Annotated in this window: 43 protein-coding genes, 3 tRNA genes, 2 rRNA genes and 4 pseudogenes (2 of these 52 running past the window's edge); 17 read left to right on the top strand and 35 right to left on the bottom strand. The window is 64.2% G+C overall.

What is annotated here, in order from left to right; genetic code table 11:
* The 5 genes from ACLLJI_RS02455 to ACLLJI_RS02435 all read right to left on the bottom strand — a co-directional run.
* A 23S ribosomal RNA gene (locus ACLLJI_RS02455) occupies positions 1-1331 on the bottom strand; it reaches 1816 nt to the left of the window's first position.
* 557 nt (positions 1332-1888) lie between these two features.
* Positions 1889-3413, bottom strand: a 16S ribosomal RNA gene (locus ACLLJI_RS02450).
* Together the 16S and 23S rRNA genes form the textbook arrangement of a ribosomal RNA operon.
* A 538-nt stretch (positions 3414-3951) precedes the next feature.
* Complete coding sequence (gene glgB, locus ACLLJI_RS02445; RefSeq protein ID WP_434617508.1) at positions 3952-7737, bottom strand: 1,4-alpha-glucan branching protein GlgB; 3786 nt, start codon at positions 7735-7737, stop codon at positions 3952-3954.
* Positions 7737-9524 carry a maltose alpha-D-glucosyltransferase gene (gene treS, locus ACLLJI_RS02440; protein WP_283561768.1) on the bottom strand — a complete coding sequence of 596 codons (1788 nt, stop codon included), beginning with the start codon at positions 9522-9524 and terminating at the stop codon, positions 7737-7739. Before treS ends, glgB begins: the two co-directional genes overlap by 1 nt.
* Positions 9521-11539, bottom strand: a complete 2019-nt coding sequence (locus tag ACLLJI_RS02435) for an alpha-1,4-glucan--maltose-1-phosphate maltosyltransferase (protein ID WP_434621105.1) — start codon at positions 11537-11539, stop codon at positions 9521-9523. The genes treS and ACLLJI_RS02435 overlap by 4 nt, the downstream gene beginning before the upstream one ends.
* Before the next feature lie 242 nt (positions 11540-11781).
* Here ACLLJI_RS02435 and glgP point away from each other — a divergent pair, with 242 nt between their 5' ends.
* Complete coding sequence (gene glgP, locus ACLLJI_RS02430; RefSeq protein WP_434617505.1) at positions 11782-14397, top strand: alpha-glucan family phosphorylase; 2616 nt, start codon at positions 11782-11784, stop codon at positions 14395-14397.
* A gap of 83 nt (positions 14398-14480) precedes the next feature.
* On the opposite strand, the gene glgX is transcribed toward glgP, so the two are convergent.
* The 6 genes from glgX to ACLLJI_RS02400 all read right to left on the bottom strand — a co-directional run bounded on the left by glgX (position 14481) and on the right by ACLLJI_RS02400 (position 21413).
* Complete coding sequence (gene glgX / locus ACLLJI_RS02425) at positions 14481-16589, bottom strand: glycogen debranching protein GlgX (RefSeq protein ID WP_434621102.1); 2109 nt, start codon at positions 16587-16589, stop codon at positions 14481-14483.
* 38 nt (positions 16590-16627) lie between these two features.
* Positions 16628-17632 carry a 23S rRNA (guanosine(2251)-2'-O)-methyltransferase RlmB gene (gene rlmB / locus ACLLJI_RS02420; protein ID WP_434617502.1) on the bottom strand — a complete coding sequence of 335 codons (1005 nt, stop codon included), beginning with the start codon at positions 17630-17632 and terminating at the stop codon, positions 16628-16630.
* Positions 17633-17879: 247 nt separating this feature from the next.
* The gene (gene cysS, locus ACLLJI_RS02415; RefSeq protein ID WP_434617499.1) at positions 17880-19370 is read right to left on the bottom strand and encodes a cysteine--tRNA ligase; all 1491 of its coding nucleotides are present in this window, start codon (positions 19368-19370) and stop codon (positions 17880-17882) included.
* Between the two features lie 4 nt (positions 19371-19374).
* The gene (gene ispF / locus ACLLJI_RS02410; protein WP_434617497.1) at positions 19375-19923 is read right to left on the bottom strand and encodes a 2-C-methyl-D-erythritol 2,4-cyclodiphosphate synthase; all 549 of its coding nucleotides are present in this window, start codon (positions 19921-19923) and stop codon (positions 19375-19377) included.
* Positions 19924-19925: 2 nt separating this feature from the next.
* A complete protein-coding gene (gene ispD / locus ACLLJI_RS02405) occupies positions 19926-20702 on the bottom strand; it encodes a 2-C-methyl-D-erythritol 4-phosphate cytidylyltransferase (RefSeq protein ID WP_434617494.1) in 777 nt (258 codons plus the stop codon).
* A gap of 228 nt (positions 20703-20930) precedes the next feature.
* Positions 20931-21413: a CarD family transcriptional regulator gene (locus ACLLJI_RS02400; protein WP_283561774.1), complete on the bottom strand. Its 483-nt coding sequence runs from the start codon at positions 21411-21413 to the stop codon at positions 20931-20933.
* Positions 21414-21688: 275 nt separating this feature from the next.
* Here ACLLJI_RS02400 and ACLLJI_RS02395 point away from each other — a divergent pair, with 275 nt between their 5' ends.
* The gene (locus ACLLJI_RS02395) at positions 21689-22270 is read left to right on the top strand and encodes a hypothetical protein (RefSeq protein ID WP_434617492.1); all 582 of its coding nucleotides are present in this window, start codon (positions 21689-21691) and stop codon (positions 22268-22270) included.
* 75 nt (positions 22271-22345) lie between these two features.
* On the opposite strand, the gene ACLLJI_RS02390 is transcribed toward ACLLJI_RS02395, so the two are convergent.
* Together ACLLJI_RS02390 and ACLLJI_RS02385 are read right to left on the bottom strand one after the other, a co-directional pair.
* The gene (locus ACLLJI_RS02390; protein WP_283561776.1) at positions 22346-23026 is read right to left on the bottom strand and encodes a response regulator transcription factor; all 681 of its coding nucleotides are present in this window, start codon (positions 23024-23026) and stop codon (positions 22346-22348) included.
* Positions 23023-24297 carry a sensor histidine kinase gene (locus ACLLJI_RS02385; protein ID WP_434621099.1) on the bottom strand — a complete coding sequence of 425 codons (1275 nt, stop codon included), beginning with the start codon at positions 24295-24297 and terminating at the stop codon, positions 23023-23025. The genes ACLLJI_RS02390 and ACLLJI_RS02385 overlap by 4 nt, the downstream gene beginning before the upstream one ends.
* 214 nt (positions 24298-24511) lie before the next feature.
* On the opposite strand from ACLLJI_RS02385, the gene phoU reads away from it, so the two are divergent.
* Positions 24512-25171 (top strand): phosphate signaling complex protein PhoU, encoded by a 660-nt coding sequence (gene phoU / locus ACLLJI_RS02380; protein ID WP_283561777.1) that lies wholly within the window; start codon positions 24512-24514, stop codon positions 25169-25171.
* 177 nt (positions 25172-25348) lie between these two features.
* On the opposite strand, the gene ACLLJI_RS02375 is transcribed toward phoU, so the two are convergent.
* Positions 25349-26098: a phosphoglyceromutase gene (locus ACLLJI_RS02375; RefSeq protein ID WP_434617488.1), complete on the bottom strand. Its 750-nt coding sequence runs from the start codon at positions 26096-26098 to the stop codon at positions 25349-25351.
* 134 nt (positions 26099-26232) lie between these two features.
* Here ACLLJI_RS02375 and ACLLJI_RS02370 point away from each other — a divergent pair, with 134 nt between their 5' ends.
* Positions 26233-27066, top strand: coding sequence for a class I SAM-dependent methyltransferase (locus ACLLJI_RS02370; protein WP_434617485.1), 834 nt, complete (start codon positions 26233-26235; stop codon positions 27064-27066).
* 87 nt (positions 27067-27153) lie between these two features.
* Here the strand turns inward: ACLLJI_RS02370 and ACLLJI_RS02365 are convergent, their stop codons facing one another.
* Both ACLLJI_RS02365 and ACLLJI_RS02360 read right to left on the bottom strand, forming a co-directional pair.
* Entirely contained in the window at positions 27154-27492 is a 339-nt protein-coding gene (locus ACLLJI_RS02365) for a DUF2516 family protein (RefSeq protein WP_283561780.1), read from the bottom strand.
* Between the two features lie 9 nt (positions 27493-27501).
* Positions 27502-28707: a trans-sulfuration enzyme family protein gene (locus ACLLJI_RS02360; protein ID WP_434617482.1), complete on the bottom strand. Its 1206-nt coding sequence runs from the start codon at positions 28705-28707 to the stop codon at positions 27502-27504.
* Positions 28708-28824: 117 nt separating this feature from the next.
* Here ACLLJI_RS02360 and tmk point away from each other — a divergent pair, with 117 nt between their 5' ends.
* The 4 genes from tmk (at position 28825) to ACLLJI_RS02340 (ending at position 32463) form a co-directional block, all read left to right on the top strand.
* The gene (tmk, locus tag ACLLJI_RS02355; RefSeq protein WP_434617479.1) at positions 28825-29517 is read left to right on the top strand and encodes a dTMP kinase; all 693 of its coding nucleotides are present in this window, start codon (positions 28825-28827) and stop codon (positions 29515-29517) included.
* Positions 29514-30668 carry a DNA polymerase III subunit delta' gene (locus tag ACLLJI_RS02350; RefSeq protein ID WP_434617476.1) on the top strand — a complete coding sequence of 385 codons (1155 nt, stop codon included), beginning with the start codon at positions 29514-29516 and terminating at the stop codon, positions 30666-30668. The genes tmk and ACLLJI_RS02350 overlap by 4 nt, the downstream gene beginning before the upstream one ends.
* 44 nt (positions 30669-30712) lie before the next feature.
* Entirely contained in the window at positions 30713-32275 is a 1563-nt protein-coding gene (locus ACLLJI_RS02345; RefSeq protein ID WP_434617473.1) for an alpha/beta hydrolase, read from the top strand.
* A gap of 115 nt (positions 32276-32390) precedes the next feature.
* Positions 32391-32463 (top strand) — tRNA-Thr (locus ACLLJI_RS02340).
* 105 nt (positions 32464-32568) lie between these two features.
* On the opposite strand, the gene ACLLJI_RS02335 is transcribed toward ACLLJI_RS02340, so the two are convergent.
* Together ACLLJI_RS02335 and ACLLJI_RS02330 are read right to left on the bottom strand one after the other, a co-directional pair.
* A complete protein-coding gene (locus ACLLJI_RS02335) occupies positions 32569-33009 on the bottom strand; it encodes a hypothetical protein (protein ID WP_434617470.1) in 441 nt (146 codons plus the stop codon).
* Positions 33010-33023: 14 nt separating this feature from the next.
* Complete coding sequence (locus ACLLJI_RS02330; protein ID WP_434621096.1) at positions 33024-33566, bottom strand: bacterial proteasome activator family protein; 543 nt, start codon at positions 33564-33566, stop codon at positions 33024-33026.
* A 309-nt stretch (positions 33567-33875) separates the two neighbouring features.
* On the opposite strand from ACLLJI_RS02330, the gene ACLLJI_RS02325 reads away from it, so the two are divergent.
* Both ACLLJI_RS02325 and ACLLJI_RS02320 read left to right on the top strand, forming a co-directional pair.
* Positions 33876-34544 carry a type IV secretory system conjugative DNA transfer family protein gene (locus tag ACLLJI_RS02325; RefSeq protein ID WP_434617467.1) on the top strand — a complete coding sequence of 223 codons (669 nt, stop codon included), beginning with the start codon at positions 33876-33878 and terminating at the stop codon, positions 34542-34544.
* A gap of 15 nt (positions 34545-34559) precedes the next feature.
* The gene (locus ACLLJI_RS02320) at positions 34560-34997 is read left to right on the top strand and encodes a DUF4913 domain-containing protein (RefSeq protein WP_434617464.1); all 438 of its coding nucleotides are present in this window, start codon (positions 34560-34562) and stop codon (positions 34995-34997) included.
* 253 nt (positions 34998-35250) lie between these two features.
* Here ACLLJI_RS02320 and ACLLJI_RS02315 read toward each other — a convergent pair.
* A pseudogene (locus tag ACLLJI_RS02315) lies at positions 35251-35932 on the bottom strand (integrase core domain-containing protein); the annotation flags it as partial.
* Positions 35933-36084: 152 nt separating this feature from the next.
* Between ACLLJI_RS02315 and ACLLJI_RS02310 the strand changes: the two are divergent.
* Positions 36085-36432 carry an ArsR/SmtB family transcription factor gene (locus tag ACLLJI_RS02310; RefSeq protein ID WP_434617461.1) on the top strand — a complete coding sequence of 116 codons (348 nt, stop codon included), beginning with the start codon at positions 36085-36087 and terminating at the stop codon, positions 36430-36432.
* Between the two features lie 11 nt (positions 36433-36443).
* On the top strand, positions 36444-37427 hold the full coding sequence (locus ACLLJI_RS02305; protein WP_434617458.1) for an SRPBCC family protein: 984 nt from the start codon (positions 36444-36446) through the stop codon (positions 37425-37427).
* A gap of 186 nt (positions 37428-37613) precedes the next feature.
* Here the strand turns inward: ACLLJI_RS02305 and ACLLJI_RS02300 are convergent, their stop codons facing one another.
* On the bottom strand, positions 37614-38108 hold the full coding sequence (locus tag ACLLJI_RS02300; RefSeq protein WP_434617455.1) for a winged helix-turn-helix transcriptional regulator: 495 nt from the start codon (positions 38106-38108) through the stop codon (positions 37614-37616).
* A gap of 70 nt (positions 38109-38178) precedes the next feature.
* On the opposite strand from ACLLJI_RS02300, the gene ACLLJI_RS02295 reads away from it, so the two are divergent.
* Entirely contained in the window at positions 38179-38772 is a 594-nt protein-coding gene (locus ACLLJI_RS02295) for a dihydrofolate reductase family protein (RefSeq protein ID WP_434617452.1), read from the top strand.
* A complete protein-coding gene (locus ACLLJI_RS02290) occupies positions 38772-39593 on the top strand; it encodes an MBL fold metallo-hydrolase (protein ID WP_434617449.1) in 822 nt (273 codons plus the stop codon). Before ACLLJI_RS02295 ends, ACLLJI_RS02290 begins: the two co-directional genes overlap by 1 nt.
* Positions 39594-39924: 331 nt before the next feature.
* On the opposite strand, the gene ACLLJI_RS02285 is transcribed toward ACLLJI_RS02290, so the two are convergent.
* From ACLLJI_RS02285 to ACLLJI_RS02240, 10 genes and pseudogenes are all read right to left on the bottom strand, one after another.
* Positions 39925-40293, bottom strand: coding sequence for a putative immunity protein (locus tag ACLLJI_RS02285; protein ID WP_434617446.1), 369 nt, complete (start codon positions 40291-40293; stop codon positions 39925-39927).
* Between the two features lie 134 nt (positions 40294-40427).
* The gene (locus ACLLJI_RS02280; protein WP_434617443.1) at positions 40428-40889 is read right to left on the bottom strand and encodes an SRPBCC domain-containing protein; all 462 of its coding nucleotides are present in this window, start codon (positions 40887-40889) and stop codon (positions 40428-40430) included.
* Between the two features lie 9 nt (positions 40890-40898).
* Positions 40899-41546, bottom strand: a complete 648-nt coding sequence (locus ACLLJI_RS02275) for a dihydrofolate reductase family protein (RefSeq protein WP_434617440.1) — start codon at positions 41544-41546, stop codon at positions 40899-40901.
* A 1-nt stretch (position 41547) separates the two neighbouring features.
* Positions 41548-41886 carry an ArsR/SmtB family transcription factor gene (locus ACLLJI_RS02270; RefSeq protein WP_434616637.1) on the bottom strand — a complete coding sequence of 113 codons (339 nt, stop codon included), beginning with the start codon at positions 41884-41886 and terminating at the stop codon, positions 41548-41550.
* Between the two features lie 522 nt (positions 41887-42408).
* Positions 42409-42620 (bottom strand): annotated as a pseudogene (locus ACLLJI_RS02265) (hypothetical protein); the annotation flags it as partial.
* A gap of 117 nt (positions 42621-42737) precedes the next feature.
* Positions 42738-43121 (bottom strand): ParB family protein, encoded by a 384-nt coding sequence (locus tag ACLLJI_RS02260; protein WP_434617437.1) that lies wholly within the window; start codon positions 43119-43121, stop codon positions 42738-42740.
* Positions 43118-43900: a ParA family protein gene (locus tag ACLLJI_RS02255; RefSeq protein WP_434617433.1), complete on the bottom strand. Its 783-nt coding sequence runs from the start codon at positions 43898-43900 to the stop codon at positions 43118-43120. Before ACLLJI_RS02255 ends, ACLLJI_RS02260 begins: the two co-directional genes overlap by 4 nt.
* A 2-nt stretch (positions 43901-43902) precedes the next feature.
* A pseudogene (locus ACLLJI_RS02250) lies at positions 43903-44882 on the bottom strand (carbon starvation CstA family protein); the annotation flags it as partial.
* A 205-nt stretch (positions 44883-45087) separates the two neighbouring features.
* Positions 45088-46071 carry an NAD(P)H-quinone oxidoreductase gene (locus tag ACLLJI_RS02245; RefSeq protein WP_434617430.1) on the bottom strand — a complete coding sequence of 328 codons (984 nt, stop codon included), beginning with the start codon at positions 46069-46071 and terminating at the stop codon, positions 45088-45090.
* Between the two features lie 285 nt (positions 46072-46356).
* Complete coding sequence (locus ACLLJI_RS02240; protein WP_434617427.1) at positions 46357-48003, bottom strand: DUF222 domain-containing protein; 1647 nt, start codon at positions 48001-48003, stop codon at positions 46357-46359.
* Positions 48004-48263: 260 nt separating this feature from the next.
* On the opposite strand from ACLLJI_RS02240, the gene ACLLJI_RS02235 reads away from it, so the two are divergent.
* Together ACLLJI_RS02235 and ACLLJI_RS02230 are read left to right on the top strand one after the other, a co-directional pair.
* Positions 48264-49223: an IS1595 family transposase gene (locus ACLLJI_RS02235; RefSeq protein WP_434617424.1), complete on the top strand. Its 960-nt coding sequence runs from the start codon at positions 48264-48266 to the stop codon at positions 49221-49223.
* A gap of 296 nt (positions 49224-49519) precedes the next feature.
* Positions 49520-49607, top strand: a tRNA-Ser gene (locus ACLLJI_RS02230).
* A 180-nt stretch (positions 49608-49787) separates the two neighbouring features.
* Here ACLLJI_RS02230 and ACLLJI_RS02225 read toward each other — a convergent pair.
* Positions 49788-51767 (bottom strand): FAD/NAD(P)-binding protein, encoded by a 1980-nt coding sequence (locus ACLLJI_RS02225; protein WP_434617421.1) that lies wholly within the window; start codon positions 51765-51767, stop codon positions 49788-49790.
* Between the two features lie 208 nt (positions 51768-51975).
* Between ACLLJI_RS02225 and ACLLJI_RS02220 the strand changes: the two genes are divergently transcribed.
* Positions 51976-52066: transfer RNA gene (locus ACLLJI_RS02220), tRNA-Ser, on the top strand.
* A 168-nt stretch (positions 52067-52234) separates the two neighbouring features.
* Here ACLLJI_RS02220 and narI read toward each other — a convergent pair.
* From narI to ACLLJI_RS02200, 4 genes and pseudogenes are all read right to left on the bottom strand, one after another.
* Positions 52235-52987, bottom strand: coding sequence for a respiratory nitrate reductase subunit gamma (gene narI / locus ACLLJI_RS02215; protein ID WP_283558652.1), 753 nt, complete (start codon positions 52985-52987; stop codon positions 52235-52237).
* Between the two features lies 1 nt (position 52988).
* Entirely contained in the window at positions 52989-53675 is a 687-nt protein-coding gene (gene narJ, locus ACLLJI_RS02210) for a nitrate reductase molybdenum cofactor assembly chaperone (protein ID WP_434617417.1), read from the bottom strand.
* 158 nt (positions 53676-53833) lie between these two features.
* A pseudogene (narH, locus tag ACLLJI_RS02205) lies at positions 53834-55474 on the bottom strand (nitrate reductase subunit beta); the annotation flags it as partial.
* Positions 55474-57671 carry the 3' portion of a nitrate reductase subunit alpha gene (locus ACLLJI_RS02200; protein WP_434617414.1) on the bottom strand. The gene runs 1516 nt beyond the window's last position, so the window shows 2198 of its 3714 coding nt (coding positions 1517-3714); its start codon lies beyond the right edge, outside the window; the stop codon is at positions 55474-55476. The pseudogene narH and the gene ACLLJI_RS02200, both read right to left, overlap by 1 nt.

The following is a 57671-nucleotide window of genomic DNA, read 5'->3' as shown; positions in this document are numbered from 1 at the left end:
CCGCCCACACGACGCTCCCCTACCACTCCGGACGACTGAACCACGAAGGCTTGTCTACTATCCGAAATCCACAACTTCGGCGGTGTACTTGAGCCCCGCTACATTGTCGGCGCGGAATCACTTGACCAGTGAGCTATTACGCACTCTTTTAAGGATGGCTGCTTCTAAGCCAACCTCCTGGTTGTCTTCGCAATCCCACATCCTTTCCCACTTAGCACACGCTTAGGGGCCTTAGTTGGTGGTCTGGGCTGTTTCCCTCTCGACCATGAAGCTTATCCCCCACGGTCTCACTGCTGCGCTCTGACTTACCGGCATTCGGAGTTTGGCTGACGTCAGTAACCTTGTAGGGCCCATTAGCCATCCAGTCGCTCTACCTCCGGCAAGAAACACGCAACGCTGCACCTAAATGCATTTCGGGGAGAACCAGCTATCACGAAGTTTGATTGGCCTTTCACCCCTACCCACAGCTCATCCCCTCCATTTTCAACTGAAGTGGGTTCGGTCCTCCACGACGTCTTACAGTCGCTTCAACCTGGCCATGGGTAGATCACTTCGCTTCGGGTCTAGATCACGCCACTACACTCGCCCTATTCAGACTCGCTTTCGCTACGGCTTCCCCACACGGGTTAACCTCGCGACGTAACACTAACTCGCAGGCTCATTCTTCAAAAGGCACGCCGTCACAAGAATCAGACTCGCTCCGACGGTTTGTAGGCACACGGTTTCAGGTACTGTTTCACTCCCCTCCCGGGGTACTTTTCACCTTTCCCTCACGGTACTTGTCCGCTATCGGTCATTAGGTAGTATTTAGGCTTATCAGGTGGTCCTGACAGATTCGCACGGGATTTCTCGGGCCCCGTACTACTTGGGATACTCTCCAGGCGGTGTCAGAAACATTTCGGTTACGGGGCTCACACCCTCTACGGCCGGCCTTTCAAGACCGTTCACCTATGCCTACACTCTCACCTCCCCAGCCCGGCAGAGCTGGAACGGAAAGTCCCACAACCCCGGCCATGCAACGCCCGCCGGCTATCACACATGACACGGTTTAGCCTGATCCGCGTTCGCTCGCCACTACTGACGGAATCACTGTTGTTTTCTCTTCCTGTGGGTACTGAGATGTTTCACTTCCCCACGTTCCCCCCACACAGCCTATGTGTTCAGCTGCAGGTCACCACGTCACCCCAAAGAGCGCGTGGCGGGGTTTCCCCATTCGGACATCCTCGGATCAGGGTTCGGTTATCAACTCCCCGAGGCTTATCGCAGATTCCTACGTCCTTCTTCGGCTCCTAATGCCAAGGCATTCACCGTGCGCCCTTAAAAACTTGACCACAAAAGATCACAAAACAAAACACATCGAGAGAACCATGAAACCACCACACCACCCCACACCCCGAAAGGCACGAAACGATGCAACAGATCCAGGTTCAAACATTCTCAAAGAAATTGCTTCTTAAGATGCTCGCGTCCACTATGTAGTTCTCAAACAACAACCCCATCACACACCAGCCACCACACCAACGCGCGGAAACCAGCCATGCCCGGGAACACCAGAAACACCAAACCCCCGCAACCCCCTCCACCCACACCAGCAGGCAAAAAAGACCACGGAACCCTGTTGCCTCAGGACCCAACAGTGTGCCAAACGAAACCCACGGAACCACCAACCGCAAAACCATCCTTTCCACACCCGCCGCCACGCCCCCCAAAGGAGAACACAACACACGGGCCGTACTCAAACACCGGCCGGCACCCCACAGGCACCTGTCCTGTCAATATTCCACCCATGAGCACCCACCGCGGAACCTGCGTCCGCGCAACGGGCCTCCTGCAGACCCCCACCACCAACCACCAGGGCCGGGGCAAACGAATCTGAGGCGCTCCTTAGAAAGGAGGTGATCCAGCCGCACCTTCCGGTACGGCTACCTTGTTACGACTTAGTCCCAATCGCCGGTCCCACCTTCGACGGCTCCCCCCCAAAAGGGTTAGGCCACCGGCTTCGGGTGTTACCAACTTTCGTGACTTGACGGGCGGTGTGTACAAGGCCCGGGAACGTATTCACCGCAGCGTTGCTGATCTGCGATTACTAGCGACTCCGACTTCATGGGGTCGAGTTGCAGACCCCAATCCGAACTGAGACCGGCTTTTTGGGATTAGCTCCACCTCACAGTATCGCAACCCTTTGTACCGGCCATTGTAGCATGCGTGAAGCCCAAGACATAAGGGGCATGATGATTTGACGTCGTCCCCACCTTCCTCCGAGTTGACCCCGGCAGTCTCCCATGAGTCCCCGGCATAACCCGCTGGCAACATGGAACGAGGGTTGCGCTCGTTGCGGGACTTAACCCAACATCTCACGACACGAGCTGACGACAACCATGCACCACCTGTAAACCGACCGCAAGCGGGGCGACCATCTCTGGCCGTTTCCGGTTCATGTCAAGCCTTGGTAAGGTTCTTCGCGTTGCATCGAATTAATCCGCATGCTCCGCCGCTTGTGCGGGCCCCCGTCAATTCCTTTGAGTTTTAGCCTTGCGGCCGTACTCCCCAGGCGGGGCACTTAATGCGTTAGCTACGGCGCGGAAAACGTGGAATGTCCCCCACACCTAGTGCCCAACGTTTACGGCATGGACTACCAGGGTATCTAATCCTGTTCGCTCCCCATGCTTTCGCTCCTCAGCGTCAGTTACAGCCCAGAGACCTGCCTTCGCCATCGGTGTTCCTCCTGATATCTGCGCATTTCACCGCTACACCAGGAATTCCAGTCTCCCCTACTGCACTCTAGTCTGCCCGTACCCACCGCAGATCCGGAGTTGAGCCCCGGACTTTCACGGCAGACGCGACAAACCGCCTACGAGCTCTTTACGCCCAATAATTCCGGATAACGCTTGCGCCCTACGTATTACCGCGGCTGCTGGCACGTAGTTAGCCGGCGCTTCTTCTGCAGGTACCGTCACTTACGCTTCTTCCCTACTGAAAGAGGTTTACAACCCGAAGGCATTCATCCCTCACGCGGCGTCGCTGCATCAGGCTTGCGCCCATTGTGCAATATTCCCCACTGCTGCCTCCCGTAGGAGTCTGGGCCGTGTCTCAGTCCCAGTGTGGCCGGTCACCCTCTCAGGCCGGCTACCCGTCGTCGCCTTGGTAAGCCATTACCTCACCAACAAGCTGATAGGCCGCGAGTCCATCCAAAACCAATAAATCTTTCCACCACCCACCATGCGGTGAAGAAGTGAATATCCGGTATTAGACCCCGTTTCCAAGGCTTATCCCAGAGTTAAGGGCAGGTTACTCACGTGTTACTCACCCGTTCGCCACTAATCCCCCCAGCAAGCTGGAGATCATCGTTCGACTTGCATGTGTTAAGCACGCCGCCAGCGTTCATCCTGAGCCAGGATCAAACTCTCCGTTGATGTAAAAACAGACACCACCACAACACCCGGAAAAAGGATGACATGACAGCACTAAATTCGAAACCAGCCAAAAAAGCCACCCACCACCACAAACACGGCAGCAGGCAACAGTCTCAACCAATAAATAAATACCGGTATCAACAAAACTTGGCACACTATTGAGTTCTCAAACAACAGACGCACCCGGACCCGCCAGCCAATTCACATCAACCGCGCCGCACCGGAGCAACTTTTCAAACTTACCCGCATCCGGAACCAGTGTCAACTCGGCGGTTCACTGCGTGTGGAAGATCGCCGTCTTTGAGACCGCGAACAAGCAATAAAGCCCAATCCATACAGGTGACCACCGACTGCAACCTTCACCCAGCGGGGTTACCAACACTAGCACCGTGGAGGCCGGAAGACAAAGCCAAGGAACACTACGAGCCCCCGGCCGCCCCGGCGCAGCCCGCAACGCAGGTCCCTGCGCTGGGCCGGACGCCGTGCCCGTCACCAGCCCCGGCGGCCGGCCCAGCGCCCGGCCCAGCGCAGGATCGGCTTACTGCTGATCCTGCGTCAAATACAGCACCCCAAGCGGAGGCAGGGTCACAATCGCGGAGGCCGGTTGGCCGTCAAATCCTTCATCCACGGCGAGCACGGTTCCGCCGTTGCCGACACCGGACCCGCCGAATTCCTCATCGTCGGTATTGAGTACCTCGATCCATGTGCCGGCCGCCGGCATCCCGACCTGGAATTTCTCGTGCGGCGTGCCGGCGAAGTTCACCAGGCAAACCAGCGGGTGCCCCTCACGGTCCCAGCGAATGAACGAGAGAACATTGCGCTGGGCGTCGTTGCCGTTGATCCATTCGAATCCCTCGGCCTCGTTATCCCGGGCGTACAGAGCCGGCGTCGTGCGGTACTGCTCGTTGAGCCTGCGGACCAGCAGCTGCAGGCCGTGGTGCGCAGGCGTCTCCGCCAGCCACCAATCAAGGCCGTACTGCTCGCTCCATTCGGTTTCCTGACCGAATTCGGTGCCCATGAAGATCAGCTGCTTACCGGGGTGTGCCCACTGGTACGCCAGATAGGCGCGCAGATTCGCCAGCTGTTGCCATCTGTCCCCCGGCATCTTTCTGAGCATCGACGCCTTGCCGTGGACAACCTCATCGTGGCTGATCGGCAGCAGGAAGTTTTCCGTGAAGGCATAGACCAGGGAGAACGTCGCCTCGTTGTGGTGCCAGCCGCGGTTGATTGGATCCTCCGCGATATAGGCCAGCGAGTCGTGCATCCAGCCCATATTCCATTTCAAGCCGAAACCAAGACCCCCTCCGCTCGTGGGCGCAGTGACGCCCGGGAACGCGGTGGATTCCTCCGCAATCATTACTATGCCGGGGTAGCGCTTATACGCTGTCGCGTTGACCTCCTGGAGGAGCGATATCGCTTCGAGGTTCTCCCGGCCACCAAATTTATTGGGGCTCCATTCCCCCGCTTCACGCGAGTAATCGAGGTAGAGCATGGATGCGACCGCATCCACCCGCAACCCGTCAATGTGGAATTCCTCGAACCAATACAGGGCGTTGGCCACCAAAAAATTCCGGACCTCACTGCGGCCGAAATCGAAAATCAGCGTGCCCCAGTCAGGATGTTCTCCAAGCTGCGGATTGGAGTGCTCGTAGAGCGGTTCCCCGTCGAACCGGGCCAGCGCCCAGGCGTCCTTCGGGAAATGAGCCGGAACCCAGTCCATGATGACGCCGATCCCGGCCTGATGCAGTGAGTCCACCAGGAATCGGAACTCATCCGGGTGCCCGAACCTAGAGGTCGGTGCATAGTAGGACGTGACCTGATAGCCCCAGGATCCCCCGAACGGATGCTCCGCGACGGGCATCAGTTCCACATGGCTGAATCCCATCCAGCGCACATACTCGACCAGTTCAGTGGCCAGCTCACGGTACCCCAGGCCCAGCCGCCATGAACCGAGGTGGACCTCATAGACGCTCATCGGCAGATTGTGCGCATCCCGGTCGGCACGGGCGGCCATCCAGTCATCATCCTTGAACTGGTAGCCGGATTCGACCACCCGCGAAGCGGTCAGCGGCGGCACCTCGGTGCCGAACGCCATCGGATCCGCCTTTTCGCTCCAGTCCCCGTGCCTGCCCAGGATCTCGAACTTGTAGCACGCCCCTGCTATAACGTCCGGGATGAAGAGTTCCCAGATGCCGGAGGAACCAAGACTGCGCATGGCGTGCTGCCGGCCGTCCCAGTTGTTGAAGTCGCCCTTGACCCGGACGGCCTGGGCGTTCGGGGCCCAGACGGCGAAGCTGACGCCGCCGACGTCGCCCAGGTCCGAGTGGTAACGCTGGACGTGGGCGCCCAATGCGGTCCACAGTGTCTCGTGGCGCCCTTCCCCGATCAGGTGCAGGTCCATCTCGCCCACGGTCGGCAGATAGCGGTATGGATCGTCGACGGTGGTGGTCTTCCCACCGTAGTAGCCGACCTCCAGCCGGTAATCCGGGACATGCCCGGGTTCCTCCGGATCCAGCACCGCGGTCCAGATGCCCCCGTACTCATGTGTCATCGGGAATCTGCCCGTCGCGGTGACGACGACGGCGGACTCGGCCAGGTGCCGCAGCGTTCGGATGGTGACGAGGCCGTTGGCGTCGAGGTGGGCGCCGAGGACGGAGTGCGGGGCGTAGAAGGTGCCGTCGGAGAGCCGCGCCAGCACGTTCGTGTCCACGGCCATGGGGGCTCGGCCTGACGCGGCCCCACCCGCATCCGGCGCCGGCGGGACGGCCGGGGGGATGCCCGCCGGATCTGCCTGATCGTTTCGATTCGGAATTCCATTGCCCATTGCGTTCCCGCTTCCCATTGAATCCAATGTCTCGCGCACGGCGCGGACCGGTACTTGCGTCCAGGACGGTCTGTTCCGGTGCTCGTAAACAACTTCGTACAGGGCTTTATCCAGCCACAGGGCCCGGAAGAGTGCCGAGTCCGTCTCGACGGCGCCCTGATTGACGCTCTGGTAACCGGCGACAAAGGCTGTGGAGACGGCCCGGGCCCACTGTCCCAGCCGACTGGCGCGGGCATCGGTTGCCGGGTCCGCCACGGTTGCCGGGTCCTCCCCGGTTGCGCCGGCCCCCTGGTCCGCGGCGGTTGCGGCGGCCCCCTGGTCCGCGGCGGTTGCGGCGGCATAGTCAAAGGAACGCAGCATGCCGACGACGTCGCGCAGCGGCAGGTCCGGTCGGTTGCGCTCCGCCACCGGGCGCAGCGGTTCGCCCTCAAAGTCCAGAATCAGCCAGCGTTCCCCGCCGCTGTCGGCGGCATGGAGCAGCTGGCCCAGATGCAGGTCTCCGTGGATGCGCTGCAGGGCCGGCAGATGGCGCACCTCGCGCAGCCGCGAAATCACGGCGTCGAGCTGATCCTCGTAAGGTCCCACCAAGTCCCCGGCATGCGACCATGCCCAGCGGATCCGGGTGACAATTCCTTCGATGAATTCTTCGCGCTCGCCTGCCGCCAGCTGCTGTCCGCCCATGCTGTCCAGCAGGGTGCGGTGCACGTTCGCGGTTGCCGCGCCGATGGCATGTGCCTGCGCGGCGAAGCCCTCATCCGCGCGTGCGGCCGCCAGTGCCAAGCCCCAGACGTCCTGGCTGCCGCGGATAAACTCGTGCATGACGGCAAGATTCCCCTCCGCTGGGCCGTCCTCTCCAGCCCAGGTGCCGGTGGCCCAGCCGTGCAGCGCCGGAACGTCGACGCAACCGGCCGCCGTGAGCGCAGCACCGACCTCCACATCCGGGTTCACGCCGGCGCCCAGCACGCGGAAAAACTTGATGATGACGGGCTTGTCACCGTTCTGCACCACAACGGAGGTGTTCGATTGCTCGCCGCTGAGCACTCGGGCCCTGCAGGCAGCGCCCCCATCACGGGAGCCAGCGTCGCGGGAGTCCCGGAACGTGGGGCTGCTGAAGGCCGTCGCCGTTCCCTCGGTGACAGCGGAATGTCCACTCAGCAAGTCCAGCCACGCCGAGATGAAATCCGGGTCGTGCGGGGCGTCATAGATCCAGCGGTGCCCCAGTTGCGGATCGTCGGTTTCCGCCACCAGCGCCGTTTCGGCGCCGGCCAGCGGCGCTGCCCGGAAGCTTAGCGGAACCTGCAGCACCTGAACCCGGGTGCCGTCGTCGACCGCTATGTAGTGCACCTCGAGACCTACGGCTTCGGTGTCAAGATGAGGGTCTCCCAGTCGGAATCCCCCGGCGGAGCGCAGCCTAACGCTGCTGCCCTTGGCCGGATACCAGCGCTGTCCGGGCAGCCAGCCGGCCAGGATATCCGGGACCGCCGCCGTCAGTCCGGCCATCAGAGATCCCTGCCCGGCATCGGAATGATGGGCATCGCCTGGGTCTGCGGCGACATCGGGTTGGAGGACGCGGACCGCAACCTGAGCCAGAAGAAGTCAAAGCTGCCCAGCGTCAGGGTCAGCAGGCCGTCTTCGCCGACGGGAGGGAAGACGGTTCCGCCAAACACATCCCGCAAACCGCGGCCGGCCAGCGCCGGCATCCGAAGCTGGGTCGCGGTCGGGTGCTGGGAGAGGTTGAACACGCAGAGCAGCGTTTCCGCCCGCTCGCCCTCCGGGTTGCCCTCGGGGATGTCCCGCAGGAACGCGAGCACCGATTCGGAGGTGGCTTCAACATTCTGGTAGCCGCCCAGTCCAAAGGCCGCGTGGGCGCGGCGGACGGCCAGGATCTGCCGGCTCCAGTGCAGCAGCGAGCTGGCATGGGACGTCTGTGCCTCCACGTTGACGTGGTTGTGGTGATACACCAGCGACTGGATCACCGGCAGGTACAGCTTCCCCGGGTCCGCATTGGAGAACCCGGCGTTCCGGTCCGGGGTCCATTGCATGGGTGTGCGCACGGCATCGCGGTCGGTCAGCCAGATATTGTCCCCCATGCCGATCTCGTCGCCGTAATACAGGAATGGGCTGCCGGGCAGGGACAGCAACAGCGCATTGATCATCTCGATCTCTGCCCGGGAATTGTCCAGCAGCGGTGCCAGCCGGCGGCGGATGCCGATGTTAGCGCGCATCCGCGAATCCGGTGCGTACCAGCCCAGCATGGCCTCGCGTTCCTCGGCGGTCACCATTTCCAGCGTCAGCTCGTCATGGTTGCGCAGGAAGGTGCCCCACTGGGCGCCGGCGGGAATGGCAGGGGTATCGATCATGGTCTGGATGATCGGCGCGGCCTTCTGGTCCCGTAGCGCGTAGTACAGCCGGGGCATGATCGGAAAGTGGAAGGCCATGTGGCATTCCGGCGCTTCCGTCGTGCCGAAGTACTCCACCACTTCATCCGGCGGCTGGTTGGCCTCCGCAATGATGACGCGGCCAGGGTAGTTTTCATCCACCATGGCCCGGAGCTGGCGCAGGAATTCGTGGGTGGGCTCAAGGTTTTCGCAGTTGGTCCCCTCCTCGGCGAAGAGGTACGGGATCGCGTCCGCCCGGAAGCCGTCGATGCCCTGGTCCAGCCAGAACCTCACCACGTCGAAAATGGCCTCAATAACCTTGGGGTTCTCGAAGTTCAGATCCGGCTGATGGCTGAAGAACCGGTGCCAGAAGAACTGCCGGCGGACCGGGTCAAACGTCCAGTTGGATTCCTCGGTGTCCACGAAGATGATGCGCGCGTCCTGATACTTCTCGTCGGTATCACTCCACATGTAGAAGTCCCCATGGGGGCCTTCCGGGTCTTCGCGGGAGGACTGGAACCAATGGTGCTGGTCCGAGGTGTGGTTCACCGGCAGATCGATGATCACCCGGACGCCGCGCGCGTGCGCCTCGGCGACCAGCCGTTTGAAGTCGCCGATCGTGCCGAACTCGTCCAGCACCGAGTAGTAATCGCGGATGTCGTAGCCGCCGTCGCGCAGGGGCGAGTCAAAGAACGGCGGCAGCCAAAGGCAGTCGATGCCGAGCCACTGCAGATAGTCCAGTCGCTCGATCAGCCCGGAAAAATCGCCGGAGCCGTCCCCGTTGGCATCGGCGAAACCACGCACCAGCACCTCGTAGAAGACGGCTTTCCGGTACCAGTACGGATCGTGTTTGAGACCGGGGGCGTTCAAATTGAACTGGTTGGAGATGTTGGGCGCTGCAAAGGTCATCGTTGCCGCCTTACATGCAGAATATGGGCAGGTTCTCGGTGGGCGTCAAGGCGGAAATAATTTTCACTGCCCCAGTTCCAGGTCTCGCCGCTGATCAGTTCATCCACGACAAAAGTCCCGTCCGGGTTGAAGATGTCCAGTTCCAGAGCCGCCAGGTCGAGGTAGACGGCGCCTTCCCGCGCGCTGTGCGGATCGAGGTTGGCAACGACGATAATCGTATCCTTCACGGTGCTGCCATCCGGCCTGTGGATGGTCTTGTGTTTGCTGAACGCCACTGTCGCGACGTCCGACGTCGACTGAACGGTGAGGTTCTGCAGGTCCAGCAGCGCGGGGTGGTCCCGGCGGATCCGGTTCAGCCGGGTGATGAACGGTGCCAGTGACCGGCCCGCGGACTCCGCCGCGGCAAAATCACGCTGTTTGTATTCAAACTTTTCATTGTCGATGTACTCCTCGGCGCCGGGCCGGGCAACGTGTTCGAACAATTCATAGCCTGCGTACATCCCCCATAGCGGGCTGCCCATGGCGGCGAGCACCGCTCGGATTTTGAAGGCCGCGGGGCCGCCGTACTGCAGATATTCGGTCAGAATGTCCGGCGTGTTGACGAAGAAATTCGGCCGGAAAAACGCCGCGGTCTGATGGCTGATCTGCTGCAGATACTCCTCCACCTCCAACCGCGTGTTCCGCCAGGTGAAGTAGCTGTAGGACTGCTGGAACCCGGCCCGGCCCAGTGCGTGCATCATCGCGGGCCGCGTAAATGCCTCCGCCAGGAACACCACTTCCGGGTGCCGGGAATTGACGGCGGCGATCAGCCACTCCCAAAACCACACCGGCTTGGTGTGCGGATTATCGACGCGGAAAATCTTTACCCCGTGACCGATCCAGAGTTCCACGATCCGCAGAATCTCCCTGGACAGACCCTCAGGATCGTTATCGAAATTCAGCGGATAGATATCCTGGTACTTTTTCGGCGGGTTTTCGGCGAAGGCGATGGATCCGTCGATGCGGGTGGTGAACCATTCCGGATGGTCCGAGGCCCAGGGATGGTCCGGCGCACACTGCAGGGCAAGGTCAAGGGCGACTTCCAGGCCGAGCTGCGCGGCGCGGCCGACAAATGCATCGAAGTCCGCGAAGCCGCCCAGATCCGGATGGATCGCATCGTGGCCGCCCTCGTCGGAGCCGATCGCCCACGGCGATCCGGGATCCGCCGGTCCGGCGACCAGGGTGTTGTTCCGGCCCTTGCGGTTGATCTTGCCGATCGGGTGGATCGGCGGCAGGTAGATGACGTCGAAGCCCATCCCCGCCACCGCCTCCAGCCGTGCGGCGGCGGTCCGGAAGGTGCCACTGGTCCACTCCCCCGAGGCCGGGTCGCGCACGGCACCTTCGGAACGCGGGAAAAATTCGTACCAGGATCCACGGCCGGCCGCGTCACGTTCCACCTGGATCGGGTACGCGGCGCTGCTGGTCACCAGATCCCGGATCGGCAGACGTTCGACGGCGGCCAGCACGGCGGCGTGAACGCCGGCACCCAGCCGGGCCGGCACGCTCAACGTGGCGTCGGCGAGCTGGCCTGCGGCGGCGCGGAACGTTTTCGCGTCGGCAGCCGGCCGGCCGTCGTCGACCGCGGCTTTGGTCAGCAGTGCTGCTCCCTCTGCGAGCATCAGATTGACGTCCACATCCGCGGCGATCTTTACCTCGGCGTTGTGCCGCCAGGTGCCGTAAAGGTCGGACCAGGCCTCGATCAGAAAGGACCAACGTCCGGTGTCCGCAGGTGTAAGCCGGCCGGTCCAGCCGTCCGATCCCTTTCCGACCGGGGCGAGCCGAGTGCGCTGGCTTTCGCTGCCGTCCGGGTCCAGCAGGACGGCGCTGACGCCCAGCAGGTCGTGCCCCTCACGGAAAACGGTGGCCCCGATCTCCAGATCCGCGCCGGGGACGGCCTTCGCGGGGAACAAGCCGCCGTCGATGACCGGGGAAATTTCGGTAATCGGGAATCTGCCAAACCGCAGCCCCTCCCGGATGCCCGTCGGGGCCGGCCCGGCGGCGGGAGAGCCCGCGCCCCTGCTGCTGCCTGATTCGTCTTCTGCGGACAACGCCTTGGAAGTAGTCACAGGATAGACGTTAGCGAGAAAGGCACCGGATTGCTAAGATCGGCCGTTTTCGACTCCATGTTTCCGGTATCCGCGACCATGTTAAGCCGGGTTTCATCCGGTGGATTCCGGCGGCTAACGGATGCCGCGGCTTGTGCGCTAAGGTGTCGAAAATGAAGGCAATCCGTAGATTCACCGTCCGTACCGTGCTGCCGGAACCGATCTCCCCGCTGGCCGCACTGGCCACCAATCTGAGATGGTCCTGGCATTCGCCCACCCGTGAACTATTTGCCACCATGAATCCGAGAATCTGGGAAGAGAGCAAACACGATCCCGCGACCTTCCTGGGCTCCGTGGGCCGCGAGGAACTGCAGCAGCTCGCGGCGGACCCCGCCGTCGTCGCCCGAGTGCAACGCGCCAACGATGACCTCAAGCGTTACCTGACCAAGCCGCGCTGGTATCAGGGGCTCGGCGAATCCGCCCCAACCTGCATCGCCTACTTTTCGCCCGAGTTCGGCATTGCCGAGGCCCTTCCGCAGTATTCCGGCGGACTGGGCATTCTGGCCGGGGACCACCTCAAAGCCGCGTCGGACCTCGGTGTGCCGCTGATCGGCGTCGGGCTGCTGTACCAGGCCGGCTATTTCAAGCAGTCGCTGTCCCGTGACGGGTGGCAGCAGGAAACCTACCCGGTGCTGGACCCGGACAATCTGCCGCTGACGCTGCTGCGCGAACCGGACGGCACGCCGGCGCATGTGGTGTTGCCGCTGCCCGAAGGGCGCCAGCTGCTCGCCTATATCTGGCGCGCCGATGTGGGCCGCGTGCCGCTGCTGCTGCTCGATTCCAACGTGCCGGGGAACGACGACGCCGCACGCACCATCACCGACCGGCTGTACGGCGGCGGCGGAGACCACCGGCTGCAGCAGGAACTCCTGCTGGGCATGGGCGGAGTCAAGGCGCTGCGCATCTATGCCCGCCTGACCGGCGGGCCGACTCCGGAGGTTTTCCACACCAACGAAGGCCATGCCGGTTTCCTGGGCATTGAGCGGATCCGCGAGCTGATGGACCCGGCAGTGACGGCGGCGCCGTTGAGCTGGGAAGAGGCCCTCACCGCGGGCCGGGCGTCCACCGTCTTCACCACGCACACTCCCGTCCCGGCGGGAATCGACCGCTTCCCGGCCAGCCAGATCCGGCACTTCTTCGACGCCGGCCTGGCGCCGAATGTGCCGCTGGACAAGGTCCTGGCGCTCGGCGCGGAGACCTACGACGACGGCGACGGCACGTTGTTCAACATGGCCGTCATGGGTCTGCGGCTGGCCCAGCGGGCCAACGGGGTGGCAAAGCTGCACGGCGTGGTTTCGCGCGAAATGTTCGCCGGGCTGTGGCCGGGTTTCGATCACAGTGAGGTTCCCATCACCTCGGTGACCAATGGTGTGCACGTACCCACCTGGGTGGACCCGAAGCTCAGCGCCCTGGCCGCGGAACGCTTTGGCGCCCAGGTTCTGGACGGGCCCGACTGGGCCAAGGTGTACGACGTCTCAGACGCGGATGTGTGGTCCATGCGGCGCACGCTGCGCGGTGCATTGGTGCAGGACGTGCGCCGCCGGCTGCGTTCCTCCTGGAAGAAACGCGGGGCAGCGGACGCGGAACTGGCCTGGACGAACAGCGTGCTGGATCCGGATGTGCTGACGATCGGTTTCGCCCGGCGCGTGCCGACCTACAAGCGGCTGACGCTGATGCTTCGCGATCCCGCCCGGCTGAGGGCCCTGCTGCTCAATGTGGACCACCCCATTCAGCTGGTCATCGCCGGGAAGTCCCACCCGGCGGACGACGCGGGTAAAAAAATGATTCAGGATCTGGTCACTTTCACCGATGATCCCACGGTCAGGCACCGGATCGTCTTCCTGCCCAACTATGACATCGCCATGGCCCGCACCCTGTTCCCGGGGTGCGACGTCTGGCTGAACAATCCGCTGCGTCCGCTGGAAGCCTGCGGAACCTCGGGTATGAAGGCTGCCATCAACGGGTCGCTGAACCTTTCCGTCATGGACGGCTGGTGGGACGAACTGTACGACGGCGAAAACGGTTGGGCGATCCCGACCGCCAACAACGGTGCCTCCTTTGAGGAACGGGACGACATTGAAGCGGCGGCTCTGTATGAACTGCTGGAGAATCAGGTGGCGCCACGGTTCTATGGCTCGATCGTCTCCAGCGGGGCCGGAGCCGCCGGGCCCTCCAAGGCGGCCCGGGAGACGCTTCCGACACACTGGATTTCGATGATCAAGCACACGCTCTCGAAGCTCGGGCCGGCGGTCTCGGCCGAGCGAATGGTGCAGGATTACGTGACCCGGCTGTATGAACCCGCGGCCCTCTCCGGCCGGGCCGCACGCGCCGATGGGTATGTCCAAGCCAAGGAACTGGCCGCCTGGACGGGCCGGGTCCGGGCCGCCTGGCCGCGGCTGGTCGTCGAGCATGTCGACTCCCTCGGCGTAACGGACGAGCCACAGATCGGCGACACCATTACGGTGCAGGCCTACGTGGCACTGGATTCGCTCACACCCCGGGATGTCAGTGTGGAAACGGCCTACGGCCGTGCGTTGGACAGTGACGAGCTCAGCGAAACGACGATGGCTGTGCTGGACAGGTCCGAAGATCTGGGGCAGGGACGGTATCTGTTCAGCGGCGATATTGTCATCGACCGTTCAGGCAGCTTCGGCTACACCGTGCGGGTGCTGCCGAACCACGCTGCGCTGGCGAACAAGGCCGAGCTGGGTCTGATCATCAACGCCTGAGCACTTTCCGGATCTGAGGTGCTCACCTCAGATCCGGGAGGGCTGTCCGCCAGGAGCGGTAGTTCGCCAGGAGCGGTAGTTCGTCAGGCGCGGTAAACGCTGATCGAGTTGGCTTCCACCCGGGAGGTTCCGCCTGCCGGTGTCCGCTCGCCCTGCCGCAGCTTATGGTCCTCGGCGGTGGTCAGCCGCAGGTCGAACATCCGTGGAGCACCGTCCGCATCGGACAGCGCCGGCAACGTAATGACCCTCTCCAGGCGCGAGGCGTTGAAGACCACCAGCCCGTCCAGCAGGCCACCCGCCGAACTCATCAGCATCTGCAGCACCCGGTTGCCCGGATCCCGCCACCGGTCCGGCGTCATCGGTGTCCCGTCCGCGCCATACCAGCGCAGGTTTGAGCTCTCACCGCGGGCCGGGTAGCTGCTGGGCTGGTCCGCCAGGAAATCCCGGCGTACCCGGATCAGTCGTTTGGTGGCGGTCAGCATCTCCCGCGCCGCGTCACCCATCGTCCAGTCCAGCCAAGCGGTCTCGTTGTCCTGGCAGTAGACGTTGTTGTTGCCGCCCTGACTGCGCGCCAGTTCATCGCCGGCGGTGAACATCGGCACCCCGAGGGACAGCAGCAGCGTGGCCATGATATTGTGGCGCGTCCGGGCGCGGGCGGCCAGAATGTCCGGGTTCACCGTGGGGCCCTCCACGCCGTGGTTCCAGCTCCGGTTATGGTCCGGGCCGTCCCGGTTGTCCTCACCGTTGGCTTCGTTGTGCTTGCGGTCGTAGGAGACCAAATCGGTCAGTGTGAAGCCGTCATGGGCGGTGACGAAGTTGATGGAGGCAAGCTGGCTGCGTCCCGACCCCGCGAAGAGCCCGGCTGAACCCGCCAGGCCGTCGGCCAATCGGGACAGGGTCCCGCCGGTTTCTCCGGCGGCCAGCGCGGCCTGGTCGCGCAGCCAGAACTCGCGCACTTCGTCCCGGAAGTGGTCGTTCCAGTCCGCCCAGCCGGCCGGAAAGCGCCCGGTCTGCCAGCCGTCCGGGCCCAGATCCCACGGCTCGGCGATCAGCTTGGCTCCGGCCAGCACCTGATCCGTGGCGGCAGCGATCAGGAATGGGTGCAGTGAACGGAATTCATTGGCTGCGTTGCGTGCCAGCGAGACGGCCAGATCGAAGCGGAATCCGTCCACATGGAATTCCTCCACCCAGTACCGCAGCGAATCCAGCGTCATCTGAACTACGCGCATTTCACTGAAGTCCAGAGTATTCCCGCAGCCGGTGGTGTCGATGTAACCGTCGTCCCCATGCCGGTAGTACGCGCGCTCGGCCAGGCCACGCCAGCACAGCTGCGGCCGATCCGCCGGCCCCTCCGCGGTGTGGTTGTACACCACATCCAGAATGACCTCGATGCCGGCGGCGTGCAGCGCTTTGATCATGCCCTTGAGCTCGTCCTGCACCGCCTGCGGACCGGATGCCTGCGCCGCGGCACTGGCGTACGAAACCTGCGGCGCAAAGTAACCCAGGGTGTTATAGCCCCAGTAGTTACGCAATCCCAGTGTCTGCAGGTGCGGCTCATCCAAGTGAAAGTGGATGGGCAAAAGCTCGACGGCGGTGATGCCGAGCGCGCTCAGGTAACCAATCATGACTGGATGTGCCATACCCGCGTAGCTTCCCCGGATTTCCGCGGGGATCTGCGGGTGCAGCATGGTCTGGCCCTGCAGATGGGCTTCGTAGATCACACTGTTGCGCCAGGGCGTGCGCGGCGGGGCGTCATTTCCCCAATCAAAGCCGCTCTGCATCCGGACCGAGTTGTACAGCGCATAGTCCCCGTGGGTGCGTTCCGAGATGAACCGGCCGTACGGGTCCAGCAGCAGCTGATCGGTTTCCGGGTCAGGACTCTGCCGGTCCGGCTCACCCGGACGCCGGCCCGCCCAGAAGCCATAGCGGCTTCCGGCCGGCATCCCGGTCACCAGACCGTGGTGCACGCCGTCGCTGCAATCGGGCAGCAGCACTGCGCGCCACGGCATACCGGGCGCCTGGAAATAGAGCGCGGCATCGGTCAATCCCGGGGCATAAACGGCGACGTTGACCCGGTCCTGCCGGTCGTCCACCCCGGCACCCGGCAGTGGCGCGGCACTGACTCCAAGCGGAAACGGACGCGACAAAGCCGCACCGAAGGAAGGCTCGGCCAGCACCACTGTCCCCGTCATCTCTGTTGCGGTCACGTCTGATTCGGCTAAGGGCTCCGTCAGCTTGAGACGGAGCGTTGCCTGGAGATTTCATAGAGGCTGATGCCCACGGCCATCGAGGCGTTCAACGACTCCATCGCGGAATCGATCGGGACGGACACGATCTGATCGCAGTTCTCCCGGACCAGGCGGGAGAGCCCCTTGCCCTCGGAGCCCACCACGATGCAGATCGGCTCGCTGGCCAGGGTCAGCGCGGGCAGCGACACGTCGCCGTCGCCGTCGAGACCCAGCACAAAAATGCCCATCTGCTTAAACGCGGCCAACGCGCGGTTCAGGTTAGGCGCCTTGGCGACGGGGACGCGGACGGCCGCGCCGGCACTGGTCTTCCAGGCCGAGGCCGTGACACCGACGCTGCGGCGCTCCGGGACAATGACCGCGTGTCCGCTGAAGGCGGAGACACTGCGGATAATGGCGCCGAGGTTGCGCGGGTCGGTAATACCGTCCAGGGCGACGAAAAGGGGTGCATTGCTGATGTACCCCTTTTTCCACTTGGTCATGGTGTCCTGGGCCAGATCCATCGCGTCCTGGTATTCGTACGGCGGGATCTGCAGCACCAGACCCTGGTGCACGGCGTCCTCGGTCATCCGGTCAAGTTCAGGCTTGTGCGCCTCCATCAGCGGGATGCCGCGGTCCGCGGCCAGCTTGAGCGACTCCCGCACGCGTTCATCCATCTCGATGCGAGCCGCGACGTAGAGCGCCTTCGCCGGGATACCGGCGCGGAGTGCCTCGACCACGGAGTTCCGCCCGGTGACCATTTCCTCGGTGGCGCGGCCCTTTGGTCCGTTGCGGCCGGCCCGTCCGCGCGATGCCGGGCTTTCGGCTCCGTGCTTGGCCGCGGACCTCTCTGCAAGCTGCCTGGACTTGTAGGCCTTGTGATAGGGCCGCTCTTCCGCCTTGGGTGTGGGGCCCTTGCCCTCCAAGGATTTCCGGCCATGCCCGCCCGTTCCGATGGTGGGACCCTTTTTGAGCTTGCGCATGGCACCTGCGCGGGAAGAATTTGCCATCGTAAAACCCTAACGGTTGGTGGAGCCACGTTAGAGGCTCCGGAAATCTTACCTGTAGCGGACCACAACACATCCACCGGCTACCAGTTTACCGATCCATCCCAAATCGGCCTCTGCACGCCGGAAGCGGCCCCGCCCGCCCTGACGACGTCGTTTCCGGACCCCCTGCCGGACGGCTGCCGGACCCCTGCCCGGGCGTACCAAGACCGCAGCCAGAACCCTTGCCGCTGCGGGTCGAGTGAAGGGTCTAGTTATTCTTCACCGACCAGCGGGCGCCGTCCGCTGAATCCGCAATTTCGATGCCGGCCAGTGCCAGCGCGTCCCGGATCGCATCGGATGCAACCCAATCCTTCGCGGCCCTGGCCGCCTGGCGCGCGTCCAGCTGCACGGCCACGAGCGATTCAAGAGCAGCCCGCCCAGCGGGATCGCCGCCGTCGTCCTTCCAGTGCGGGTCCAGCGGATTCAGGCCAAGGGCGCTGGTCATGACGAATACTTCGCGGTGCGCCGTCCGCAGGACCTCCGCCGCATCAGCGGGCCCGCCTCCGGCCGGATTTCCATCGGCGGCGTCTGCGGCGGTCGTACTCCCCCCCAGGGCAGCGATGGCGCTGTTGCCGCGGCGCACCGTTTCGTGCAGTACGGCCAGGGCGGCCGGTACGTTCAGGTCATCGTCCATGGCCGCCTCGAAGGCCAACGGGGCAGAACCGGGTGCGGGTTCTCCGCCGGATCCCAGCGCTTTCGCGGCATTTACCATAAAGCTCTCGATGCGTTCGACCGCGGCCCCGGCTTCGGTCAGCGATTCCGGCCGGTAATCCAGCACCGAACGGTAATTTGCCTGGCCCAGGTAGTAGCGCACCACCAGCGGCTTCGCTTGGCTCAGCAGCTCGGCCGGACCAACGGTGTTCCCGACGGATTTACTCATCTTCTCGCCCTGATATGTCACCATGCCGTTGTGCAGCCAGAAGTTGGCGAAACCCTTCCCTGCAGCCTGGGACTGTGCCATCTCATTTTCATGATGTGGGAAGCGCAGGTCGAGGCCGCCTCCGTGGATGTCGAAGGAATCGCCGAGGTATTTTCCCACCATTGCTGAGCACTCCAGGTGCCAACCGGGCCGGCCCGCGCCCCACGGACTGGACCAAGCCGCCGTCGTCGGTTCTCCCTCTTTCTGCCCCTTCCACAGCGCGAAGTCGCGCGGATCCCTCTTCCGGCCACTGAACTCCGGGTCTAGATCCGGCGCGGCCTGCATGTCATCCAGGCGCTGATGGGTCAGCGAGCCGTATTTATCCCAGGACCTGACGTCGAAGTAGACATCACCCGAATCGTCCGCTGCCGGATAGGCATGCCCGCGCTCGATCAACTGCTGGATCAACGCGTGCATTTCCGGAATATGGCCTGTCGCGCGCGGCTCGTACGTCGGCTTCGAAATGCCGAGGGCGTCGTAGGCGTCTTCGAAGGCCTGCTCGAAGCGGTAGGCGAGAGCCCACCATTCCTCGCCCGATTCGGCACTCTTGGCCAGGATCTTGTCATCTATGTCCGTCACATTGCGGACCACAGTGACACGCAGGCCGCGGTAGCGAAGCCAGCGGGTCAGCTGGTCAAAGGCCAGAGCGGAACGCAGATGCCCGATGTGCGGTTCACCCTGCACCGTGGCCCCGCAATAGTAGAGCGACGCGGCTCCCTCGGCGAGCGGTACAAAATCGCGGACTTCGGCGGCGGCGGAATCATAAAAGCGCAGGGTCACCGCTCTAGGCTATCGGATTGGCGCCGATCCCGGACCGGTCCCGTCCTGGTCGGCTTGGGTGGGTGCCACACACCAGTGCGGTGGCGATGGCGGCGATTCCCTCGCCGCGTCCCGTGAAGCCAAGTCCGTCACTGGTGGTCGCGGAGACGCTGACCGCGGCCCCGGCCGCCTCGCTGAGGACGCGCTGCGCCTCTTCGCGGCGCGGAGCGAACGTAGGCCGGTTGCCGATGAGCTGGACCGCAATATTGCCGATCTCAAAACCGGCAGCCCGGACGATGCGGGCAGCCTCGGCCAGCAGGGTCACCCCGCTGGCACCTTTGAATTCGGGCCGGCTGGTTCCGAAGTGGCTGCCCAGGTCTCCGAGTCCGGCGGCCGAGAACAACGCATCCGCGGCGGCGTGCGCCACCGGGTCGCCGTCGGAATGGCCGACCAGGCCGCGTTCGCCGTCCCAGAACAGGCCGGCCAACCACAGGGGTGAGGGTCCGCCGTCGAGCGCGTAGGAATGGACGTCCATGCCGATCCCCGTTCTGGGGAGCAACGGAAAATCCTCCATGGCTACCCCTCCACCCATCGCGGAGCCAGCGGGCCCGCCAGCAGGGCTTCGGCCAGCAGCAGATCCCAGGGACCGGTGATCTTAAGGCTGCTTGCCGAACCCTTCACCACGTAGACGTCCACCCCTGCCGCTTCCACCAGCATCGCGTCATCCGTCACGGCCGCGGCTTGTTCGGCGGTGAGCCCCGCAGCGCTCTCATAGGCGCGGCGCAGCGTGGGCAGGTCGAACCCTTGCGGAGTCTGGACTGAGCGCAGCTGGGCGCGGTCCGGGGTGGCACGGACCACTTCCGCCGCGATACCCGCCCCCCTCGATTGTGCGGGTTCCACGGATTTGACCGTATCCGTCACCGCGAGCGCCGGAATGACCGCCAGCGCGCCGGCGGCGAGGGCACCGGCCACCCGATGGTAGACCTCGGCGGGAGTCAGCGGGCGGGCAGCATCCTGAATCAGCACGGCCGTCACCCCGGGCTGCACGGCAACCAGCGCCGCCCGGACCGAAGCAGCCCTCGTTGCGCCGCCGTCGACCACGGTCACCACCGGCCCGTCGGTGGTGACCGCGCCCAGGGCCTCGCAGAGGCCGCGCAGTTCGGCGTCGCCGCGCGGAACCGCCACACAAATCTGCCCGGCCACACCGGAGGCCAGCACTCCGCGGAGCGTGTGCGACAGCATCGGTTCACCGCCGAGCGGGACCTTCGCCTTGGCCATTCCGTAACCCAGCCGCTCCCCGGATCCGGCCGCCACGACAATAACGGCGATCATCGCGCCACCTTCTGCATCCATGGCTCAAGCGTAGCGGCGCCGCGCTGGACATCCTTGCCGACCGGCCGAAAGTGGTCGCTACGGTGAGCGCGCACGGGAGCCGTATCCGCCGAGCGGTTGGGTAGGACAAGTCTGGGTAGGACAGTGTCTGGATAGGACAGGAACGAAAAACCCCGGCACCGGGGCGGTGTCGGGGTTTTGCGGGCACCGTCGTGGTGCTTGGGGATTGCGGGACTGCCGCGGGCTTCCTTAGGAAGCCAGGACCTCGTCCAGTACGGTTGCGGCCTTGTCCTCATCTGTTTTTTCAGCCAGAGCCAGCTCCGAAATCAGAATCTGGCGGGCTTTGGCCAGCATGCGCTTCTCCCCCGCGGACAGGCCACGATCATGGTCGCGACGCCAGAGGTCACGAACGACCTCCGCCACCTTAATCACATCACCGGAGGCAAGTTTCTCAAGGTTGGCCTTATACCGTCGTGACCAGTTGGTCGGTTCTTCGGTAAACTCGGCACGCAGAACATCAAAAACCTGTTCCAGGCCTTCCTTGCCGACGACGTCCCGCACGCCGACCAGGTCTACGTTTTCTGCCGGTACTTCAATGGTTAGATCACCCTGCGCCACTTTGAGCTTGAGATACATCTTCTCTTCGCCCCTAATGGTGCGCATCTTGATCTCCTCGATCTTCGCTGCGCCGTGGTGGGGGTAAACTACTGTCTCGCCGACCTCAAAAAGCATGTGGATTCTCCCTTTCCCGGGTCCCAGTTTAGCACGATTTAGGGTCCTCTCATTTGCGTTTTCGCAGGTCAGCGCCAGCTAATGCCCAGTTCAGCGTACTAAATCTGCATCTCGTAGGGTATTGACGAAAACGCATTTCAGTGCAGGTGGGCAAGTGAGCCGGGGCCGGGCGAAGATTGCCGCCAGCTCCCCGCGGGCAACGAAGCGTGATTTACGCCGGTTTCCCGATAAGCTGGCACGGAATACTGTTGGCCTTTTTATAAGGAGTTCTAGACGTGAGAATCGCCGCGAGCAATCGGGTAGTCAATCGTGCACAGCGTATTAGCCTGATCGCACTCATCGGAGTAGGTGCGCTCGCGGTCTCCGGCTGCAGCTATATCAACCCGCAAAGCACCGGCCAGATCTACTCAGCGTCCGACGGCGTCCGGACGGATTTGGGCAAACTGGAGCTGCGCAACATTTTGGTTGTCTCAAGCGGCAAGGACAAGCCCGGGCGCATCATCGGAGCCGTCTTCAACACCTCCGACACCGGCATCACGCTGACCATCAGCGGCTCGGGCGGCTCGCAGACCCGGATTTCCGTCAAGGCAAATGAGCCCTATTATCTGAACGAAACCACCGACGCGTCCATCTTGCGCAGCGTCAGTGCAATGCCGGGCGCCAACGAGACCCTCACCCTGTCCCAGGATGGCAGCGCCGAGCCGAAGACCGCCGAGCTGACCGTCCCCGTCCTGGACGGCACCCTCAAGGAATACCAGCAGTACATTCCGACAGCGTCCCCCACGCCCAGCCCGGCAGACACCTCCTCCCCCACGCCCAGCCCGGCAGACACCTCCTCCCCCACGCCCAGCAGCTGACGCCCGCAGTAAAATCGCCTGACCCAAACTACCTAGTTGGGTCACGACGCCAACGTTGAGACCTGAAGATCGTGCTCAGGGCTCGAATTTATAGCCCAGGCCGCGGACCGTCACCAGGAAGCGCGGCACCGACGAGTCCGGCTCGATCTTGCTGCGCAGCCGTTTCACATGGACATCCAACGTCTTGGTGTCCCCGACGTAGTCCGATCCCCAGACCCTGTCGATCAGTTGACCACGCGTGAGCACCCGGCCGGAGTTACGCAGCAGCATTTCCAGAAGTTCAAACTCCTTCAGCGGCAGCAGCACCTGCTCTCCGCGCACGCTGACCACGTGGCGCTCCACGTCCATCCGCACCGGACCTGCCTGCACGGTAGCGGCGATGAGCTCCTCCGGTTCCCCCCGTCGGCGGAGAACGGCGCGGATCCGGGCTACCAGTTCCCGGGAAGAGTAGGGCTTGGTGACATAATCGTCCGCCCCCAGTTCGAGCCCCACGACCTTATCGATTTCCGAATCCTTGGCGGTCAGCATAATCACGGGAACGCTGGAGCGCTGCCGCAGGGCTTTGCACACCTCCGTACCGGAGAGTCCTGGCAGCTGGAGGTCCAACAGCACCAGATCCGCTCCCGCGCGATCGAACTCCGTGACGGCATCGAGGCCATTATCCACAACGGCGACCTCGAACCCTTCCTTGCCGAGCAGGTAGGACAACGGATCGGAAAAGGATTCCTCGTCTTCGACAATCAAAATTCTGCTCACGCAGTCGCTCCTTGGCTCTTTTGGATGCGGGCGTCCCCAGTTGTGGATCCGACAGTGCTAACCCCGGCAGTACCGGACGCGACAGTACCGGACGCGACAGTACCGGACCCGGCAGTACCGGATGTGCTGACGCTGCCGGACCCCGCGGCGCCCCGGCTGTCTTCCATTTCCGGCAGCCGGACGGTAAAGGTGGAGCCGTGTCCGGGCTGAGACCACACCGTCACTTCACCGCCATGGTTGGAAACAACGTGCTTAACGATGCTCAGACCCAGGCCGGTGCCGCCGGTGTGCCGGGAGCGCGCGGCATCGGCACGGTAAAAGCGTTCAAAGACGCGTTCCTGATCCTCCACGCTGATGCCGTCGCCCTGGTCCGTAATCGAGATGCTGACCAAGCCGTCCACGGAGCCCAGCCCGATCCCGATCATGGTGTTTTCCGGCGAGTAGCGGACGGCGTTGTCAATCAGGTTCCGGAACGCCGTCACCAGGAGATCCTGGTCGCCGTAGACAAGCCGGTCCGCGTGGCCGCCCACCACGAAGCCGATATTCCTGTCCTCGGCCGTCAGCTTGGACCGGTCCACGGCCTCGGCAATCACGCTGTTGACATCAACGGCGTGACCAAGCTGTACCACATCCGTGCCCTGCAGCCGGGAGAGTTCAATGATGTCCTGGACCAAAGCCGCCAGCCGCGCGGCCTCCTTATGCGTCCGCTTGGCAAACCGCCGGACGGCCTCTTCATCCCCCGCCGATGCCTCCAGCGCCTCGGCCAACAGCGAAATCGCCCCGACGGGTGTTTTCAACTCATGCGACACGTTGGCCACGAAGTCATTCCGCACGGCCTCGGTCCGGGTGATTTCCGTACGGTCGTCGGCCAGCAGCAGAATGTACTCTTCGCCCAACGGCGCCACACGCGCCTGGACCACAATGGTTCCCTGCCCCAGCGGCCCGCGCGGAAGCTCCAACGCCGCCTCCTCGATCACGCCGTCGCGCCGGACCCGTGCTGTCATCTGCAGCAGCTCGCGATGCACCACGGTGTGGCCGCGCACCAGGCCGAAAGCGTAGGCCCCCGGGCTGGCACGGACGACTCCGTCGATCCCGTCCACCACCACAAAGGCGCGCCCGACGACGGAGAGCACTTCCGCCGCACCCTCGGGCAGGCTGGGCTCTTCAACGTCGACCGTCTCCCGGCGCTGACGTTCGCTAAGGTTAAACGCGATCATGCCGAAGACACCGAGCACAAGGCCGATGATTCCTGCAGCTACGCCGATCAGCATGGGGTCCACGGAATAAGCTTAGGCGCATGTCCAGGGCGGAATCCGCCCATTAGCGGTGCCGGCAGCTGCGTTCAGCTAACGTTCACCTCCCGGTGCTCGTCCGTTCATCACATGCTGGAAAACTGGCACGTAGCGCTATGGCAGCAGGGCTGTGGCCATCGGTACCGGTAATGGCGGCGCGGCGATCAGGCCGTTCCCCGCGAAAGGACGCTCAGTGCGTAAGATTTTTCAGGCGGAGCTTCAACAGATCGGCGCGGAACTCATCGAGATTTCCCAGCTGGTCACCGAGGCTGTCGAAAAGGCAACCCGGGCGTTCCAGGGCGCGGACATCGAGCTGGCCCAGGACGTCATCGCCGCCGATGCCCGGATCGATTTTCTGCAGAATGGTCTGGACGAGCGCGCCATCGACGTGCTGGCCCTGCAGGGCCCGGTGGCCAGTGATCTGCGCATGATCGTGGGCTCGCTGCGGATGAGTGCATCGCTGGAGCGGATGGGTGATCTGGCCCGGCACGTGGCACAGCTGGCCCGGCTGCGCTATCCGGCGACCGTGATTCCAGAGTCCTTGAGGCCGACATTCGCGGAGCTGGCCCGTCTTGACCTGAAGATCTCCCGGCAGGTGACCGAACTGCTGGACACCCGCGACCTGGCGCTGGTGACCGAAATCCAGGCGGCAAAAACAGGCGTCAGCGACCTGCACCGAAGCGTCTTCAAGGCAATTGCGGTCCCAGGCTGGCAGGAGACCCCGGCAATGACAGTGGATGTGGCCCTGGCCAGCCGCTATTTCGAGCGCTTCAGCGATCATGGCGTTTCGGTGGCCCGCAAGGTGGCTTACCTGGTGACCGGACAGTGGCAGCCGGAGGATTTCGTCGCGTAGCCGGCATCGGATCCACCAGCACGTCAGGGCCCGAGGGCGCGTCGCGTCGCGCCGTCGGATACAGCGCGCGGATCCAGCACGGCCGGCACTGAAGCAGTACGACGGCGGTCCGGTCACCCACCAAAGGTGACCGGACCGCCGTCGTACTGCTCCTTCACCACCGGTGAGTGGGAGAGGCTACTTTTTGCCTTGGTTTGCCACGGCCTTGATGGCTTCCGCCGCGGCGGCCGGGTCCAAGTACGTGCCGCCCGGCGTTAATGGCTTGAAGTTCTCGTCCAGCTCGTAGACCAGCGGAATGCCGGTGGGAATGTTCAGCCCCGCTATGTCCTGGTCGGAGATGCCGTCCAGGTGCTTGACCAGCGCGCGAAGCGAGTTGCCGTGGGCCGTCACCAGCACCGTCCTGCCGGCCCTCAGGTCGGCCGAAATGTCCGACTCCCAGTACGGAAGCATCCGCTCCAGCACGTCCTTGAGGCACTCGGTGCGCGGAATCGAGTTGCCCAGGTCCGCGTAACGCGGGTCCCCCACCTGGGAAAACTGACTGTCATCCGACAGGGGCGGCGGCGCCGTGTCGTAGGACCGGCGCCACGTCATGAACTGCTCCTCGCCGTATTCGGCCAGCGTCTGGGCCTTGTCCTTGCCCTGCAGCGCACCATAGTGGCGCTCATTGAGCCGCCAGCTGCGCTTCACATCGATCCAGCCGCGGTCGGCTGCGGCCAGCGCCAAATTCGCGGTGTTGATGGCTCGCTTCTGGCGGGACGTGTACAGAATGTCCGGGAGCAGCTCATGCTCAACCAGCAGCTCACCGCCGCGGACCGCCTCCGCGCGCCCCTGATCATTCAGGTCAACGTCCACCCAGCCGGTAAACAGGTTCTTGGCATTCCATTCGCTGTGCCCATGGCGCAGCAGGATCAGCTTGTAAGAGGTCATGCAAGAATCCTATCCGAGGACCGGCCCGCCCCCTGCCCCTCCATCGATGTCGCACGTCGCGCCCATCCCCGGCGCAGATATAGGCGCGACGTGCGTCATCGGTTGAGGGGTCTGGGCATCGGTAGGCTTGGACCGTGGTGCAACGAGCGGTCAGGGTCAGTACAGCGAATGGTGGGGCCGGAGGCGTCAAGCCCTTTGGCAACGTCACCCGCGGCACCACCAATCCCAACCGCCTGCGCCGCGTGGATCGCTGGCTCGCCGTACCGCAGGCATGGCGGCTGCGAACAGTTGACCCCGATGACCGGCCGCTGGTGGTCGACCTGGGGTACGGGGCAAGCCCCACTACGGCCGTTGAACTGCAGCACCGGCTCGCAGCGGTCAACCCGCGTGTGCATGTTGCGGGGATCGAAATTGAGCCTGCACGGGTTCGGTCGGCCAAATCCTTGGAGCACGACGGGCTGAGCTTCCATCCCGGCGGCTTTGAGATCCCGGTGGCAGGAAACCCCGTCATGGTCCGCGCATTCAACGTGCTGCGCCAGTACGATGAGGCGGACGTGCCGGCAATCTGGGCGACGGTGTGCGCCAGGCTGTCCGCGAACGGAATTTTTGCGGATGGCACCTGTGACGAGATCGGCCGGCGCAGTACCTGGGTAGCGCTGGAGCGCTCGGGCCCCGTGTCGCTGACACTATCCTTGAAATTTGGCGCGTTTTCAGCGCCCTCGGACGTGGCGGAACGCCTACCCAAAGCCCTGATCCACCACAACGTTCCCGGTGAAAAGGTCCACACCTTCCTGCAGGCACTGGACCATGCGTGGTGGGAGGCGGCGCCGCTGGCCTCCTTCGGTGCGCGCCAGCGCTGGATCGCCAGCTGCCGCGGACTCCGCGCGGCCGGATGGCCGGTGCAGGACGGGCCGGCACGCTGGCGGCTGGGGGAACTGACGGTGGGCTGGTCCGCCGTCTCGCCCTAACGCCGACGACTGACGGTGGGCTGGTCCGCCGTCTCGACACGGGTCCCGGTCACACCCGCTCGACCGGGGAATCACGGCCACGGCCACTCACCAGGAGCCGTAGGTGCCCTTGTTACGGTTCCCGCCGCGGCGGACGTCCATCAAAGCGGGCCGCACATCGGCCAAGTAGACGCCGGCACCCGTTGCCGCTGCCAGATCCAAGAGCAGGAAGAAGCCCAGACCCGGCTCCAGCACATAGAGCGCACTGACCACCGAGGCCGCCACCGTGATCGCGGTCCAGAAACTCTTGGTCCGCTTGTCCACGCGCTGAAAATCCGACGGCTTGGTGCGCAGGCAGCCACCCAGCGCCCACAGCGACAGAGCCAAGGGCACCAGCCCCAGCAGCCGCATCAGTGAGTCGGCGATGATCAGAATTACAATTGCCACGTCATTAGCCTAGCGCGTTGCGGATACTGCCAGCGCCTGCAGCAGATCCGCCCACAGATCCTCCGCATTCTCAATGCCCACGCTGAGCCGCAACAGGTTTTCCGGCACGGACGCCGGCTCATTTTCATGCCGGCGCCGACGCTCAATCAAGGACTCAACACCGCCCAGTGAGGTGGCTGGTGTCCACAGCCGCAGCGCCTGCACCACGGCATCGGCCGCCGCCGCCCCACCGCGCACTTCAACCGCCAGGATCGACCCAAACCCCCGCATCTGGGCCTTGGCGCGCCGGTGCCCGGGATCCTGTTTCAGCCCAGGGAAACGCACCGCGTCGATCTGCGGATGGTTCAGCAGCCGCTGCGCCAGTTCCGCCGCCGTCGCCTGCGAGCGCTCCACCCGAAGGGCCAGCGTGCGCAAACCGCGCAGCGCCAGCCAAGCCTCGAACGGGCCCGCAATGGCGCCATGGATGGAGCGGTGGTGCAGCAGCTCGGCCCGGAGCTGGGCATTGGAGGTCACGAGCGCGCCCAGCACCACGTCCGAATGCCCGGCCAGATATTTTGTGACCGAATGCAGGACGACGTCGCTGCCAAGTTCCAGCGGTTTCTGCACCAACGGCGTGGAGAACGTGTTGTCGGTGACGACGACGGCGCCCGCGGCCGATGCGGCCACCGACAGTGCGCGCAGATCGGCGACCTCGAGCATCGGATTGGTGGGACTTTCCAGCCACAGCATACTGGCCGGAACCGACGCACCTCCGGCCGCGCCGCCGTCGTCCCCATTGATGGCCGCGATCACCGCCTCGGTGTCTGCAATATCCACCGTCCGCAGCGTCAACAGTCCGCGGGCCTCCAGCTCCGAGGCCATCACGAGCGCACCCTGGTACGAATGCTTCGGCATCACCAGCACGCCGCCGGCGGGGACCAGGGACAAGGCGGCGGACGCCGCGGCCAGTCCGGACCCGAAAATGAGCCCGGGCAGCGAGGCCCCCTCCAGCTCGGACAGCGCCTCCTCCAACGGGTCCCAGGTGGGGTTGGAATATCGCCCGTACGCGCGGTCCCCGTCCACCACTTGGCCGGTGCCCACATAGGTGGAGGACAACACGATCGGCGGGTTCACCGGTGCGTCGTGCCCGCGCTCGGGGCGTCCCGCCGCGACGACGACGGTGTCCGGCGCCAGATCGGCCGCGTGCGAGGTGTGTGAAGGGGATTCCAGTCTCATGAGTCAAGATTAGTGTGCCCAGTTCAGCGGGCGTAACACGGCGTGCCACTGCCCGCCGGCCACCGGGCTCCGGACGCACTTCCGGGGCTGTCAGGTATTGTCGGTAGGCTTATCGGTGTGACTTCCCAACGCGCGCCCGACGCCAGGCCCGAAAACCCGGGTCCTGCAGCCGCGCCCAGCGTCAACCGCCCGGGACTGTTCATCGTCTTTGAAGGCGGCGACGGCGCCGGCAAGTCCACTCAAGCCGCGCTGCTGGCCGGTGCCCTGCAACAGCTTGGCCACACGGTACTGTGCACCCGTGAGCCGGGCGGCACTCCGGTGGGTGAAAAGCTTCGGACGCTGGTGCTGGAGCACGGCCAGGGCGAGATTGATGCCCGCTGCGAAACCCTCATTTTTGCTGCCGCACGGGCTGCGCACGCGACGCAGGTCATCCGGCCCGCCCTGGCCCGGGGCGAGCTGGTCATCAGCGACAGGTATGTGGATTCCTCGGTTGCGTACCAGGGCGGCGGCCGGGCACTGGGAGAGCGCCGTGTCCGTGATCTGAATGAGTGGGCCACGAACGGACTGTGGCCGGATCTGACGGTGCTGCTGGACGTCGCGCCCGCCGACGGCCGGGACCGGCGCACGGCCGCCGCCGCTGCCGAGGACCGGCTCGAATCCGAACCCGACGATTTCCACCGGAACATCCGCCGCGTTTTTCTGGATCTTGCGGCGGCCGCTCCAGAACAGTATCTGGTCCTCGGTGCCCGGGCTCCCATCGACGAGCTGGCCACGCGGATTCAGGCGCGTGTGCGGGCGCTGTTGCCGTGAGCGTCTGGGACGATCTGCAGGGGCAAGAGCCCGTCGTCGAGCAGCTTCGGCGCGCCGCACAGTCACCTTCCCCCATGCACGCCTGGCTGATCACCGGGCCTCCCGGTTCCGGCCGGTCCAACGCGGCCAGGGCCTTCGCTGCCGCCCTGGTCTGCGAGCGCGTGGAGCTGAGCGAGCGCGGCTGCGGCGAGTGCCACGCCTGCCACACCGTCATGACCGGCACCCACGCGGACGTCACCTTCGTGGCCACCGAGAAAACGACCATTGCCATTGCCGACGCCCGCGAATTGGTCACCAAGGCACAGGACCGGCCGTCGTCGGCCCGCTGGCGCGTGATCATTGTCGGCGACGCCGACCGGATGATCGAGAGAACAACGAATGTGCTGCTGAAGGCGATCGAGGAGCCGCCGCCGCGCACCATCTGGATTTTGTGCGCCCCGAGCCCGGCCGACGTGCTGGTCACCATCCGCTCGCGTTGCCGGACCGTCGGTCTGCGCGTACCGCCGGTGGCGGACGTGGCCGCGCTGCTGGTGAGGCGCGACGGCGTCGACCCGCGTCAGGCGGAACATGCGGCCCGTGCGGCGCAAAGCCATGTAGGGATCGCACGGCGCCTGGCCCGGGACGAAGGGGCGCGCAGCCGCCGCGACGCGATTGTCCGCCTGCCGCTGACGCTGACGGACGTGACGACTGCGGTACGGGCCGCGGGATCGCTGGTGGAGCTGGCGACAGCGGAGGCTAATTCCTCCAACGATGAACGGGACACCGCGGAGAAGGAATCGCTGCTGGTTTCCCTCGGAGCGCCGGAGAAGGGCGCCTTGCCGGCGTCGATGCGGTCCCAGGTTAAGGCATTGGAAGAAGACCAGAAACGCCGATCGAAGCGCTCCATCACGGACACGCTGGACCGGGCTTTAACGGATCTGCTGTCCTTCTACCGGGATACCCTGCTGCTGCAGCTGGCCGGCACGGAAGCCGCCGAGGTCGACCTGGTCAATGTCTCCCTACGCCCCCAGCTGCAGGCATTCGCCGCCAGCGGGACCCCCGAAATCACGCTCGGACGGATGGACGCCATCAACAGCGTCCGGCGCCGGATCACCACCACCAATGTTGCTCCGCTGCTGGCCGTCGAGGCCATGGCCGTGAGCCTGCTGTAGCACCACCGTTGAGCTTGTTGTAGCACCACCATGAGGAGAACTGCATGAAAGCTGTCCCGTCGTCACGGCACCGTCCGCGCCGCTGCCCCTTCGGCATGATGGCCGGCGCTGTTGCAGGCGCCCTGCTCCTCTCTTCATGCAGCGTGCCTGCACCCGCCATGGACACCGCCCCGAGGGTTTCCAGCGCCGCCCCGGAGATGATTGCCGGCACCCCGGTGGAGCTCCAGATGTACTACACCCAGTCCGTGACCTGGAACAGCTGCGAAAAAACCTTCCAATGCACCACGGTGAAGGTGCCGCTGGACTATTCCGCCCCACAGGGTAAGTCCATCGATCTGGCACTCATCCGGATGGCAGCGACAGCGCAAAAGCAGGGTTCGATGCTGGTCAATCCGGGTGGTCCCGGTGCGTCCGGCTACAACATGGTGCGCGACGGCGGCAAGAGCTACTTTTCGCCGAAGCTACGCGGAGCCTACGACATCGTCGGCTTCGATCCACGCGGTGTACAGCGCTCGGATCCGGTGACCTGCACCGATGACGCGGCCCGGGACCAGGAACGCCAGGAATCCTTTGATCTGGATACCGACGCCGGGCTGGCCGGCTACGAGACTGAAACCAAATCCGATATTGCCCAGTGTGTGAAAAACAGCAGCACGGTGCTGCCCTACATTGACACGGACAGCGCTGCCAAGGACATGGACATCATGCGGGCGGTGCTCAATGACAAGAAGCTCAATTACATGGGCTTCTCCTACGGGACCAAGCTGGGGGCAACCTACGCCGGGATGTTCCCGCAGAACGTCGGAAAGTTCTCCCTCGATGGAGCTTTGGACCCCTCGCTGAGCATTGAAGACATTTCCATGGGTCAGGCGACCGGATTCGAGCAGGCCATCCATTCCTGGGCCACCCAATGCCTAAAAGACTCCAAGTGCCCGGTCAGCGGCACTCCGGAGCAGGCAGTCCAGCAGATCCGGGACCTGAATGCCACCTACGTGGATAATCCGCAGAAAACCAAGGACGGTCGCGTCGTCACCTCGGGCGAGTTCAACAACGCCCTGGCATTCGCCATGTATTCCACCGACCTCTGGGAGCTGCTGAAATCCGCCCTGAGCGCAGCTTTCCAAGGTGATTCCGATCCTATCCTGACGCTGGCGGACTACTCCGCGGACCGGGATGCCAGCGGGCACTACACCTCCAACACCACCTTCGCCTTCAGTGCCATCAACTGCCTTGACTACCCGATGATCACCGACGTTGCGGCCATGCGCGCCGACGCGGCGGCCTTGGAGAAGGCCTCACCGACGTTCGGAAAAATGCTTGGGTATTCGGGCCTGACCTGCAAGGACTGGCCCTATCCCGCGGTCAGCAAGCCGGCCAGGATCACTGCCGACGGCGCCGGTCCCATCCTGGTCATCGGGACCACGCGTGACCCGGCTACGCCGTTCACGTGGGCGGTGTCGTTGCGGGACCAGCTCTCCTCGGGCGTGCTGGTGAGCTGGGACGGCGACGGGCACACCGCGTACGGACGCTCCAATGCCTGCATCAGCACCACCGTGGACGCCTACTTCGTGGAGGGGAAAGTCCCCGCAGATAAGACGAGCTGCTGACCTCGACTGCCGCTCCGTCCCTGTCTTAACTCTGATTTTGACTTGATTTTGACCAGGACCGTGGGCTCCATTAGAGTTGTTTCTTGCGTCCGCTGTTAGGTTCCAGCGGCTGCAGGCCTCCTTAGCTCAGTTGGTAGAGCGTTTCACTCGTAATGAAAAGGTCAACAGTTCGATTCTGTTAGGAGGCTCAGTTCAAGCCCCGCACCCACACGTGCGGGGCTTTTCTGATCCCTCATGAAGGTTGGGACGCCGCTCGCCACCGGTTCAATCAGCGCTCGAGCAGGCGGGTTCGATCAGCGCCCGAGCAGGCGGGCAGCTTCGGCTACATGTCGGTGCACAGTTTGCGCACGGCGTTCGACGGCGGCCAGCGGACCTGCGTTAAGGCGCACCAGCGCGACGGCTTCGGCCGCGGTGGCGAGGGCGTTCCCGGCGCGGGAGAGTTCGCGATGCACCTCGTTCAGGTAGGCACCCTCGCTGGCCGGAATGTCCAGGCCGGCGCTGGGTGCCCGCCGCTGGGCGGCCACGCACACCGCGCGGACCTGAGGCAGCAGCCCCGCAAGTCCGTTGGCGAGCGGGACCAGCGCGTTGTAGTGATCCTCGTCCTCAACGCCTTCGAGCATCTGGTGGAACCGGTCCAAGCCGCGCCGGAAGCGGTCGTGGGCGCGCCGCCACACACCTTTGCCAAGTTCGGCGTCGTCCTTGCGCCCCTGCCGGGCCGCCGCAAATAGTGCCACCGGCGGGACCGCGGTCAAAGATACTGGCCGGGACCGTGGCCGGGCTCGTCGCGGGTGGGGCCGTTGGCCTGCCGCGTTCCCGCCGGTGCCCGTTGCGGTTCGCCGTTTTCGCCGACGATGACGCCCGGTGCCAGGACAGTCCCGGGCGGAAGCTGGCGCAGCTGAAGTTGTGCCGCCGTGTGCTGATTGGCCATTTGCTGCGCTGCGAGCGCCGCCTGAATGCCGTGGAACAGCCCTTCCAGCCAGCCGACCAGCTGGGCCTGGGCAATCCGCAGTTCCGCATCGGAGGGCGTCGTGTCCTCTGAAAAGGGAAGGGTGATCCGGTGCAGTTCGTCCACCAGTTCGGGGGCGAGCCCGTCCTCCAGCTCGTTGATGGAGCGCTCGTGGATCTGCGCCAGACGGCTGCGGGCCGCCTCGTCCAACGGCGCGCTTTTGACCTCTTCCAGGAGCTGCCGGATCATGGTGCCGATCCGCATGACCTTGGCCGGTTCATCCACGAGGTCCCCGGGCTGCGCGGGCTGTACTACGCCAACGCCGTTCTCTGGAGCCCTGCCCACGCCAGCATCCCCGGTACGGGCACCCCCGCTCACCTCAACCCCGCCGCTGCGGTCACCGCTCACCTCGACCGCGGCGCTCTGGTCACCACTCACCTCAACCCCACCGCTGCGGTCACCACTCACCTCAACCCCGCCGCCGCGGTCACCACTTGTGGGGTGCGCACTTGCGCGGGGGCCACTTGCGTTGGCACCGCTTGCTTCCGGGCCGCTGCCAACGGTCTGTCCCTCGACTGGAGTACCAGCGTCATCACTCATGGCTTCATACTCTCACGGCCCGTGGCGGCTCCGCAGGGCCCGGGTGCTGCCGGAATGGACGGGTGCATCCTCGCCGAGAACTCCCTTGCAGTAGGCGGCGAATCTCCTCGCGCCACCTGCCAGGAGCTTCTGGCCATCGCCGAGGCCATGGAAGAACGAGCCGAGCGCAACGGCGGCCGCCTGCCCAAGCCCGCACTTTTCGCCCTGGACGAGCTAGCCAACGTCGTCCGCTGCGCTGCCCTGCCGGACCAGTTCAGCCACTACGGCTCCAAGGGCCTGATCGTCATGGGCATCCTGCAGTCCTGGTCCCAGTGCGTCGAAGTGTGGGGGGCGAACATGCGGAAAATCTGGTCCGCCGCCAACGTCAAGGTCTACGGCGGCGGCGTCGCCGAAGAAGAATTCCTCCGCGCACTCTCGGACCTGATCAGGGACTACAGCTACACCAACGTCTCCATCTCCTCCGGCAAATCAGGCTCCAGCCGCTCCCGGCAGGAAGGGAAGGAACGCATCTTCGACGTCTCCAACCTCGCCGAACTCGACCGCGGACGTGCGGTCGTCCTCGCCTCAGGCGCACCGGCCACCCTCGTCCGGACAATGCCCTGGTACACCGGCCCCCACAAGGACGCCGTGCAGGCCTCCATCAAGAAGTACAGCCCACGGCCGGAAGAAGAGGCCGCCCCCGTTTCTGCCGCACCGATCGCTAATCCCTGGGTCACGGAGTAAAGGAAGCAGTCACTCATGGCAGATGATTTCGGATTATTCGACACGGACGCTCCCGCCCCCAGTCCCGGCACAAGCGAGCACGAAAAGACCGAGAAGGCGCCGGCGCTCGTCTACGGCACGGCCGAAGAGTTCCTTCAAGAGCGGCTGCTACCAACATACGTCCGCAGCGTCACCGGGAAGTCAGCCAGATGGTGCATCCAGTGGTATTTCCATCCCGAAGCGGTCTCACGTGTTGCGGCCATGTGGCGGTCCTGGGAGCATCTGCGCCTTGATCCTGCTACCGGCATGAGTGTCTGGTGGCGTGATCACGCAGACCACCACATGCGGGTCCTTCTGGATCCACAGGGACCGTTCTACAACTGTGAGATGAAGGAACATCGTGACCCGGAGCACCTCGAACCGAGAAAAGCTCCCCCCGGTTGGTTTCCGGATGAACGAAAGAGCGAACAGTGAGTTAGAACTACGATCCCCACTGGCCTTGGAACAGGCCGAATCTTAACTTTAACCTGCCGAAAAGGCCGTGGTGGTTGTTTCGTCCTGGCAGGGAACAGAGGGTAACGCATGAGCACCACGCACTGAAATACGCACCTGAAGCCAGAGACCTGAATTGCTTCGAGAAAATGGAATGGCAGGACCGGCAGCTCGTACTGGCGAGACTCCGGAGGCTCGAATCCGAATGGTTTGGCCCCCGTTAGCAGTCCGGCGTCTATGCGATAGCTAATGGATTTTGGCCGTCCAGTTTTCCCAGTATCGGTTCGGCGTCATGCCGTCCGGGGACCCGTGGGGCCGTTCATGATTGTAGATAGCTTTCCCTTCCTTGGCCAAATACTTCGCTTCGGCCATGGTGTCCATGATTTCTCCCGCGAGTTGTTCCCTTCTGAACTGGGCGTTGAACGATTCTATGAAGCCGTTCTGCCACGGTGATCCCGGGTCGATGAAGGCGGTGTCGACGCCGACGGTGTTGCACCAGTCGACCAGTGCGGAAGCGGTGAATTCGGGCCCGTTGTCGCACCGGACGTAAGTCGGGACGCTGCCGGTCTCGGCGATGATGTTCTCTAGGACAGCGACGACATCGGCGGCTTTGAACGACCGGCGCGGGATGATGGCCAGCGGTGCGGGTGTATTCGTCGATGACGAAAGAAAAACCTGATGTGACGCCCGCAGGAGGGCACATCGGACTGGAAGTCGAAGCTAACCACGTGCATCGGTTACTGCGCTGTCAGCCGCTTCTGTTCCCCGGCGCCGGGCCCGGTCCGGCGCTTCTTCCTCGCCTTGGGTTTACAAACCAGGCCCTCCTCGCGCCAGAGCCGGCGCACACGCTTCCTGTTCAGCGACACGCCGTCCCACTCCGGCTGAGCGAGCAGATGCCAGCGCGCTTTCCGCCAGCCTGCCGCGCCGCGCAGAGGCCGCACAGCCCCTGAAGTGGCGCCCGCGAATCCCCGCGACGGCGTAGCTCAACACGTCGCCACCTTCGTGAACGGAGACGCATCCTCGACGAAACGCTTGCGCACGCGATGTTTCGGATATAAAGTACAACCAAATGGTTGTACAAGAACTCACTGACGAAGACGTGAACCGCATCTTCCGCGCTCTCGCCGACGCGACACGGCGTGACATCGTGCGACGAACGCTCGTCGCCGAGGTGTCGGTGTCACAACTCGCCAATGCGTACGACATGTCGTTCGCGGCTATCCAGAAGCATGTCGCAGTGCTTGAGGGGGTCGGGCTAGTGAAGAAACAACCGCGCGGGCGCGAGCGGATGGTACGGGGCGATCTCGAATGCATCCGCCAAGCCCAGCGCTTCCTCGACCAGTTCGAGCAAATTTGGCGTTCAAGAATCGACCGCATCGACGCACTGCTCGCCCATGACGAAACCACTCCCAACTAGGAAGGCCCGCTATGCCCGTCACCTCTGTCGACAAAGACCTCGACCAACTCACCCTCACGATCGTCGCTGACTTCGCCGCGCCGGTACGCCGGCTGTGGGACGCGTACACAGACCCCCGTCAGATCGAGCGTTTCTGGGGACCGCCAACCTACCCAGCGACCTTTCTCCGACACGACGCTTCGAACGGCGGCCGCAGCGTCTACCGGATGACGGGTCCTGAAGGCGACGTGCATTACGGATGCTGGGAGTGGACCTCACTGAACGCGCCCGAGTCGTTCGAGGTTGCTGACTCATTCGCGAACGAGAAGGGCGAGCCGAACACTGAGCTGCCCACCACCCGCATGACATTTGCATTCGAAGCGACCAAAAGCGGTTCGCGTCTAACTACGACTTCGTACTTCGACTCGGTAAAAGACCTCGAACAACTCATCGAGATGGGGATGCTCGATGGCACGCGCGAAGCGATGGGACAAATCGACACAGTGCTCGCCGACCTCGCTGCCTTCTCCTCAGACCGCGCTGTTGAGGCCAAAGTCTTAGGCGACACTCAAGTGCGCGTGGCTCGCGTCATCCGCGGGACCGTCAGGCAGGTGTGGCGCGCGCATACCGATGCCGACCTCATGAAGCGGTGGCTGCTCGGACCGGATGGATGGACGATGCCCGTGTGCGAGATCGCCGCACAGGTCGGCAACAGCTACCGGTACGAGTGGGAGAGCGACGGAGGCGGCGATCGTTTCGGTTTCACTGGTGAGCTCCTCGAATCGGAGGAGCCATACCGCGCGGTTACGACGGAAGCGATGATCGGCATGGACTTCCCGGCAACGATCAACGAACTCACACTCACGCCGGTCGACGGAGGCACGCTGCTCTCACTCGTCATCACGTACGCGAACGCGGAGCAGCGTGACGCTGTCCTGGCAACGGGCATGACCAATGGGATGGAGACGAGCTACGCCCGTCTTGAGGGGTTGCTCGAGACGGGTTGTGTGGGCTGACGCAAACTGATTCTGTTCCGATTGCAAGTGGAGTTGATTCTACCGATGAACAAGGTCCACAGCGGTTCGGCGGCTGTTCGTTGCGAGCAGCTGTGGCCCTGTGGGGAGCTACCCGATTTGTAACCTGTCGCAGAAAATGCGAATAGTTGGATTACTACTGGTGAAGTGCGTTACGGCGGGGGCCGGTCACGGTGATGTCGGGTCGGATGCCGCGGCGTAGGCGGCGTCGAGGCGCTCGAGCGGGCTTGAGCCGTCGTGCGGCTTCGGTAGGGCGCCGAGGTGGAGGGCGCGGAGTTCGTCCATGAGTTCCTCGATGAACGCCGGACCCTCATCGCACATGAACTGCTGTCGGCTCCGGAGCTCGTCGGTGCCGGGGCGCCAGTCGAGGCCCCAATTTCCGAGGGCGTAGATGACGGGGAGAGTCTGGATGCCAGCTTCCGTGAGACTGTAGCGAGCGCGCTGCCCCCGGGCGGCTGTGCCGCGGGTGAGGATCCCTGCGTCGACGAGCCGCACGAGGCGGTCGGCGAGGATGTTCGAAGCGATGCCCTCGATCGACCCGGTGAGCAGCGCCCGGAAGTAGCGGCGGTCGCCGAAGATGACGTCGCGCAGTACAAGGAGCGCCCAGCGATCTCCGAGCACCTCGACGGCGGCGTTGATCGGGCATCCTGACCGTGGTTCCACGATTCCTCCTTGACAGGTATTTCGTTCTCAGTATAGTAGTTGCAGAACGCAATCACTCTTGGAAGAGGAGATGATGGGCCACTTCGTATATTGGATGAACGTCTCCCTCGACCTGCGGATCGAGCAGGTTCCGGGCGACAACGGCGCGGGGGAGTGGTTGCGCATTGGCGAGGAACTGCACCGCGAGTTCAACGCGCGGGCGCGGGAGTTCGTCCTGGATGTCCAGGGTCGGGTCATGTACGAGACGATGGAGGAGTACTGGCCACGTGCGCGCACGGATGCGTCGCTGCCGGACTTCCTGCGTGAATACGGTGAGATCTGGACCGATATGCCCAAGGTGCTCGTCTCCCGAACCCGCAGCAGCGCTGACCACAACACCCGGATCATCGGGGGAGAAGACGCGATCGAGCAGCTCGCGGCGCTTCGGGCCGAGACCGACGGCATGATCGGGGTTGGCGGCGCGGCGCTCGCCACGCAGCTGCTCCGGGCGGGGCTGCTCGACGAGTTGCTGCTCTTCACTCATCCCGCGATCCTTGGCTTCGGCAGGCCGTTGTTCGACGACTACGACATGCCGATCGAGCTCGATCTGCTCGAGCAGCGATCCTTCGATCAGGGTGTCACAATGCACCGCTACGCGATCCGAGATGAAAGTGAGGCCAGCTAATGCTGACGCAGATTACCGAGGGTGTGCTCGTCCATGAGAGCGAGTTCTGTCAGAGCAACACCGTTGTCGTGCGGGGCAGGGATGGCGTGTTGCTTATCGACCCGGGGATTCACGGCGACGAATTGGCGTGCCTCGCGAACGACCTGTCGGATTTGGGCCAGACCGTTGTGGCAGGCTTCTCGACGCATCCGCATTGGGATCACCTGCTCTGGCACTCCGCTCTCGGCGCGGCGCCCCGTTACAGCACCGCGGTTTGCGCGGCGACTGCCGAAGATCGGCTGTCGGGAGGGGTGGATGCAGTCGCAAAGGCCGCCGGCATCCCCGAACTGGTACCGCTGGACCTGCTCGGCCTCATCACCGGCCTGCCCGCCGGGACGGCGCAGATTCCGTGGGATGGCCCTCGAGTCCGGATCATCGAGCATCAAGCGCATGCCCCGGGCCATGCGGCGCTGTTGATCGAGGAACGCGGTGTTCTCGTCGCCGGGGACATGCTTTCCGATGTCCTGATTCCGATGCTCGACCTGAACGGCACTGCTGACCCGATCGAGGACTACCTCACCGCGCTGCGGTTGCTCGAGGGCGTGGCGGGCGACGTGGATGTCGTTGTCCCGGGCCACGGGTCCGTTGGCGGAGCTGATCAGGTACGCGCACTGATCGACCAAGATCGGGCGTACCTGCACGCCTTGCGTGACGGCCTGGATCCCAGCGACCCGCGGGTCGGCCCGTCGGCCAAGCCCGGTTGGGAATGGGTGGGCAACGTGCACACAGGGCAACTACAACGCCTCGCCCGGCGAAGCGAGCGCGATGGGACACGCGACTAGCAAGCGGGGCACGACAAGGGGGAGTCTGTTTTGTAACCTGTCGCAGAAATCGCGACAACTGAATTGCTACTGGTGAAGACCGGTATCCGTTTTCACACCAAGCGCTGCGGAGAGCCTTGTCGAGCGGCTCACCGAATTTCTCCCGCTGACGCCGCAGCCGGAACCGAATTCAGGAAGCGCTCAGTCTTCAGCCAAGGACGGCGCGTCCCACGACCACACGCTCCGGTAGGCGCGAGCGGGTAGCGGCCAAGGACGTCCATGAGGAGAGGCGTTGCACGGCGGCGGGCCCGCTCGATCACTGCGTCGCCTGCAGCGGGGGCGTCGCCTGCGATCAGTTCGGCAGCGTCGGCGGCGTTCGCGGTAGCACGCAATATGTGACCGACTTGGGTGCCTTCGCGAGGGGTGCAAGTAGGGCGGCGGCCGCAGCGTCGCCAGCGGCGCGTCCAGCGAATCGAGCAGCGTCGGTGGTCGCATCCTTCGCCGCTCGGTGCGCGTCCAACGCAGTGAGCCGTTGCAAATTCGTTCGCGCTGCGCCGTTCGCGAAGGTCCATGCAGCTTCAACAGCGTCCCGCGGCCGAGGATCTTCGGGGTTGGCGTCCTCAAAGAGCGGCAGGACTTCTTGCGCACTTTCTGCGGCGTATCGGGCAACACCACGCAACTCATCGAGGGTCAGCTCGAAGTCTCCTGTTTCATTCGCCACGACGACCATTCTCGGCCATGGCCCGACCGAGAGCATCGCAGTTCAGAAGCGGGAGCGCAGTCACGCTGCACAGTTCAGAATCGGGTATCGGCCCGAACTGGTTGCTCAGCCACCGCCCAATCGCGGGAGGTGCGTCACGCGAGGTAGTTGCCCAGAGCCTCGAGGAGGCCCCGGCTGCCTTCCTCGCGGCCTGGCCCGTCGGCCCAGAACTGGTCGAAGAAGACGCCGTGCTCGACGTGCGTGAACCGGGTGCCCTCGTTGATCGGCTCGAACTCTAACGACGCCACGGACGTCGACATGTGGACCCCGTCGAGCCACATGTCGTACGTCGTGACGATGCGGACGTGCTCGACGATGTCGGTGTACGTGGCCTCGTACCGCGAGACCGGACCGTCGTGAAACGTCCCCTCGGCGACGTCGCGTCCGCCGACGCGGAAGTCGAACGCCCACTCACCGGGCTCAATGGTGTCGCCGGCGCCGTACCAGCCCAGCTTCTGGTCCTCTTCGGCGAACGCGTCCCAGACGCGCTCGAGAGGAACGGGGTAATCGCGGGTCAGGGTGAACCCGGCGCGGGCCAGTCGGCGTTCGGTCGTCATGAGTGCGTCCTATCGCGTGAAGGTGACGTGGGTCGTGCCACTCTCGGCCACTTCCGTCGTCACCTGGTGGGTGAGTTCGAGGCCGCGCAGGTCGTCCCACAGTCGATTGCCCCGGCCGAGGAGGATCGGGGCGACCATGAGGTGCAAGTGGTCGACCAGGCCGGCGCGCAGGAAGTCGCGCGCGGTGCTGTGCCCACCGCCGACGCGCACGTCCAGGCCGCCGGCAGCCTCGGTCGCCTCCGCGAGCACGTCCTCGATTGCGGCGCTGCGGAAGTGGAACGTCGTTCCGCCCTCCATCGGGATCGACGGACGCGGTGCGGTGTGGGTGAGGACATAGACCGGGGTGCCGAACGGCGGCTGGTCACCCCACCAGCCCTTCCAGTCCGGATCGTCGGGAAACGAGTGCAGGCCGAACATGGTCGCGCCCATGATCTCGGCGCCGACGCCCTCGAAGAACGCGGCCGCGTAGGAGTCGTCGATGCCGGTCGTTCCGGTGCCGCTGGTGTCGCCGAAGACGCGCTCGTGGAACGTGCGGGTCGCGGCGTAGGCCGCCGTGAGGCGCCCCCAGTCCTCACCCATCGGATTTTCGGGGGCGTGGTCGGTCGTCGAGGTGTAGCCGTCCAGCGAGATGAACAGGTCGATGCGAACGCGGGTCATGTCAGATTTCCTTCGTGGTGGTGCGGGTCAGGTGGATGCCGAGCCGGTCGGCTTGGCGTTCTGCGGGGGTTCGTTGTTCGCCCAGCCACAGGTGCAGGACGTCGAGGGCGCCCGGTCGCAGGCTCACGGTGCGGACGCGTCCGTGCTTCTGCGACGTGACCAGTCCCGCGTTCTCGAGGACGCGCAGGTGCTGCATGAGCGACGGCAACGCCATCGAGAACGGTGCCGCGAGTTCGGACACGACGGCTGGGGACTTCGCCAACCGTTCCACGACGGCCCGGCGCGTCGGATCCGCGAGAGCGCGGAGCACGGCGTCGAGCTCGTCGTAATACTTAGGCACATACCTAACTATTATTGAAAGGCAGGGATTCGTCAACCGGCTCACGCCAGGAACGTGGTCGCGTCCGTCTGCGACCTACACCGTGAACGCATTGGCGGACGAGTGCGATGGACTGGGTATGAGAGTTCATCAACTAAGCCCACCCGAGGAATTCGACGTGCAGCCAGACGACCTCGCAATCATCCCGGAGTCGCTGGGTTCGAGCGCACACCGTTACATAAATGCGCACATTCGATCTTCGTGTGCGGCCAACGCTATCGAGAGAGTCCGCCTTTTGTCCTTTCCGAAACTGACACGGCCGCCGGAGTGTGGGAAACTTGCATCTGCGAGATGCTCCTCTTTTTGCTGGACATGAACTCTAGACAAGCTCCATTTTCCGCTAAAAGACGGGCATTTCGTGTTTAAACCACCGGCAACCCCAAAGAACTTCGGTGGACCAAGGCTTAGTATGCCCGCCTTGCGAATCGATACGACTCGACGGGCCAATCCTGCGACACGCACGGACATCACGGACTGTGACTGTTAACTGAGAATGGCGGTTAATCGCAGCTTGGTTTGGTGCTTCTGTGTGATGCCGATGACTAGGGTTGATAGGGCAGCTTCGACGACGTCGTCGGGGATGGTGTTCAGGTCATTTGGGTGAAGAGTCTGTCAACTAGACGGAAGTTGCCGCGGGTGATGCGGACTATCGCTGCGATGGCTTGTGCGTCGGTGAAGTCGTCCGGGTCCAGCGTGTGAAACCTTAGCGTTGGATATTTCACTTTTTCACAAGCCACCCGTATTTAGCCGGGCGGTCCCCTGCCGTTACTCCCCCTACTTTGACAGCATTACTGTCAAAGACTGCATTGTGGTCAAAGCTGAATCTTTCGGCCTGGAGCCAGGTTCCGTGTCCCGCCCTGGAACCGGCCTCCTGCGTTGTAGAGGCCTTCACGCCGTTCCACTTCCATGAGGACAGCACGGGATACGAAGTCGGACCAGCTCCGATCCATCTCCTGGCCGCTGGTTCCGGTGTAGGCCGCCTTGGCGCGCTTTAAGTCATTCGTGGCCATGTAAAACGTGACCTGCTTCGACACAGTATCAGGCAACGGGCCAGGAGCCGACGTCGGAGAGACTGCGTTCGTGTTTCCTTCGTTTGTTCCGGGGCTTCTGTTGGCCTTCACCAGGTTCTGTACGGAGAGGTTGCCAGTTTGCCGGCGGGGCGGTACACCGATCGGCTTGCGGTTGCTTTCAGTCATGATGCATTCCTTTCCTCGGCTGCTTCCAAGCGGGCAACGAGTTCATGGGCGATCTGGTAGAGGTCTTCAGCGACATTGGCGGCCGACCGCGGTTGGCTCTGCCCGGCTTCGGCTGTTCCCTTCAGCACTTCGTACCATTTAGCGGCACCCTTGACTTGTTCTTCGAGTTCGTGGACCAGCACCCCCCTATCGCGGGCTGCCTGAGCCGGAGCTTCCGCGTGACGCACCATTCCGGTGAAGAGGACGGCATCTGTGCCAAAGGTTTCGGCGATGGCTTCCCGCGTCATCCGGTGAACGTTGGTGGCGGTAGAGGATGTGGCCGTGATGATCACACCGAGCAGGTCGAGGTTTGGGTTGACGTCAATGACTGTGTCCAGGCGTTTAGCGACTCCGATGAGTCCTTCGCGGCCAGCCTTATCCGTCTTGGTTGGTACCACCACGTAGGAGGCTGCCCCCAGGGCCGCGACCTGCAGGGGTTCGTTGCCGGGCGGGCAGTCGATGAAGATGATGTCGTAGTCGGCGGCGATCGGTGCGAGCGACCGAGCAAGTGCCAACTTTGCCTTGCTGCCATCTTTGCTGCCCTGCGCGATGAGGCCGGCCGCTGCCTGGTCAAGCTCTGCCCCTCCGGGAATGACGTCAAGGTTAGGACGGATGTCCTTGAGCGGGGTTAGCCGTGACCCAAACATAAGACTTTGAGCGAGGGCGCCGCCGTCGTCGTCAAGGGTGCCGTGCCTGTAGCCAAGATCCAGACCTAGGTTTCCTTGCGGCCCTGCGCCCACGCTCAGCGGCCCGCTGGTTCGTCGGCAGAAGCCGCGCCGCCGACCCCTATTGCGCTGCCGGAATCGGCCGCGCTGCCGGCCTTGGCGCCGTCGTAGTTCTTCCACTGCCCCAGCACATGCTTCTCGGCCTTGGTCGGGAGGAAGCCGGCCGGCGCGAAGATCCGCGCGGGAACAGCCTTGTCCTCGGTGCTCGGGAGACTGTATCCATCGCCACCGGTGCGGAAGGCACGCCAGGTGATCAACAGCGAGGCGGCAATCACGATGATCGACAGCACCACGAAGATGATCGATAGCGTGCCCTGCACGAAGCTATTGCGGACCACGGCCTCCATCGCAGCGACCGACTTGGCCGTCCCGAAAGACGTCTTTCCCGCATCCAGCGCGTTCTGAAATGCCTGATGCTGCGCCCAGTAGCCGACCGCGGGAACCGTGGAGAAGATCTTCTGGAAAGACGCCACGATCGTCGCCACGGAAACGAAGGCAAGCGGCAGCGCAACGATCCATAAATACCCGAAGCTGCCGCGTTTTGCAACGATGGCCAGACAGACAGCGAGTGCGATGGCGGCCAGCAGCTGATTGGCAATGCCGAACAGCGGGAACAGCGTGTTAATGCCACCTAAGGGATCCGTCACGCCCATGATGAGAATCCCCCCCAGCCGCCCACCATGACGGCCGTGCGGACCCAGGACCCGAGCCGCCATGAGGTGTCCTTGAACCGCGGCACAAAGCTACCGATCGAATCCTGCAGCATGAAGCGCGCCACCCGGGTGCCCGCGTCCACGACGGTCAGAATGAACAGCGTCTCGAACATAATGGCGAAGTGGTACCAGAAGCTCATGAGGGCCGTACCACCGACCACCTGGTGCATGATGTGGGCCAGCCCGACGGCGAGCGTGGGCGCTCCTCCGGTGCGCGAGACGATACTCTTCTCGCCGACATGGGATGCGGTCTGCGCCAGCGTGGCCGGATCGACGTGCACTCCGGTCCTAACAATGGGGGCGCGGCCACATCAGCGTACGGGGCGCCGCGTGTCACGGATTATGCGCTGAGCAACGCCACTTTTGCGGCGAACGGTCCTCCGCCGGTAAGGAATCATCGCGCAGGCGATCAGGCGATCAGGCGATCAGGCGATCAGGCGATCAGGCGATCAGGCGATCAGGCGATCAGGCGATCAGGCGATCAGGCGATCAGGCGATCAACAAAACCTTGCCCATGTGTTCGCCGGAATCAAAATAGGCGTGTGCCTGGGCCGCCTCCGCCATCGGAAAAGTCTTGTCCACCAGAGTCTTGATTTTGCCGCTGCTGATCAACGGCCACACATGTTCCCGGACGGCGCTCATAATCGCGCCCTTTTCTTCCGTCGGACGCGCCCGCAGAGTGGTACCAATGATCGCCGCGCGTTTGGACACCAACTGGCCCAAGTTGAGTTCCGCCGTCGTCCCGCCCTGCATACCGATGACGACCAGCCGACCGTACGTAGCCAGCGCATCCACGTTGCGCTGCAGATACTTCGCGCCCACCACGTCTAGAATTACGTCCGCGCCGTGCCCACCCGTGCGCTCGCGCAACACCGCGACGAAATCCTGCTCACGATAATTAATGGCGATGTCCACTCCCAGAAATGCCGTGAGGGTACTGGTCTTTTCCGCACTGCCGCTGGTGGCGGCGACCGTCGCGCCCAAAGCCTTCGCCAGCTGAACGGCCATGACGCCGATGCCTCCGGTTCCGCCATGAATCAGCACCGTTTCACCGGGCTGAAGTTGCGCGGTCATGAACAGATTCGAGTACACCGTGGCCGCGACCTCGGGCAGGGCCGCCGCGGTGACCACATCCACGCCATCGGGGATGCGCAAAACCTGTTCCGCGGGCGCGACCACCTGCTGCGCATAACCGCCACCTGCGAGCAGCGCCACCACTTTGTCCCCCTTCGAGAATGCCCTGGCAACGTTGGTCCCAAAGCCCGCAATCCGGCCGGACACCTCCAGCCCCAGGATGTCAGAAGAGCCCGGCGGCGGCGGATAGAACCCCCGCCGCTGCTGAACGTCCGCACGGTTAATGCCGGCGGCAACAACGTCAATCAGCACTTCTCCGGGACCGGGAACGGGCGCCGGGACCTCGCGCAATTCGAGCATTTCCGGTCCGCCCGGGGCCTTGATACCTATTGCCTTCATTCCATCCTCCACTCTCCGACGCCGCACGGTCCTGCTGCGTTCTGCGCTGCGCTGTCTTACTCTGCGCCGTCTTACTGGGTGCTATTTTTGCACTGACCTATCCTTCCACGCCCCGCTGCCTGTCCCGCCCAATTGACCGATTCGAGTCGCGCCAGGTTGCGTTCGGATGCAGGGGCTTCGGCACCCTACAACCGAGCGGCGGCTGCCGGAACGACACCAGCCGCTGTGGCGTTCCGAATTCGATGGCTGGAAGGACGCCGTCGTCAGCCGGGTCTAATGCGCCGATTAGGTGTGCCGGCTTCGTACCAATCGTGGCCCGCCGGTGCCGCCGAGTCCCATGTTCCCCATGTTAGGAGGTTCCTTACGAACTGCCCGCGCCCCTTCCGTCATCGCCAAGTGCCCGGTATCAGCTCGCCTGCGAGGTACCCTGATCCGCAGCCCCGCTGCGTGACCGTGGTTATGGTACCGAAAGCCCGGCGTATTCCTGACAGCAGAGACACCGTAGTTGTGGTGACGGAAGCCCGGAGTATTCCTGAGAGCAGGGCCCGCAACGGTCCGGAGAGAGCCCGTCCCATATCCCGTGCCGCTGCTTCCGGGGTTCCCGGGCACCGACATACTGGTGCCGGGTAGGGCGGGTGCGGTGGATTGGTAGGTGTGTCCGGTGGGGGTGGTGATTTGGACGGTATGGCGGGGTCCGGGTCGTGGGATGGAGGACCAGCCGGGCGCTTCCTTGGCGAGGTTGCAGCGTTCGCATGTTCCCTCCCCGTTGATTTCGCTGGTGGCGCCTTTGCGGTTGTGTGGCATGATGTGGTCCGCGTGCCGGATCGGCGCGTCGCAGTAGGGGGTCCGGCAGGTCTGGTCCCTGGTCCGGATGAGGCGCTGCAGTCCCGGCGGGAAGAACCTGGACCTCGCGTCCATGCCGACGAGCTGCCCGGTCCCCGGGGCGGTGAACAGTCTGCGCAGCGACACCCGGATCCCCGGTTCATCCGGCATCGCCGCGTCCGGCATCTCCCCGCCGGAGCTGCCGGCGGATCCACCGGGTTTGGTGGGTCTGTTGGTGGGTCTGTTGGTGTGGGTGCGGCGGGTGAGGTTCCGGGCCCATTGCGCGGGGACGATGCCGTAGCCGGGGAGGTAGGCCGGTTCGCTGTCGCCCTGGAAGAGGGTCCGGTCTGTCATGACGAGTTGGATCTCAACGCCGGTGATCCCGCCGGGGGTACCGGTGACGCGGTGGACGAGGGTGTCGGCCATGATCTGCCCGCGTCCGCGTCCGTCTCCGGACGCGCGCAGGGAATCCGCTTCCCTCGCCAGTGCCGCGTACACGGCCACGCCCTGAGCGACGGGGAGCAGCCCGGTCAGGTACGTCATGGTGTCCGGCGCGGGCCGGCAGCTGACGTGCCGGTCGTTTTCGGCCTTCGCGTTCCGCGCGGTGACGGACTGCGGGTCAAGGGCGTACGCGGCCCGTTTGGCCTCGTTGACGAGCTTGTTGTTCCCCATCCCCGCCAGCGCCCCGGTGTCGGCGGCGAGCCCGGCATCAACGGTGCGCCGGTCATCGGCGCTCAGGCACGCGGTCTCCCGGGCCAGCAGTACCGCCCGCCACTCATTGAGCAGCCCGCTGCTCAGGGCCGTGAGGGTGTGCGGCATCTCGGTCACGAGGATCCGGGCCAGGCCCAGCAGCCGGTTTCCCTGCTGCGGGGATTCCCGCCGCGCCAACGCGATCTGCCCCCCGATGCCCTTGCCCAGCTCCGCGGCCGGGATACCCGCCCCGGCCTGCGCGCGGCGCTGGGACGCGTCGAACGCGGCAGCGGTACGGGCCTGCCCCGCGCAGGCAGCGGATTTGAGGTCCTCCATCACCCGCAGCAACCCGATCCGCTCCCCGTCATCCCCGTCCTCGGGATCCATCCCCGCCAAAACAGTGATCCACCCCGCAATCATCCCAACCCGACCAGCAACAACAGGACCAGCAGCAACAGGACCGGCAGCAACAGGACCGGTGCCCGAGGCGGCTCTGGCGCCCGAGCGAGCAACCCCGGCGCCTGCGGCCGGACCGGCGGCAGCCCGGGCGCCCGAGTGGGCAGCACCGAGGGTCGAAGCCGGGGGTGTGCCGGCCGCGTTGTGTGCGGACCCTGCGGAACCGGAACTCAAGGTATCGAACATGTGTATTGGGTATCTGCTTAGCTGAAGTAGGCTGACGTATGACCGATATACCGCCGCAGATGCCGTGCGCAGGCGTGGACTACCCCAATACATTTGGACAGTTTCAGGACTGGTTCGGTACCGATGATGCGTGTCTGGAGTACCTGGCAAAGCTGCGCTGGCCAGATGGATTCCTCTGCCCTAAATGCGGCGCCGGCGAGTACTGGCGTACGGGTGCTGGGCTATGGATGTGTCGGGGATGCTCACGGCGGACATCGGTGACAGCCGGGACCATTTTTGACCGCACCCGCACTCCGATGCGGACCTGGTTTGCCGCCGTCTGGTTTGTCACCTCGCAGAAGAACGGGGTCTCTGCCCTCGGTCTGCAGCGTGTTCTGGGGCTGAGCTCCTATGAGACGGCGTGGGCCTGGATGCACAAGCTCCGCCGGGCCATGGTCCGGCCCGACAGGGAGGTGCTCTCGGGGACGGTAGAGGTGGACGAGTGCTTCATCGGCGGCGTTGCCCGCGGGAAGCCCGGCCTCGGTCCTGACAAGATCTCCGTCCTGGTCGCCGCCGAGCACCTGGACCACAACAGAATCGGACGCATTCGCCTCGAGCCCGGGCCCGCCGACAGAAGACTCGCGCTGGTGAAATTCGGACAACGGGTTGTCGCTCCCGGCTCGACCATCCGCACGGACGGGGCCACGCAGCTGAGGCGCTTCGCCAAGCTTGGCTACGAACACGAACACTTCACGCAGCTCGGCTCAGACATACCGGCACACGTGAACATGCCGGCGGTGCATATGGCTGCCTCCCAGCTCAAACGCTGGATCGATGGAACCCTGCACCAAGGCATCTCCAAGGCGCAGCTGGCCTACTACCTGGACGAGTTCACGTTCCGGTTCAACCGCAGGACATCAGCCAGCCGCGGGCTGCTCTTCTACCGTCTGCTCCAGCAGGCCGTGAATACCGGACCGAAACCACTGAAAAATCTGGTCAGTTCCGCATTTACGGACTGACTTCAGCTAAGCAGATACCCAATACATGTGTACTATAATACGCGCTGACGGAGGAGAATAATAGTACTTATTTCGAGTTGGGGATAACCTCTTGAGCGGGGCTAACTTATTTCCCTGTTGCCGGTTTCCTGGTTTCCCGGTTTCCCGCCCGGGGGCCTCGGGCCGCCTGTCGACCACCCGAACGCAACGGGGGCCCTGGTCGAACACAGGCACACGCCGGCGGCGTAACGGACGCCGGCGCTGACCGACCCGGCCATTTCGTGGCACAGCTCCCGATATGGAAGACTACTAGCTAAGGAAGGTTGTCCGAGCGGCCGATGGAGCTGGTCTTGAAAACCAGTGTGCGGTAACCCCGTACCGCGAGTTCGAATCTCGCACCTTCCGCAAAGTGCAGCGTACGCACGGATCACAGGCCGGTTGGCACAATCCGAGGATTAAGCCGGTCGGCCTGTTTCTTGATGCCATCCGAAAACGGACCGAGGGCTGGTGTCAGGGCAAGGGCCAAGTCGGTACCTTGCCCACCGCCAAGCCGATGCCAGGCCGGCCACAGGCCCATGCCCCGGCTCAGGAGGCCAAAATGTCCGCCGCGATCAGATCCGCATCCTGGAGGGTGCGGTAACCGCTGCGGTATTTTCCCCGGGATTCCGCTGCGATGGCGGTGCCCCACTGCACGGAAGACAGCTGGAGTCCCAGCACGTACAGTCCTTCGGTGCGGCCTCCGCTGGCCCCGATCGGCCGATACGGTGGGGCCGTCACCTCCAAACCGCTGGTAACCACGGGTTCGCCGTCGGCCGCAATCATGATCCGCGGACGCACCAGACCGTCGGCCAGCAGGCCCTCCAGCAGGGGGGAACGGTTCATGAGCACGAGGTTCGCAGGCGCCAGAGCCTCGACCAGAGACCGCGCCCGCAGCGGTTCAGCCTTGACCCAGGGCGAGATGGCCGTGAACGTTCCATCCTCAGGATCGACGCCAAACACCGGGTCGGGGCCGACAAAGCGGACGACGCCGGCACGCGCCAGCGCGGCCAGCTGCTCCATGCGCAGGGCCGGCGGCCCGCTGGCAAGGCCTTCCACGAAGGCCTCGAACCAGCCGCGCAGGCCGCCCAGCCAGGACTCGCCGGTGATGCCGCCGTCGGCGACGAGGGCTTTAATCACCGCCCGTCCCGCATTCAATACGCCGATGGCCATCTTGACCGGATCCGTCTCGCCGGCGGCGGAACCGCGCGCGTCAGCTTGCAGATAGGTCTCCACGGCGTCGTCGAACTCGGCGTGCGAGGCGAAGGAGCGCCCGGCGAAGGGACGCGCCAGGCCCGGCAGATCCAGCCGAAACGCGGCCGGCACGGACCGGGCCACCAGTGCGTCGACATCGCCCTCCCAACCGCTGCCCGCCGCCGTCGAATGGGAGAGCAATGTGTCCAGCTCAGCCAGGAAACCGGATCGGAGGGCAGCCCCGTCGTCGCTGCGCGCCAGCGTGCAGTAGTAGGCCCACAGCGCGTCGCGGTGCAGCAGCGGCCACAGGTCCTGGTCGAATCCGGGCTGGATACCGGCGGCGGTCAGTGCGGAAACGGCCTCTTCTGTGAAAAAGCGCAGGCCGACGCCCTGCGGGTAGTAGGTGGTCAGCGCGGCCTTGGCACGGTAGGGCGCGCCACGGCGGGACGCGGCCAGGATCAGCGGTTCCCGGCCGGACGGAAGGTAATTCAGGACTTCACCGGGCTGCTCCCCGGTGGCTTCAAAGCGGCCTCCCCTACCCTGCGTCAGCTGACCGACGACGTCGAAGAAATTCAGTCCCATGCCGCGGACAAGCACCGGTTCGCCGCCCGGCACTTCATCCCAGTCCACGTCGTTGGGAACGGCTGGGGGCCAATAGCGCAGTCCAAGCTTCCGGGCACTGGCCGCCAGCTGCTGTTGATGCGGGTTCAGCCGCGCGGGCAGATGCCCCAATGCCAGAACCACGTGGTCGGCCGCGAGGGCGCCTCCATCGGCGAGTTCGACGACGAACTGTCCGGCCGCCGTCTGTTCCGGGGCACCGGGGAGCGCCCCGGCGGAGACGACCGGGCGAACAGCGGCGCGGACGCGTGTGGCACTGGTGGCGTGGACCCGGATGGTGGTGCCCGACGGGGCGTGCTCCAGCAGCGCGGCGAAGGTACGGCGCAGATACCGTCCGTAGAGGGCACGGCTGGGGAAGCCGTCGGCTTCGAGCGCGGCCAGTTCCGCTGTTTCGGCGGCAGTCAGGTCAGAGTCCGGGAGGCTCCGCTGCTGGCGGCGCCAGTCGTCAAAGCTGCCTCCGGTCAGCGGCACAGCACTCATTGCCTGATCCGGGATCAGGGTGGGAAAAAACGACGGCGTATTCATCAGGTACAGCGGCGACTGGTCCGTCCGCCAGACATGTCCGGGTCCCGCCGGATAGGGATCGATCAGGTCGATGTCCAGGCCGGGTTGCCCTCCGGGACTTAGGGCGCAGCGGGCGAGCAGACGCTCCAGCACTGACGTTCCACGCGGACCCGCTCCCACAATCACCACCCGGAGCCTGCTCGCATCAACCATGATTCGAGCTTAACCGACGCTCGCCGCGGCGCAGGACGCAGTCCGCCGGGTCCATAATGGGTGCCACCCTACGAAGCGCACCGCGGTCCCTCAGAATCCGGCCCGCCTGGTCCATGTGCCGGATGCGCCCGGTGGACGTTTTGCTTTGCAGCCGCTCTTTTAGGTAACCTAGGTAGGCTGGCTCCGGGCTTCTACCGGGGTCAGCGCTGGAGACGTGCCAGAGCGGCCGAATGGGCTTCACTGCTAATGAAGTGTGGGGCACAACTCCACCGGGGGTTCAAATCCCCCCGTCTCCGCCAAGTCAGTTACAGCAGGACCCCCGGCAGGCGAAAGCCCGCCGGGGGTTCTGCTGTCTTGGGCTGGTTCTCGCGCTGTGGCGTCCATAAGTGCGTCCGATGGGCTCGGGACCGGCATAGTGGTGCTCTGCAGGCCCAAGTTCGCTTTGTGAATCAGCGATGCTTTGTGAATCAGCGATGACGTGTATCGCGGTCCCTGGTGCCGACTGCGGACCAGCCTCGGCGCACCGGCGCGCTGGAGGTCCGGCCTTTGTCCCGTGAGCGGTAAACGATGTACGGGCGGAACAGGTAGTGCAGCGGGGCCGTGAAGGCATGCACGAGGCGGGTGAACGGCCAGATCGTGAAAAGGAGCATCCCCACCAGCGTATGCAGATGGAAGGAGAACGGAGCGCTGGCCATGGCCGTGACATCCGGCTGGAAAACGAAAAGGGACCGGAACCAGGGCGCGACGGTCTCGCGATAATTATGCCCCTCTCCGCCAAGAAACACGCTGGCCAGTGTGGTCCATAGCCCGAAGATAATGGCCGCGGTGAGGACTATATACATGCTCTTGTCGTTCTTTGTTGTGGCCATAAATACCGGCCCGGTCGTTCGACGGCGGTAGATGAGCAGGAGGATGCCGCCCAGCGTGCCGACACCGGCGATCCCGCCCACCACGAGGGCATTGAAATGGTAGAACTCCTGGCTCATCCCTACAGCCCGCGTCCACGACAGCGGGATGACCAGCCCAAAGAAATGACCGGCGATGACGGCGAGCAGGCCGAAATGGAAGACGGGCGAGCCAATGCGCAGCAGCCTTGATTCGTACAGCTGGGAGGACCGGGTGGTCCAGCCGAACTGGTCGTACCTGTACCGCCAGATCAAGCCGCCAACCAGCACGACCATCATGACGTAGGGCAGCACGCCCCAGAGCAGGATGTCCATGTCAGGTCCCTTTCAGCGGGAGCAGCCGCGGATCGTAGGGCTCCAGGCCAACCGATTCGGTGGGTGGGCCGTAGCCGGCCATCTTCATGACGGCCTGTTGATCGGCGGGGGATTTTCCGGGCAGGGTGTCACAGATGGCCTGCAGGATCCGGGTATGGGGCAGCTTGTCATCGAGCAGACCGAGCCGGAGCATTTCCAGGCTGGGCCGGTACTGGATCAGCAGATCCCGGCCGGCGTCCACATCCACGCGGGCGGCGAACTCCAGCACCATCGGGAGGTAGTCCGGCAGTTCGCCATGGGTGTCCACTAGGAAGTCGCTGCGCCGGTAGACCTGTTTGAAGGCGCCCAGGACCTCGCCCCGCCGGCGCGTGTCACCGTCGGTCCAGTAGGACAGGTGCAGGGCGTGGCGCTTGCCGAGGTCGAATTCCTTAACATAGCGGGCCTGGACATCCATCGGCGTACCGGAGCTCAGGTGCGCCAGAACCGGCTCGAAGTCCTCGCCTGCGCCCGGATGCCGCTTGAGCACGGACCGGATCAGCGGCAGCCGTTCCAGCACCTCTTGGTCCGGGTAGGAAAGACACCAGGATGCCGCCAGATAAACCGCCCTGTCACGGGCTGTCCTCCCACCCGCTGACGCGGCCGTTTTGTCGCCCGCCTTGTTACTGGCCGATTTGTCCCTCTTCCTCATGGCTCCTCCCGGGCGATGGCATCGGGGTCATTGTCCGCGGGGTTTCCCGACGCCCCGGAAGCCGAGGCGCTGGGTCCGCCGGCGTCGGGGCTGGGACCGGCACGGCCCCCGCTGTGGGCGGGGGAATCCGCGCTCATCTGCGGCTCGTCCCGCTTGTCCGGGAAGAGCCCGCGGGGCGTCCCGTTGCCGTCCCAATTGAGCAGGTTGACCCTGCCCCGCAGGGACTCTTCGCCGGCGACGGAATCGGAGGTCTGCCGGTCGCGCAGCGCATGGAACGTTTCCACCGCCACCGGCGTGGGTTTGCCGCTGGCCTCGCCGAACGGCGTATCCTGCATGCCCGGACCGCCGTCGAAGTCCAGGGAACAGCCCATTTCCTCCAGATCATGGGCCTGTTCCACGTGGGCCTTGGGGATGACATAGCGTTCCTCGTATTTGGCGATGGCCATGAGACGGTACATTTCATACATTTCCTGGCCTTCCATGCCCACCGCGGAAGGGATGGAATCATCCGGATCATTGCCCAGGCTGATACCCCGCATATAGGAGCGCATGGCAGCGAGCTTTTTCAGGACGTCGGTGACCCTGTCCGCATCGCCGGCGGTGAACAGCTCCGCCAGGTACTCGACCGGAATCCGCAGGGCATCGATGGCGCCAAAAAGGTTTCCATGGTCCTCGGCGTCGTGGCCCTGTTCCTTGAGCAGGTCCACCACAGGGGACAGCGGCGGGACGTACCAAACCATCGGCATCGTCCGGTATTCGGGGTGCAAGGGCAGCGCCACCTTGTAGACCTTGGTTAGCGCATAAACCGGCGAGCGCTGCGCCGCGTCGATCCAGTCCTCCTGGATGCCCTGCGCCCGCGCCTCAGCCATCACCGCCGGGTCGTGCGGATCAAGCAGCACGTCCATCTGCGCGTCGTACAGTTCCTGCGGGTCGGTCACTGACGCAGCCGCGGTGACCTTGTCGGCGTCGTACAGGAAGAGCCCAAGGTAACGCAGCCGACCGACGCAGGTTTCAGAACAAACGGTCGGCAGTCCAACCTCGATCCGGGGATAGCAGAAGGTGCATTTTTCGGCCTTGCCGGTCTTGTGGTTGAAATACATTTTCTTGTACGGGCACCCCGTGACGCATTGGCGCCAGCCGCGGCACTTGTCCTGGTCCACCAGGACGATGCCGTCTTCCACCCGCTTGTAGATGGCGCCGGAGGGGCAGGACGCCATGCAGGAGGGATTCAGGCAGTGCTCACAGATCCGCGGCAGGTAGAACATGAAGGTCTTTTCGAATTCAAGTTGGATCTTGGCTTCGGATTCACGGCGGACCTTTTCGACGATCGGATCCAGGTGCCCCATTTCGGGGGCGCCGCCCAGGTCATCGTCCCAGTTGGCGGACCAGCTGATTTTCGTATCCTTGCCGGTGATCAGTGACTTTGGCCGGGCCACCGGAAAATCGTCGCCCAAGGGCGCATCGATCAGGGTCTTGTAGTCGTAGGTCCAGGGTTCGTAGTAATCCTTGAGCTCGGGCTGGACCGGGCTGGCGAAGAGTCCGAGCATCTTCTTGACCCGTCCGCCGGCCTTGAGGACCAGTTTCCCGCGCTTGTTCAGCGACCAGCCGCCCTGCCATTTTTCCTAATCCTCATACCGGCGCGGATACCCCTGCCCGGGCCGCGTTTCCACATTGTTGAACCAGACATATTCGGTGCCGGCCCGGTTGGTCCAGGCCTGTTTGCAGGTGACCGAACAGGTGTGGCAGCCGATGCATTTATCCAGGTTCATGACCATGCCCATTTGAGCCATTACACGCATCAGTACTGCACCTCCTGGGAACGCCGGCGGATGGTGGAAACGTTGTCGCGCTGGTTTCCGGTGGGGCCAAGGTAGTTGAACGCGTAGGTCAGCTGGGCGTAGCCGCCGATCAGGTGCGAAGGCTTGATCAACAGCCGGGTCAGCGAGTTGTGGATGCCGCCGCGCCGCCCGGTCGCCTCAGACTTGGGCACATCGATGGTGCGCTCCTGGGCGTGGTAGACGTAGACCACGCCCTCCGGCATGCGGTGGCTGACCACGGCCCGCGCCACGTAGACACCGTTGATATTAACGCATTCGACCCAGTCGTTGTCCTTGGCCTCGATGGAAGCCGCATCCGCCGGGCTCATCCAGACGGTGGGTCCGCCGCGGGAGAGTGAGAGCATCAGCAGGTTGTCCTGGTATTCGGAGTGGATGGACCACTTCGAGTGCGGGGTCAGGTAGCGCACCACCACCTCCTTCGTCCCGTTCGGCCCCAGCTTCGGTTCGCCGAAGAGCCGTTGCATGTCCAGCGGCGGCCGGTAGATGGGCAGCGCCTCCCCGACATCGCGGATCCAGTCGTGGTCGAGGAAGAAATGCATCCTCCCGGTGAGGGTGTGCCAGGGCTTGAGCCGCTCCACATTGATGGTGAAGGGGGAATAGCGCCGGCCGCCGGACTCCGATCCGGACCATTCCGGGGAGGTGATCACCGGCACGGGGCCCGCCTGGGTCTGGGCGAAGGTGATGAATTTCTCCTCGGATCCCTCCGCCAGATCGGCCAGCTTGCGGCCGGTGCGGATTTCCAGGTCCTTGAAGCCCTGCACCGCGAGGGAACCGTTGGTGGTCCCGGAGAACGCGAGGATGGCTTCGGCCATCTTCGCGTCCGTGTCTATCGCCGGACGTCCGTTGGCCGCGCCGCCGAGCATCACGCCGTTGGCGTGGCTGAGCCGGTCCAGGGCGCCCGCAAGCTTGTAATTGACGTTCTTGACGGTGAAGCCCAGCTTGTCGGCCAGCGGGCCGACGGCGGCAAGCTTGTCGGCGATGGCCGTATAGTCCCGCTCGACGACGGAAAAGACGGGCATGTTCTTTCCCGGAACCGCCGGGACGCCGGGCTCCCGCCAGTCCCGGACGACCCCGCCGGGCTGGGCGATCTGGCCCGGAGTGTCGTGCTGGACGGGCACGCTGACCAGATCGCGCCGGGTGCCCAAGTGGGTCTTGGCCTGCCGGGAAAATTCTTCCGCCAGCAGGTGGAAGGTCTCGAAGTCCGTCTTGGTTTCCCACGGCGGATCGATCGCGGGAGTGAAGGCGTGCACAAACGGGTGCATATCGGTGGATGAGAGGTCGTGCTTCTCATACCAGGTGGCCGCGGGGAAGACGATATCGGAGAGCAGCGTGGTGGAGGTCATCCGGAAATCGGCGGATACCAGCAGGTCGAGCTTGCCCTCCGGCGCCTGCTCATGCCATTTCACGTCCCGCGGCTTGAGCCCTTCGGCATGGTCTTCGCCCATCACATTGTTGTGGGTTCCGAGCAGGTTACGGAGGAAGTACTCATTGCCCTTGGCCGAGGATCCGAACAGATTCGATCGCCACAGCACCAGGGTCCGCGGCCAGTTTTCCGGCGCGTCCACGTCCTCGATGGCGGGCGTCAGCGTCCGGTTCTTGAGCGCATCCGCGATATACGACGGCGTATCCTTCGCGGTGCCGGCCGCGACGGCGGCTTCCGCTTCGTCCGCGATGTCCAGCGGGTTCCTGCTGAACTGCGGGTAAAACGGCATCCACCCGAGCCTTGCGGACTGGGCGATGGTGTCCGCTGTGTGCATGCCGTCCAGGCTCCCCGACGAAAGCGGGGATTTCAGCGCGTCCGCCGAATAGCCGTCCTGGCGCCATTGATCCGTGTGCATGTACCAGTAGCCGGTGCCGATCATGGTCCGCGGCGGCCGGGCCCAGTCCAGGGCATTGGCTATTGAAACCCAGCCGGTCGCCGGACGGGTCTTTTCCTGCCCCACATAGTGCGCCCAGCCGCCTCCGTTGCGGCCCATACAGCCGGTGAGCATGACCAGCGCCAGCACCGCCCGGTAGGTGGCATCGCCGTGGAACCATTGACAGATCCCGGCGCCCATGATGATCATCGAGCGGCCCTTTGACTGCTCGGCGTTGCGGGCGAATTCCCGCGCCACGCGGATGCAGGCCTGCGCCGGGACGCTGGTGATTTCCTCCTGCC

Source organism: Arthrobacter sp. A5, assembly GCF_051131705.1.
Lineage (GTDB): Bacteria > Actinomycetota > Actinomycetes > Actinomycetales > Micrococcaceae > Arthrobacter_M.
The sequence above is the reverse complement of the archived record's forward strand: the minus strand, read 5'-3'. Positions and strand labels throughout refer to the sequence as shown.

Excerpts from the sequence above, each read along its gene's own strand:
- glgB (WP_434617508.1), bottom strand. The coding sequence starts at position 7,737 with ATGGCCGGACTGACGGCGGCGGTCCCGGATATCCTGGCCGGCTGGCTG.
- treS (WP_283561768.1), bottom strand. The coding sequence starts at position 9,524 with ATGACCTTTGCAGCGCCCAACATCTCCAACCAGTTCAATTTGAACGCC.
- glgP (WP_434617505.1), top strand. The coding sequence starts at position 11,782 with ATGAAGGCAATCCGTAGATTCACCGTCCGTACCGTGCTGCCGGAACCG.
- glgX (WP_434621102.1), bottom strand. The coding sequence starts at position 16,589 with ATGACGGGGACAGTGGTGCTGGCCGAGCCTTCCTTCGGTGCGGCTTTG.
- rlmB (WP_434617502.1), bottom strand. The coding sequence starts at position 17,632 with ATGGCAAATTCTTCCCGCGCAGGTGCCATGCGCAAGCTCAAAAAGGGT.
- ispF (WP_434617497.1), bottom strand. The coding sequence starts at position 19,923 with ATGGAGGATTTTCCGTTGCTCCCCAGAACGGGGATCGGCATGGACGTC.
- ispD (WP_434617494.1), bottom strand. The coding sequence starts at position 20,702 with ATGGATGCAGAAGGTGGCGCGATGATCGCCGTTATTGTCGTGGCGGCC.
- ACLLJI_RS02400 (WP_283561774.1), bottom strand. The coding sequence starts at position 21,413 with ATGCTTTTTGAGGTCGGCGAGACAGTAGTTTACCCCCACCACGGCGCA.
- ACLLJI_RS02385 (WP_434621099.1), bottom strand. The coding sequence starts at position 24,297 with ATGCTGATCGGCGTAGCTGCAGGAATCATCGGCCTTGTGCTCGGTGTC.
- ACLLJI_RS02375 (WP_434617488.1), bottom strand. The coding sequence starts at position 26,098 with ATGACCTCTTACAAGCTGATCCTGCTGCGCCATGGGCACAGCGAATGG.
- ACLLJI_RS02360 (WP_434617482.1), bottom strand. The coding sequence starts at position 28,707 with ATGAGACTGGAATCCCCTTCACACACCTCGCACGCGGCCGATCTGGCG.
- ACLLJI_RS02345 (WP_434617473.1), top strand. The coding sequence starts at position 30,713 with ATGAAAGCTGTCCCGTCGTCACGGCACCGTCCGCGCCGCTGCCCCTTC.
- ACLLJI_RS02325 (WP_434617467.1), top strand. The coding sequence starts at position 33,876 with ATGGACGGGTGCATCCTCGCCGAGAACTCCCTTGCAGTAGGCGGCGAA.
- ACLLJI_RS02320 (WP_434617464.1), top strand. The coding sequence starts at position 34,560 with ATGGCAGATGATTTCGGATTATTCGACACGGACGCTCCCGCCCCCAGT.
- ACLLJI_RS02310 (WP_434617461.1), top strand. The coding sequence starts at position 36,085 with ATGGTTGTACAAGAACTCACTGACGAAGACGTGAACCGCATCTTCCGC.
- ACLLJI_RS02305 (WP_434617458.1), top strand. The coding sequence starts at position 36,444 with ATGCCCGTCACCTCTGTCGACAAAGACCTCGACCAACTCACCCTCACG.
- ACLLJI_RS02295 (WP_434617452.1), top strand. The coding sequence starts at position 38,179 with ATGATGGGCCACTTCGTATATTGGATGAACGTCTCCCTCGACCTGCGG.
- ACLLJI_RS02290 (WP_434617449.1), top strand. The coding sequence starts at position 38,772 with ATGCTGACGCAGATTACCGAGGGTGTGCTCGTCCATGAGAGCGAGTTC.
- ACLLJI_RS02280 (WP_434617443.1), bottom strand. The coding sequence starts at position 40,889 with ATGACGACCGAACGCCGACTGGCCCGCGCCGGGTTCACCCTGACCCGC.
- ACLLJI_RS02275 (WP_434617440.1), bottom strand. The coding sequence starts at position 41,546 with ATGACCCGCGTTCGCATCGACCTGTTCATCTCGCTGGACGGCTACACC.
- ACLLJI_RS02260 (WP_434617437.1), bottom strand. The coding sequence starts at position 43,121 with ATGACTGAAAGCAACCGCAAGCCGATCGGTGTACCGCCCCGCCGGCAA.
- ACLLJI_RS02245 (WP_434617430.1), bottom strand. The coding sequence starts at position 46,071 with ATGAAGGCAATAGGTATCAAGGCCCCGGGCGGACCGGAAATGCTCGAA.
- ACLLJI_RS02240 (WP_434617427.1), bottom strand. The coding sequence starts at position 48,003 with ATGATTGCGGGGTGGATCACTGTTTTGGCGGGGATGGATCCCGAGGAC.
- ACLLJI_RS02235 (WP_434617424.1), top strand. The coding sequence starts at position 48,264 with ATGACCGATATACCGCCGCAGATGCCGTGCGCAGGCGTGGACTACCCC.
- ACLLJI_RS02225 (WP_434617421.1), bottom strand. The coding sequence starts at position 51,767 with ATGGTTGATGCGAGCAGGCTCCGGGTGGTGATTGTGGGAGCGGGTCCG.
- narI (WP_283558652.1), bottom strand. The coding sequence starts at position 52,987 with ATGGACATCCTGCTCTGGGGCGTGCTGCCCTACGTCATGATGGTCGTG.
- narJ (WP_434617417.1), bottom strand. The coding sequence starts at position 53,675 with ATGAGGAAGAGGGACAAATCGGCCAGTAACAAGGCGGGCGACAAAACG.